Annotated in this window: 51 protein-coding genes (2 of these 51 cut by a window edge); 14 read left to right on the top strand and 37 right to left on the bottom strand. The window is 63.3% G+C overall.

Annotated elements, in window-relative coordinates; translation table 11 throughout:
• Both plsB and ONG87_RS16375 read left to right on the top strand, forming a co-directional pair.
• Nucleotides 1–2,325, top strand: partial view of a glycerol-3-phosphate 1-O-acyltransferase PlsB gene (gene plsB / locus ONG87_RS16370; protein WP_264381655.1) — the 3' portion only. It extends 159 nt beyond the left edge of the window; only the last 2,325 of its 2,484 coding nucleotides appear in the window; its start codon lies beyond the left edge, outside the window; its stop codon occupies nucleotides 2,323–2,325.
• A gap of 60 nt (nucleotides 2,326–2,385) precedes the next feature.
• Entirely contained in the window at nucleotides 2,386–2,787 is a 402-nt protein-coding gene (locus tag ONG87_RS16375; protein WP_192058694.1) for a YbaY family lipoprotein, read from the top strand.
• 18 nt (nucleotides 2,788–2,805) lie between these two features.
• Here ONG87_RS16375 and ONG87_RS16380 read toward each other — a convergent pair whose 3' ends face one another.
• Nucleotides 2,806–4,995, bottom strand: a complete 2,190-nt coding sequence (locus ONG87_RS16380) for a TonB-dependent siderophore receptor (RefSeq protein ID WP_264381656.1) — start codon at nucleotides 4,993–4,995, stop codon at nucleotides 2,806–2,808.
• A 136-nt stretch (nucleotides 4,996–5,131) separates the two neighbouring features.
• The gene (locus ONG87_RS16385) at nucleotides 5,132–5,914 is read right to left on the bottom strand and encodes a class I SAM-dependent methyltransferase (RefSeq protein WP_240998651.1); all 783 of its coding nucleotides are present in this window, start codon (nucleotides 5,912–5,914) and stop codon (nucleotides 5,132–5,134) included.
• Between the two features lie 95 nt (nucleotides 5,915–6,009).
• On the opposite strand from ONG87_RS16385, the gene ONG87_RS16390 reads away from it, so the two are divergent.
• A complete protein-coding gene (locus ONG87_RS16390; protein ID WP_192054585.1) occupies nucleotides 6,010–6,624 on the top strand; it encodes an energy transducer TonB in 615 nt (204 codons plus the stop codon).
• 418 nt (nucleotides 6,625–7,042) lie between these two features.
• Here ONG87_RS16390 and ONG87_RS16395 read toward each other — a convergent pair whose 3' ends face one another.
• From ONG87_RS16395 to ppc, 6 genes are all read right to left on the bottom strand, one after another.
• Nucleotides 7,043–7,732, bottom strand: a complete 690-nt coding sequence (locus tag ONG87_RS16395; RefSeq protein ID WP_264381657.1) for an extensin family protein — start codon at nucleotides 7,730–7,732, stop codon at nucleotides 7,043–7,045.
• 48 nt (nucleotides 7,733–7,780) lie between these two features.
• Nucleotides 7,781–8,650 (bottom strand): DUF72 domain-containing protein, encoded by an 870-nt coding sequence (locus ONG87_RS16400; protein WP_264382875.1) that lies wholly within the window; start codon nucleotides 8,648–8,650, stop codon nucleotides 7,781–7,783.
• Complete coding sequence (locus ONG87_RS16405; protein WP_192058689.1) at nucleotides 8,647–8,940, bottom strand: hypothetical protein; 294 nt, start codon at nucleotides 8,938–8,940, stop codon at nucleotides 8,647–8,649. The genes ONG87_RS16400 and ONG87_RS16405 overlap by 4 nt, the downstream gene beginning before the upstream one ends.
• Nucleotides 8,941–9,089: 149 nt before the next feature.
• Nucleotides 9,090–9,770: a tRNA (adenosine(37)-N6)-threonylcarbamoyltransferase complex dimerization subunit type 1 TsaB gene (gene tsaB / locus ONG87_RS16410; protein WP_264381658.1), complete on the bottom strand. Its 681-nt coding sequence runs from the start codon at nucleotides 9,768–9,770 to the stop codon at nucleotides 9,090–9,092.
• A 123-nt stretch (nucleotides 9,771–9,893) separates the two neighbouring features.
• Nucleotides 9,894–10,541: an adenylate kinase gene (adk, locus tag ONG87_RS16415; RefSeq protein ID WP_264381659.1), complete on the bottom strand. Its 648-nt coding sequence runs from the start codon at nucleotides 10,539–10,541 to the stop codon at nucleotides 9,894–9,896.
• A 265-nt stretch (nucleotides 10,542–10,806) separates the two neighbouring features.
• On the bottom strand, nucleotides 10,807–13,452 hold the full coding sequence (gene ppc, locus ONG87_RS16420) for a phosphoenolpyruvate carboxylase (RefSeq protein ID WP_264381660.1): 2,646 nt from the start codon (nucleotides 13,450–13,452) through the stop codon (nucleotides 10,807–10,809).
• Nucleotides 13,453–13,683: 231 nt separating this feature from the next.
• Between ppc and ONG87_RS16425 the strand changes: the two genes are divergently transcribed.
• The 6 genes from ONG87_RS16425 (at nucleotide 13,684) to ONG87_RS16450 (ending at nucleotide 18,497) form a co-directional block, all read left to right on the top strand.
• Complete coding sequence (locus ONG87_RS16425; RefSeq protein WP_122475038.1) at nucleotides 13,684–14,028, top strand: pilin assembly protein; 345 nt, start codon at nucleotides 13,684–13,686, stop codon at nucleotides 14,026–14,028.
• A 240-nt stretch (nucleotides 14,029–14,268) separates the two neighbouring features.
• The gene (locus tag ONG87_RS16430) at nucleotides 14,269–14,673 is read left to right on the top strand and encodes a DUF4398 domain-containing protein (protein ID WP_185795075.1); all 405 of its coding nucleotides are present in this window, start codon (nucleotides 14,269–14,271) and stop codon (nucleotides 14,671–14,673) included.
• A gap of 42 nt (nucleotides 14,674–14,715) precedes the next feature.
• Complete coding sequence (locus ONG87_RS16435) at nucleotides 14,716–15,528, top strand: OmpA family protein (protein ID WP_122475042.1); 813 nt, start codon at nucleotides 14,716–14,718, stop codon at nucleotides 15,526–15,528.
• Nucleotides 15,529–15,687: 159 nt separating this feature from the next.
• Entirely contained in the window at nucleotides 15,688–17,013 is a 1,326-nt protein-coding gene (locus ONG87_RS16440) for a PAS domain-containing methyl-accepting chemotaxis protein (RefSeq protein ID WP_122475044.1), read from the top strand.
• A gap of 246 nt (nucleotides 17,014–17,259) precedes the next feature.
• Nucleotides 17,260–17,673 (top strand): DUF4398 domain-containing protein, encoded by a 414-nt coding sequence (locus ONG87_RS16445; RefSeq protein WP_122475046.1) that lies wholly within the window; start codon nucleotides 17,260–17,262, stop codon nucleotides 17,671–17,673.
• Between the two features lie 41 nt (nucleotides 17,674–17,714).
• Entirely contained in the window at nucleotides 17,715–18,497 is a 783-nt protein-coding gene (locus ONG87_RS16450; RefSeq protein WP_122475048.1) for an OmpA family protein, read from the top strand.
• Between the two features lie 48 nt (nucleotides 18,498–18,545).
• Here ONG87_RS16450 and ONG87_RS16455 read toward each other — a convergent pair whose 3' ends face one another.
• The 13 genes from ONG87_RS16455 to ONG87_RS16515 all read right to left on the bottom strand — a co-directional run bounded on the left by ONG87_RS16455 (nucleotide 18,546) and on the right by ONG87_RS16515 (nucleotide 34,105).
• On the bottom strand, nucleotides 18,546–19,454 hold the full coding sequence (locus tag ONG87_RS16455; RefSeq protein WP_264381661.1) for an alpha/beta hydrolase: 909 nt from the start codon (nucleotides 19,452–19,454) through the stop codon (nucleotides 18,546–18,548).
• A gap of 149 nt (nucleotides 19,455–19,603) precedes the next feature.
• On the bottom strand, nucleotides 19,604–20,881 hold the full coding sequence (locus tag ONG87_RS16460) for a flavohemoglobin expression-modulating QEGLA motif protein (RefSeq protein ID WP_122475052.1): 1,278 nt from the start codon (nucleotides 20,879–20,881) through the stop codon (nucleotides 19,604–19,606).
• A gap of 58 nt (nucleotides 20,882–20,939) precedes the next feature.
• Nucleotides 20,940–21,650, bottom strand: coding sequence for a TetR/AcrR family transcriptional regulator (locus ONG87_RS16465; protein WP_185795070.1), 711 nt, complete (start codon nucleotides 21,648–21,650; stop codon nucleotides 20,940–20,942).
• 198 nt (nucleotides 21,651–21,848) lie between these two features.
• Nucleotides 21,849–23,351 (bottom strand): lysine--tRNA ligase, encoded by a 1,503-nt coding sequence (lysS, locus tag ONG87_RS16470; RefSeq protein WP_185795069.1) that lies wholly within the window; start codon nucleotides 23,349–23,351, stop codon nucleotides 21,849–21,851.
• Nucleotides 23,352–23,461: 110 nt separating this feature from the next.
• Nucleotides 23,462–24,557 (bottom strand): peptide chain release factor 2 gene (gene prfB, locus ONG87_RS16475; protein WP_122475055.1). Its coding sequence is split into 2 segments (ribosomal slippage): nucleotides 23,462–24,484 and nucleotides 24,486–24,557, totalling 1,095 coding nucleotides; the frame shifts between segments, so codons are not numbered across the junction.
• A 112-nt stretch (nucleotides 24,558–24,669) separates the two neighbouring features.
• Nucleotides 24,670–25,683 (bottom strand): diguanylate cyclase, encoded by a 1,014-nt coding sequence (locus ONG87_RS16480; protein WP_122475057.1) that lies wholly within the window; start codon nucleotides 25,681–25,683, stop codon nucleotides 24,670–24,672.
• A gap of 39 nt (nucleotides 25,684–25,722) precedes the next feature.
• Entirely contained in the window at nucleotides 25,723–26,733 is a 1,011-nt protein-coding gene (locus ONG87_RS16485; protein ID WP_185795068.1) for a chemotaxis response regulator protein-glutamate methylesterase, read from the bottom strand.
• Nucleotides 26,730–29,054: a hybrid sensor histidine kinase/response regulator gene (locus ONG87_RS16490; protein WP_264381662.1), complete on the bottom strand. Its 2,325-nt coding sequence runs from the start codon at nucleotides 29,052–29,054 to the stop codon at nucleotides 26,730–26,732. The genes ONG87_RS16485 and ONG87_RS16490 overlap by 4 nt, the downstream gene beginning before the upstream one ends.
• Nucleotides 29,051–29,728: a chemotaxis protein CheW gene (locus tag ONG87_RS16495; RefSeq protein WP_264381663.1), complete on the bottom strand. Its 678-nt coding sequence runs from the start codon at nucleotides 29,726–29,728 to the stop codon at nucleotides 29,051–29,053. Before ONG87_RS16495 ends, ONG87_RS16490 begins: the two co-directional genes overlap by 4 nt.
• Complete coding sequence (locus tag ONG87_RS16500; protein WP_192102591.1) at nucleotides 29,725–30,993, bottom strand: protein-glutamate O-methyltransferase CheR; 1,269 nt, start codon at nucleotides 30,991–30,993, stop codon at nucleotides 29,725–29,727. The genes ONG87_RS16495 and ONG87_RS16500 overlap by 4 nt, the downstream gene beginning before the upstream one ends.
• 16 nt (nucleotides 30,994–31,009) lie before the next feature.
• Complete coding sequence (locus ONG87_RS16505) at nucleotides 31,010–31,525, bottom strand: chemotaxis protein CheW (protein ID WP_264381664.1); 516 nt, start codon at nucleotides 31,523–31,525, stop codon at nucleotides 31,010–31,012.
• On the bottom strand, nucleotides 31,525–33,147 hold the full coding sequence (locus tag ONG87_RS16510) for a methyl-accepting chemotaxis protein (protein ID WP_122475688.1): 1,623 nt from the start codon (nucleotides 33,145–33,147) through the stop codon (nucleotides 31,525–31,527). The genes ONG87_RS16505 and ONG87_RS16510 overlap by 1 nt, the downstream gene beginning before the upstream one ends.
• 205 nt (nucleotides 33,148–33,352) lie before the next feature.
• On the bottom strand, nucleotides 33,353–34,105 hold the full coding sequence (locus ONG87_RS16515) for a tellurite resistance TerB family protein (RefSeq protein ID WP_122475068.1): 753 nt from the start codon (nucleotides 34,103–34,105) through the stop codon (nucleotides 33,353–33,355).
• A gap of 303 nt (nucleotides 34,106–34,408) precedes the next feature.
• On the opposite strand from ONG87_RS16515, the gene ONG87_RS16520 reads away from it, so the two are divergent.
• Entirely contained in the window at nucleotides 34,409–36,022 is a 1,614-nt protein-coding gene (locus ONG87_RS16520) for a glucan biosynthesis protein D (RefSeq protein ID WP_122475070.1), read from the top strand.
• A gap of 77 nt (nucleotides 36,023–36,099) precedes the next feature.
• On the opposite strand, the gene ONG87_RS16525 is transcribed toward ONG87_RS16520, so the two are convergent.
• The 3 genes from ONG87_RS16525 to ONG87_RS16535 all read right to left on the bottom strand — a co-directional run bounded on the left by ONG87_RS16525 (nucleotide 36,100) and on the right by ONG87_RS16535 (nucleotide 39,653).
• Entirely contained in the window at nucleotides 36,100–37,206 is a 1,107-nt protein-coding gene (locus ONG87_RS16525) for an NADH:flavin oxidoreductase/NADH oxidase (protein WP_122475072.1), read from the bottom strand.
• A gap of 140 nt (nucleotides 37,207–37,346) precedes the next feature.
• The gene (gene recJ / locus ONG87_RS16530; protein WP_264381665.1) at nucleotides 37,347–39,056 is read right to left on the bottom strand and encodes a single-stranded-DNA-specific exonuclease RecJ; all 1,710 of its coding nucleotides are present in this window, start codon (nucleotides 39,054–39,056) and stop codon (nucleotides 37,347–37,349) included.
• Nucleotides 39,057–39,113: 57 nt separating this feature from the next.
• A complete protein-coding gene (locus ONG87_RS16535; RefSeq protein ID WP_122475075.1) occupies nucleotides 39,114–39,653 on the bottom strand; it encodes a YaeQ family protein in 540 nt (179 codons plus the stop codon).
• Between the two features lie 180 nt (nucleotides 39,654–39,833).
• On the opposite strand from ONG87_RS16535, the gene ONG87_RS16540 reads away from it, so the two are divergent.
• Nucleotides 39,834–40,745, top strand: coding sequence for a TIGR02285 family protein (locus ONG87_RS16540; protein ID WP_264381666.1), 912 nt, complete (start codon nucleotides 39,834–39,836; stop codon nucleotides 40,743–40,745).
• Between the two features lie 36 nt (nucleotides 40,746–40,781).
• Here ONG87_RS16540 and ONG87_RS16545 read toward each other — a convergent pair whose 3' ends face one another.
• Entirely contained in the window at nucleotides 40,782–41,072 is a 291-nt protein-coding gene (locus ONG87_RS16545) for a DUF3509 domain-containing protein (protein WP_264381667.1), read from the bottom strand.
• A 275-nt stretch (nucleotides 41,073–41,347) separates the two neighbouring features.
• On the opposite strand from ONG87_RS16545, the gene ONG87_RS16550 reads away from it, so the two are divergent.
• Nucleotides 41,348–41,986 carry a response regulator gene (locus ONG87_RS16550; protein WP_244647082.1) on the top strand — a complete coding sequence of 213 codons (639 nt, stop codon included), beginning with the start codon at nucleotides 41,348–41,350 and terminating at the stop codon, nucleotides 41,984–41,986.
• Nucleotides 41,987–42,026: 40 nt separating this feature from the next.
• Here the strand turns inward: ONG87_RS16550 and ONG87_RS16555 are convergent, their stop codons facing one another.
• From ONG87_RS16555 to ffh, 11 genes are all read right to left on the bottom strand, one after another.
• Nucleotides 42,027–42,494: a response regulator gene (locus ONG87_RS16555; RefSeq protein WP_264381668.1), complete on the bottom strand. Its 468-nt coding sequence runs from the start codon at nucleotides 42,492–42,494 to the stop codon at nucleotides 42,027–42,029.
• Between the two features lie 105 nt (nucleotides 42,495–42,599).
• Nucleotides 42,600–46,199: a transporter substrate-binding domain-containing protein gene (locus ONG87_RS16560; protein ID WP_264381669.1), complete on the bottom strand. Its 3,600-nt coding sequence runs from the start codon at nucleotides 46,197–46,199 to the stop codon at nucleotides 42,600–42,602.
• A 134-nt stretch (nucleotides 46,200–46,333) separates the two neighbouring features.
• A complete protein-coding gene (gene thrC / locus ONG87_RS16565) occupies nucleotides 46,334–47,743 on the bottom strand; it encodes a threonine synthase (protein WP_192058665.1) in 1,410 nt (469 codons plus the stop codon).
• Nucleotides 47,744–47,768: 25 nt separating this feature from the next.
• Complete coding sequence (locus ONG87_RS16570) at nucleotides 47,769–49,073, bottom strand: homoserine dehydrogenase (RefSeq protein ID WP_122475085.1); 1,305 nt, start codon at nucleotides 49,071–49,073, stop codon at nucleotides 47,769–47,771.
• 93 nt (nucleotides 49,074–49,166) lie between these two features.
• Nucleotides 49,167–49,901 (bottom strand): DsbC family protein, encoded by a 735-nt coding sequence (locus ONG87_RS16575; protein ID WP_122475087.1) that lies wholly within the window; start codon nucleotides 49,899–49,901, stop codon nucleotides 49,167–49,169.
• A 142-nt stretch (nucleotides 49,902–50,043) separates the two neighbouring features.
• On the bottom strand, nucleotides 50,044–50,940 hold the full coding sequence (gene xerD / locus ONG87_RS16580) for a site-specific tyrosine recombinase XerD (protein WP_122475089.1): 897 nt from the start codon (nucleotides 50,938–50,940) through the stop codon (nucleotides 50,044–50,046).
• 197 nt (nucleotides 50,941–51,137) lie between these two features.
• Nucleotides 51,138–51,488, bottom strand: a complete 351-nt coding sequence (rplS, locus tag ONG87_RS16585) for a 50S ribosomal protein L19 (protein ID WP_043193039.1) — start codon at nucleotides 51,486–51,488, stop codon at nucleotides 51,138–51,140.
• 42 nt (nucleotides 51,489–51,530) lie between these two features.
• Nucleotides 51,531–52,283, bottom strand: a complete 753-nt coding sequence (trmD, locus tag ONG87_RS16590; RefSeq protein WP_264381670.1) for a tRNA (guanosine(37)-N1)-methyltransferase TrmD — start codon at nucleotides 52,281–52,283, stop codon at nucleotides 51,531–51,533.
• Nucleotides 52,284–52,286: 3 nt separating this feature from the next.
• Nucleotides 52,287–52,823 (bottom strand): ribosome maturation factor RimM, encoded by a 537-nt coding sequence (gene rimM / locus ONG87_RS16595; protein WP_122475093.1) that lies wholly within the window; start codon nucleotides 52,821–52,823, stop codon nucleotides 52,287–52,289.
• A gap of 5 nt (nucleotides 52,824–52,828) precedes the next feature.
• The gene (gene rpsP / locus ONG87_RS16600; RefSeq protein ID WP_043193034.1) at nucleotides 52,829–53,080 is read right to left on the bottom strand and encodes a 30S ribosomal protein S16; all 252 of its coding nucleotides are present in this window, start codon (nucleotides 53,078–53,080) and stop codon (nucleotides 52,829–52,831) included.
• 257 nt (nucleotides 53,081–53,337) lie between these two features.
• Entirely contained in the window at nucleotides 53,338–54,720 is a 1,383-nt protein-coding gene (ffh, locus tag ONG87_RS16605; RefSeq protein WP_185795055.1) for a signal recognition particle protein, read from the bottom strand.
• 167 nt (nucleotides 54,721–54,887) lie between these two features.
• Between ffh and ONG87_RS16610 the strand changes: the two genes are divergently transcribed.
• Complete coding sequence (locus tag ONG87_RS16610) at nucleotides 54,888–55,700, top strand: inner membrane protein YpjD (RefSeq protein ID WP_122475097.1); 813 nt, start codon at nucleotides 54,888–54,890, stop codon at nucleotides 55,698–55,700.
• 10 nt (nucleotides 55,701–55,710) lie between these two features.
• Entirely contained in the window at nucleotides 55,711–56,946 is a 1,236-nt protein-coding gene (locus ONG87_RS16615) for a transporter associated domain-containing protein (protein ID WP_264381671.1), read from the top strand.
• A 63-nt stretch (nucleotides 56,947–57,009) separates the two neighbouring features.
• On the opposite strand, the gene purT is transcribed toward ONG87_RS16615, so the two are convergent.
• A protein-coding gene (gene purT / locus ONG87_RS16620) for a formate-dependent phosphoribosylglycinamide formyltransferase (protein ID WP_122475100.1) crosses the window boundary here: on the bottom strand, nucleotides 57,010–57,671 show its 3' portion. 520 nt of this gene lie beyond the right edge of the window; 662 of the gene's 1,182 nt are visible here — the last part of the coding sequence; its start codon lies beyond the right edge, outside the window — the gene reads right to left on this strand; its stop codon occupies nucleotides 57,010–57,012.

Here is a 57,671-nt window from a genome sequence, read left to right on the forward strand (position 1 = left end):
CTTGCCGTGGTCGACCGCGAATGCAGCAAAGCCGGCCTGCCACGCCCGGTGCTGCCCGTGGCCATCGGCGATCTCATGGAGCCGACGGCGGTGTTCTACCTGACCCCGGACCCTGACTGGCTGGGCCGGCAAGACAAGCGCGGCGCCCCGCCCACCCTGGCGCGGCTGGTCACGGCACTGGCCCAGAACGCCGGCGAAGATGCGCAGATCATTCCGGTAAGCGTGTTCTGGGGCCAGTCGCCAGCGAGCGAATCCAGCCCCTGGAAGCTGCTGTTCGCCGACAGCTGGGCGGTTACCGGGCGCTTGCGCAAGCTGGTCAGCATTCTGATCCTGGGACGCAAGACCCGCGTACAGTTTTCCGAGCCGATCCACCTGGCCGAGCTGGTGCAGCAGAACAAGGGTCACGAGCGAACGGTGCGCATGGCCCAGCGCATCCTGCGTGTGCATTTTCGCAACCTGAAGACGGCAGTCATCGGCCCCGACATTTCCCACCGCCGCCATCTGGTCAAGGGTCTGGTGCGCGACCCACTGGTGCGCCAGGCCATTGCCGAAGAAGCCGAACGCGAGCACATCACCCTGGAAAAGGCCGAGGCCCGAGCGTTGCACTACGGCAACGAAATTGCCTCGGACTACACCTACACCGCCATCCGCTTCATGGAAGTGGTGCTCAGCTGGTTCTGGAACAAGATCTACGACGGCATCAAGGTCAACAATATCGACGGTGTGAAGGACGTTGCCCGTGGCAACGAGATCATCTATGTGCCATGCCATCGCAGCCACATCGACTACCTGCTGCTGTCTTACCTGCTGTTCAAGAACGGCCTGACGCCACCCCATGTTGCTGCCGGCATCAACCTCAACATGCCTGTGATCGGCAGCCTGCTGCGCCGAGGCGGGGCGTTTTTCATGCGCCGCACTTTCAAGGGCAATCCGCTGTACAGCGCCGTGTTCAACGAATACCTGCACACCCTGTTCACCAAGGGTTTTCCCGTGGAGTACTTCGTCGAAGGCGGGCGCTCGCGCACCGGACGCATGCTGCAACCCAAGACAGGCATGCTGGCCATCACCCTGCGCAGCTACCTGCGCTCCTCGCGTACGCCCATCGTCTTCGTACCGGTGTACATCGGCTACGAACGGGTGCTGGAAGGCCGTACCTACCTGGGCGAGTTGCGCGGAGCGACGAAGAAGAAAGAGTCGATTCTGGACGTTTTCAAGGTCATCGGTGCACTCAAGCAGCGCTTTGGCCAAGTGGCGGTCAACTTCGGCGAGCCGATCAAGCTGCAGGCTTTTCTCGATGAGCAGCAGCCTGGCTGGCGCGAGCAGGACCTGGCGCCGCAGTTCAAGCCCGACTGGCTGAACGAAACCACGCATCGCCTGAGCATCCGCGTGGCTCGCCACATGAACGAGGCTGCAGCCATCAACCCGGTGAACCTGGTGGCACTGGCACTGCTGTCGACCAGCAAGCTGGCTCTGGACGAACGGGCAATGGAACGGGTACTCGACCTGTACCTGACCCTGCTGCGCCAGGTGCCCTACTCGCCTCATACCACCGTTCCCACTGGCGATGCCCGCAGCCTGATCGCTCATGTCCAGGGCATGCAGCTGCTGTCCGAACAGAGCGATGCCCTGGGCAAAATCCTGTATCTGGACGAACAGCACGCGGTGCTGATGACCTATTACCGCAATAACGTGTTGCACATCTTCGCCCTGCCCGCGCTACTTGCCAGCTTCTTCCAGAGCACTTCGCGCATGACCCGCGAGCAGATCCTGCGCTACGCCCACGCGCTGTACCCCTATCTGCAGGCCGAACTGTTCATCCGCTGGAACGCCGGGCAGCTCGACGAGGTGATTGACCAGTGGCTGCAAGCGCTGGTCGAACAAGGCCTGCTGCGCCTGGAAAACGGTGTGTACCTGCGGCCCGCACCGAGCTCGCGGCAATTCGTGCTGCTGACCTTGTTGTCGCGTGCCATCGCGCAGACCCTGCAGCGTTTCTACATGGCCATCGCCCTGTTGCTCAATGCCGGGCAGAACACCCTCAGCGCCGAAGAACTGGAAAACCTGTGCACCACCATGGCCCAGCGCCTGTCGATCCTGCATGGCCTGAACGCCCCGGAGTTCTTCGACAAGAGCCTGTTCCGTCACTTCATTCAGACCCTGCTCGATCAAGGGGTACTGCGCCGCGATGCCCAAGGCAAGTTGAGCCACCACCCCATGCTCGATGAGCTGGCCGAAGGCGCTGCCAAACGGGTATTGCCCGCTGAAATACGCCTGTCGATCCGCCAGGTTGCGCTGCACCGCAGCGATGAGGCCGCCGATGGGCTGTGATCGACGACGGTCTCTGCCTATGCTTTTGCCTGACGGCCGAATTTGTAAATGGAGATAACCATGAAGCGCCTTTCACTGATCGTACTCAGCGCCCTCATCGGCGCCTGCAGCAGCATGCAGCCCGCACCCAAGGCCACGCTCGAGGGGGAGGCGTTCTATCTGCAGCGCATCGCCTTGCCGCCTTCGGCCGTATTGACCGTGAGCCTGCAGGACGTGTCCCTGGCTGACGCCCCTGCGGTGGCCCTGGCCCGGCAGAGTGGCCCGATCACTGGCCAGGTGCCGCTGCCGTTCAAACTTGAATACGACCCGGCCCAGGTCAAGCCGGGGCATCGCTATTCGGTGAGTGCCCGCGTTGAAGCCGACGGGCACCTGTTGTTCGTCAGCACCCAGCATCACGGCGTGACGCTGGATGGCAAGGATGAGCAGCCGCTGCGTATCCGCATGGATGCCGCTTCGCGGTAGCCAGGGCTGCGGCGGTGTTCAGAACCGATAGACGCTGCTCAACACCGCCGCACGACCATCACCGAACTCCACGGCCGAGGAACGGGTATCGCTGCCGACGACCGTGCGTACCCGCTCGACGTACTTCGTGTCGGTCAGGTTGCTCAGGTTCAGCTGCAGCTCGAGGTTGTCGGATGCCCGGTAGCCCAGCATCGCGTCGTGTACCCAGTAGGCATCGAGCTTGATTTGATCCTGGGACGTCAGGTTGCGTTTGCCGACGTGGCGGATGCCGTAGGCCAGGGTAATGTCGCTGGGAAGCTGGTAGGCGGTCCATAGATTGAAAGATCGGGGCGCCGTGTTTTTCAGTGCCTGACCTATGCGTTCGGGATTGGCCACCGACTTCAGTGTCTCGCTGCTTTGCAGGGTGTAGTTGGCGAACACGTGCCACTTCTCGCTCAATGCGCCCGTGGCTGCCAATTCCAACCCCTGCACGCGCTGCTTGCCGGCAAGCAAGTTGCTGCCGTCGCTCAAGCGCTCGCGCACGTTGTCCTTGACCACCCGGAACAGCGCGCCTTCCAGCTGCAGCCGCTCATCGAGCAATTGCCACTTGGTACCCAGTTCCCAAGTCTTGCCCTTCTCGGGTTCCAGGCTCTGGGTGCTGTCGGAAAGACCACCGCCGTAGGTCAGCAGGTTCTCGGCCGAAGGGTTGAACGAGGTGCCGTAGGCGACGTAGAAGCGGCCGTTCTCGGCGGGCTTGTAGACCAGGCCGGCACGTTGGCTGAACACGCCGTCGGTTGAGCCGGCCTGGGTCCGAACGCCGCTGGCCGAGCGATTGCTGGCCTGGGCCCGCATGTGGTCGTAGCGCAGGTCCAGGCTGAGGTCCCACTGCTCGTCCAGGGCCAGGGTATCGAACACGTACAGGGCGCGATCTTCCATGCTGTTGTGCGCCACGCTGGTAGGCGACTTGACCTTCGGCCCGCTCCAGTAACCCGGCGGGTTGGCCAGATCGTAGCCGTTGGCTGGGTAGAAGGACTCCACGGCATAGCCCGAGGCCTTGCGGTCGTAGGTTTCGCGCGACAGTTCCGCGCCGACCACCAGGGTATGGCCCAGGCCGAAGGTATCGAAGTGACCGGTCAGGCTGGTCTGGTTCATCGCCAGGCGGGTCTGCACGTCGCGCCGATAGGCTTGCGGCCCTGCCGGCAGGTAGCGTAGCGCCGGAAGCTTGGCCAGCCTGACATGGGAAGCGGACACGGTGGCATCGCGGTCAACCTGGCTGAGCCGGGCAAGGTTCTGCACGCTCCAGTCCGGGTTCAGGTCGTGCTCGTACTTGACCGTCAGGCTGTCGGTGTCGGTGCGGTCCTGGTCCAGGTTGCGCCAGCCATAATAGTGACTGGTCTTGACGCCCGGCAAGCGCTTGCCATCGCGTGCAGGCACGCCGTAGTCAGGCAGGTTGTCATCGCTCTGGTGGAAATAGCTGAGGGTCAGGCGCGTGTCGCTGCCGTGCCCGAACATCAGCGACGGCGCCAGGCCCCAGCGCTGCTGTTCGATGCGATCGCGCCCCGGCACGTGGTTCTCGTGAGCCATCAGATTGAGACGAAACAGGGTGCCGTCGCCCAGGTCGTGCAGCTGCTGATTGGTGTCCAGGGTCAGGCGGCGATAGCGATCGGTACCAACGCCGGCGCCCAGCTCGGTGAAGCTGTCGGCAACCGGCAGCTTGGTGATCAGGTTGATGGAGCCGCCGGTGGCGCTCGCGCCACCGAACACCGAACTGGGCCCCTTGATGACCTCGACCTGCTCCAGGTTGAACAGGTCGCTGCGGCTGGTCTGCGCAGAGTCGCGCAGGCCGTCGATCTGCAGGTTGGCATTGGCGCTGAAACCGCGGATGTTGATGCTGTCTCCCGACCCGCCGCCGCCCTCGCCGGCATTGAAGGAAATGCCGGAGACGTTGGACAGTGCCCGGCGCAGGCTCAGGGCATTCTGCTCGCGCATGATCTGACGCGGGACAACGGTAACCGTTTGCGGCACGTCGAGCAGTGGCACGGCGTACTTGGCGGAAGCCGAACGCTCGACCTGGTAGGGTGGCGCGGCCTGCTTGCCGGTCACGCTCAGCTTGTCGAGCACCAGCGATTCGGGCCCTTCGTGGGCATTGGCACCTGCGGCGCAACCGATCAACGCCAGGCCCAGCGCCGAACGGCGGGGCAATGTGCAAACTCCTGTAGAACGGTACATGTATACAGCCTCATTACAAATGAGACTTGATTCTATTTGAGCGCGCCGCGCTATAACCGGTTGGGAAAAAATCAGGACCGATCCTACGTACCCCCGGGCGCCGGGGTCGTTCTGGCCTACAACCTGCGTCCATTCATCACGTCGGCTTCAGCGCTTTCTTCGGATAGATATCGTAGCGGCTGGACTTGCCTTCCAGCGCATGGCTCGGTTTGCAGCCCTCAATGCACGGCGCCTTGCGCGGTCGTTTGACCACTACCCGGTGGCTGGCCAGGGCCAGGGCGGCGGCCAGCAGGGCCGGCGCGTCCATGTCATCGCCCACCAGCGGCCGGAACAGGCGCATTTCCTTCTTCACCAACGCACTTTTTTCGCGATGGGGAAACATCGGATCCAGGTAGATCACCTGGGGCGCTTCGCCCTGCCACTGCTGCATGACCTCGATCGAGTTGCCCTGAAGCAGATGCATGCGTGCAACGATGGCGCCTACCTCCAGGTCACCCTGGGCACGGGCCAGTCCGTCCTCGAGCAGCGCGGCGATGATCGGCTGACGCTCTACCAGGCTCATCTCGCAGCCCAGGCTGGCCAACACGAACGCGTCCTTGCCCAGGCCGGCCGTGGCATCCAGTACCCGCGGGCGCACGCCAGGCTGCACGCCAACGGCCTTGGCGATCATCTGACCGCTGCCACCGCCGTACAGTCGTCGGTGAGCGACGGCGCCCTCGACGAAATCCACACGCACGGGCCCCGGCGCGTCCGCGCCCAGTTGTTGCAACTGCAGGCCGGTTTCGCCGACCTGCAGCACGAAATCGGCGTCGGGCAACTGGCGAGGCAGATGCAGGCGTTGCGCCCATCGTTCGGCTTGCGGTTCGCAGGCGTCGTTCTGTGCCTGAACCTGGATGCGACCACCGGCTTGCTGCTCCACTGAAGATTCCTGTATCGAAAGGCTAAAAGATCGGCGCACGCCGCCGATAAGAACTTTGCCAGGCATTTTGCCAGAGCCCAAGCGTGCCGAGTGCCATGTCCGTCATCAATTCCACAGCGCCAGGTTACATTTCGCCTATCGGCGACTTCAGCCAGCACAACATCCAGACCCTGGGTGCTGCAAGTGCGCTGTGGCAGGACTTCTTTGCCCAGGCATTGACCGAGCACTGCGACGGACAGCTGCCAGGGCAGGCTCATGCAGCGGCAGACAATGCAGCGGCGGCCGAGCCCAGCGCCGGCAGCGAGATCCTGGCGCACATTCTTCTGCAGCGCCTGTGCGATGTTCGCGACACCGAAGTGAAGCCTCCCGAGCCGTTGTTTCTGCCAAAGGCCGAACTGGAGCTGACGTTGCTGGACAAACCCTCGGCGCCGCTGCCCGAGCAGGACGTGCTGGCCCAACAGGCGCAGTTGGCGTTCGACAGCCGCTGGGTTCGTCCGCTGGTGCTGAACCAGGGTGGCCAGAGCACGCAACCTGCCCCGGCGCCTCTGCCTCGGGCACTGCGCCTGCCGATTGCCGAGCTCGACTGGCAGTTGGCACAGACGCCGGTACCGCTGGCGCAGGAAACCATCAGTGAGCAATGCCATGCGTTGGATCTGGACCTGAGCTGGAGGCGCCCCGCCGTGTTGAACAACATCCGTCTGGCTGCCTGAGCGCCGATCGCATCCATCCAGATACCTCGCGCGCACCGCCGACGCGGCTCGCGCCGCTGCTACAGAGGTCCACACCGCCAGCCCTGTAGCAGCAGCGCAAGCCACGTCCGGCGTTCAGCCAACACAGGCCCTGTAGCAGCGGCGCAAGCCGCGTCCGGCGTTCAGCCAGCCCACGCCCTGTAGCAGCGGCGCAAGCCGCGTCCGGCGTTCAGCCAACCCAGGCCCTGTAGCAGCGGCGCAAGCCGCGTCCGGCGTTCAGCCAACACAGGCCCTGTAGCAGCGGCGCAAGCCGCGTCCGGCGTTCAGCCAACCCAGGCCCTGTAGCAGCGGCGCAAGCCGCGTCCGGCGTTCAGCCAACACAGGCCCTGTAGCAGCGGCGCAAGCCGCGTCCGGGTTCACCGCGGTGGCCGGAAATGAATCAGCGACACACGCTCCAGCGGCCCATGTCGAGATGAAAATGGTTGCGATGGGCAGCGTTGTACTCGGGGCCCAGCACGGTATTGAAATGCTTGCAGGCGCCGTCGCGTACCTGGCGCAGGAAGCGCGCGTTGGCGCTGTCGCCAGGCCAATCCTTGAGCACGTTGATACGACGTCCGTCGGCCAGACGAAACCCGGCAATGTCCAGCGCGTTGGCGCTGGCATGCTGGCTCAAACGTCCTTCACTACGACCGTAGACATTGCGGCAGGCAAAACTCCCCAGGTGATCAACCTGCGTTACCGCCTGGCCGAACGTCGCCTGCGCTGCCGGCTGCAGGGCCTGGCGCTCGAACATGGCGAACGCCACCACCACCGGACAGGTGGCGAGGAAACTGCTGCTCAACCTGACCTCGCTGCCCTGCACACGCAATACGTTTACCAACGGGCACTTAACATCCGCCGGGCTGTCGGCCTGAACGCTATAGCGCACGGTGGAAGTCGCCAGCGCCTGTACACACAGCTGTGGATCATTCTGTAACTTGCCGAGCTTGTAGCGGGTAAGGAAATTCACCGGTTCGGCGATATCCAGCGCAGCCCAGGGATTCCAACGAGCGGGCACTTCGATCCAGCCTCGCCACACGGCAACGGGCGCGGCCGCCAACAGCAACAGAATGATCAGCAATCTCGGCACACGGGCTCCTGTTTGGCGTAACTGGCCGAAGCCTCCGGGAAAACGCGATCAGAGCAGGCCGAGTTGCGCCGTCTGTGGCTCCCCGGGCAGTTCTTTTAAGGCTGGCAGACCTGGCAAACGTTCCATCAAACGCTCGTGGAAACGCCGGGCCAGGGCAGGCGCGAGCAGGTTGTCGGCGGTGTGCAGAAAAATGTAAGGGGTACGCCCTTCTTCGATCCAACCGGCAATCTTCTCCACCCAGGGGGTCAGAAAAGGCTCATTCGCCTGCAGCTGCGGGTGGCCGATGAAACGCACCTGCGGGCTGTGGCTGAACGCCGCTGGGCGGGGTGGCACCCGCGGCTTCTTGGACTGGGCATGGAGCACGGCGGGCGCGTCGGAAACACAACTGAACAGCGCACGCGGATCCAGACAGATACGTTCGACATTGCGTTCGCGCAGCAGATTGTTGAGCAGTCGTTCCTCGTCACCGCGAGCGAAGAATGCGCCGTGGCGTACCTCCACAGCGATGGGCCGCTGCAGGACGTCGATGAAGCCGATCAATTCCGGCAGCCGCCAGGGCGCGAACGATGCAGGCAGCTGCAACCACAAGGGCGCCACCCGATCGCCGAGCGGCGCGAGCAGCCGACAAAAATCCTCAGCCACTCCCAGTTGCTCGCGCAGATCGCCACCATGGCTGATGTCGCGCGGCAGTTTGGCCGTGAAGCGAAAATCGGACGGCATGCTTGCAGCCCAGCGTTCCACGGTATTGGGCGCCGGCCGTGCGTAGAACGTGGTGTTGCCTTCCACAGCGTTGAACTGCTGGGCATAGAGAGCCAGGAAATCCGGCGGACGCGCGTCTTGCGGATAGAAATCCCCGCGCCAGGCGTTTTCGCTCCACGACGGACAGCCGATGAAATAAGGCAGGCTGGGCACAGTCAGATATGCACATCCAGGCCCAGGACTTCATTGTCCCACTCGACGAAACCCTGGGTGCTCAGGTACATGCCCAGCGCGTCGGCCGCACGCCGGCTCATCGAGCGGGGGAAGATCATGTCCTGCTGGCGGGCCGGCACGCTGGTGCCACGCGCGCGGGAGCGCTGGGGCGTAGGTTGCGCAGGAACCTCGAACTCGCCTTCGATATCGTCGAGGGTTTCCTGCACCCGCGCCTTGTCCGCAAGCGGCTTGCGCTTGATTGGATAAGGCTGGGAGGAAACACCATCGATACGCATCAGATTCACTCGATCGTCGAAACAAGCCGCCACAATGTCCTGCAGTGACCCAGGTAACCACTAGACCACAAATTGCGGCAAAGTTTTATCTTCATGGCAGATTATGCCGATGAAATGCGCACTACAGGGTTGAACGCCGACGAAGCGTACTACAACGGCGACTTCTTCGGTGTGGCAACGTTGTCACGCAGATAGACCGGCTGGGCGCCATCGGCGGGCAAGCCTTCGCCACGCGCCCAGGCAAACCGTGCAAGCTCGAGCAGGTCTTGCGCATGAGGCAGCAGATCGGCGTCACGCCCCACGGTGGGCACGGCGATCCGCTCGGCATAGGTCCAGCCGGTGCCTGCGCCGAACCATTCGCCAGAGGCCTGGGCCGGCAGCAGGGCCCGTTCGGGAGCGAATACCCCCTCCTCACCCTGCAGGCGCATTTCTCCCGCGTGCTCCCGATAGCAACCCCAGTACACCTCGTCCATGCGCGCGTCGATCGCGGCCGCTACCTGGCCGACGCCATGCTCGCGCCAGGCGCGCTGGGCCAGCAGGGCCAGGTTGGACACTGGCAACACGGGACGATCCAGACCGAACGCCAGGCCCTGGACCACCCCCACCGCGATGCGCACCCCGGTGAACGCGCCCGGGCCGCGCCCGAAGGCGATCGCATCGACGGCCGTAAGCGCTACGCCCGCTTCGGCCAGCAAGGTCTTGATCATCGGCAGCAGCTTCTGCGCGTGAAGGCGCGGGATCACTTCATAGTGGCTCGACACCTTGCCATCGTGCAGCAAAGCAACGGAACAGGCTTCAGTGGCAGTGTCCAGGGCCAGCAGGGTGGTCATCGAAAGGGTCCAGGCAAGGGGGAATAGGCGATTATAGACAACTACGGCCCGCAAGCGGGCCGTTCATGGCAAGGCAGTGGCCGACACCCAGTGTGTGGGTGCCACGCGTCTGGATGCCAGCACTCAGCTCAGTGCGGCAAGCACCTTGGCGGTGATGTCGGCGACCGAACCGACGCCTTCGACGTGGCTGCACTTGGGCTTGCCATGGGCAGCCGCCAGTTCGTTGTAGAAGGCCACCAAGGGCTTGGTCTGCGAGTGGTAGACCGAGAGGCGATGACGCACGGTTTCCTCGGTGTCGTCCTTGCGCTGCACCAGCGCCTCACCGGTCACGTCATCCTTGCCCGCTTCGCGCGGTGGATTGTAGACAGTGTGATAGACCCGGCCCGATGCCTCGTGGACCCGACGGCCGGCGATACGCTGAACGATCTCTTCGTCGTCGACGGCGATTTCCAGAACGTGGTCGAGCTCCACACCATTGGTGACCAGCGCTTCGGCCTGCGGAATGGTGCGCGGGAAGCCATCGAAGAGGAAGCCGTTGGCACAGTCGGGCTGGGCAATGCGCTCCTTGACCAGGGCAATGATAAGGTCGTCGGACACCAGGCCACCGCTGTCCATGACGCTCTTGGCCATCACGCCCAGTTCGCTACCGGCCTTGACGGCAGCACGGAGCATGTCGCCCGTGGAAATTTGCGGGATACCGAATTTTTCGGTGATGAATTTTGCCTGAGTACCTTTACCGGCCCCGGGAGCTCCCAGCAGAATCACGCGCATCGATGTGCTCCTCTCGATTTTTATAGATAGTCGTCGAATCTGCTTCCGCCGCGCTGACGGCAGAAGCCCTTCCCAAGAAAAATGATGGCCGCAAGATGGCCAAAGGCTGATCAAGATACACAGCGGGCACGGGGCACACAAGCCACCGAAAGTCGCAGGCACCTGCCCCCGAGGACGGCATCCTGCAGGGGTTGTACCGGGTATCACCGCCAATCGGTTGCACCCGAGCTGACAGCTGCCCGGCTGCACCGATCGACCGCCCGTCTCAACCGGTATTGCGCAACCCGGCGGCGATGCCTGCCACGGTGACCAGCAGGGCCTGTTCCAGAGGGCTGTCCAGCGCCGCTTCGCGGGCGCGCGAGCGTTTCAGCAGTTCGGCCTGCAACTGATGCAACGGATCCAGGTAGGTGTTGCGCAGGCTGAAGAACTCCAGGGTCGTCGGGCTGTGCGCAAGCAGGTGAGTCTGCCCGGTCAGGCCCAGCACGGCCGCGCAACACTGCGACAATAGGTCGCGCAGTTGCGCGCCCAATGGCTGCAGCTCGGGTTCGACCAGCCGCACGTCATACAGCGCCGCAATCTCGGCATCGGCCTTGGCCAGCACCATCTCGAGCATGTCGATGCGCGTGCGGAAAAACGGCCACTGGGCGCGCATCGAAGCCAGTTGCGCAGCCTGGCCACGCGCCAGCGCTGCGCCCAGGGCCGCCTCCCAGCCCAGCCAGGCGGGCAGCATCAACCGCGTCTGGGTCCAGCCGAAGATCCACGGAATGGCGCGCAGGCTTTCGATGCCGCCCTGCCGGCGCTTGGCCGGACGGCTGCCCAGTGGCAAACGACCGAGCTCCTGTTCGGGCGTGGCCTGGCGGAAGTACTCGACGAAGTGCGGGTTCTCGCGCACCACCTGCCGATAGGCCTTGACGCCCTGCTCCGCCAACTCGTCCATCACGGTGCGCCAGGCAGGCTCGGGCAGCGGCGGCGGCAGCACGGTGGCTTCCAGCACGGCGGCGACATACAGGTTGAGATTTTGCTCGGCGATGTCCGGCAGGCCGAACTTGAAGCGGATCATTTCGCCCTGCTCGGTGGTGCGGAAGCGCCCCGCCACCGAGCCTGGTGGCTGCGACAGAATGGCCGCATGGGCCGGACCGCCGCCGCGGCCGACGGTGCCGCCGCGACCATGGAACAGCAACAGCTCGACGCCATGCGCCTGGCAAATGTTCACCAGGGTTTCCTGGGCCCGGTACTGCGCCCATGCGGCGGCGGTGGTCCCGGCATCCTTGGCCGAATCGGAGTAGCCGATCATCACCTCCTGCGGACCCTGCAGCGAGCGGCGGTAGTCGGGCAGCTGCAGCAGGCGCTCGAGCACCGGGCCGGCATTGTCGAGGTCGGCCAGGGTTTCGAACAGCGGCACCACGCGCATCGATCGACGCAGCCCGGACTCCTTGAGCAGAAGCTGCACCGCCAGCACGTCGGAGGCGGCGCCCGCCATGGAGATCACGTAGGAGCCCAGCGACGCAGCCGGCGCGGCCGCTACCTCGCGGCAGGTAGCCAGCACTTCGGCGGTGTCTTCGCTGGGTTCGAAGCAGGTCGGCAGCAACGGCCGGCGATTGGCGAGCTCGCGCACGAGGAATTCGACCCGCGCCTCTTCGTCCCAGTCGGCATAGCGACCCAACCCCAGGTACTCGGTGATCTCGCTCAACGCTGCGCGATGGCGGGTCGAATCCTGACGCACGTCGAGGCGCACCAGAAACAGGCCGAAGGTCACGGCGCGGCGCAGGCAGTCCAGCAGCGGTCCATCGGCGATCACGCCCATGCCGCAGGCGTGCAGTGAGTCGAAGCACAGCTGCAACGGCTCGATCAGCTCGCGATTGTCCTGCAGCACCTGGTCATCGCCGGGCTGATCGCCCGGCAGTGAGGCATGGGCCCAGTTGCGCGTGGCCCGCAGGCGTTCGCGCAGTTGCTTGAGCACGGCGCGATAGGGTTCGCGGCTGTCGGGCGCCTGGGCCATGAGCGGCGCACTGGCCTGCTGCATGGACAGATCGGCGGCCAGTTGATCGACATCGCGCAGAAACAGATCCGCCGCCATCCAGCGCGCCAGCAGCAGCACTTCGCGAGTAACCTTGGCTGTCACGTTCGGATTGCCGTCGCGGTCGCCGCCCATCCACGAAGCGAAGCGTATGGGTGCAGCGCCCAACGGCAGGCGTTGGCCGGTGGCGGCCTGCAATGCCGCGTCGACCTTGCGCAGGTGGTTGGGCACCGCTTGCCACAGCGAATTTTCGATGACCGCGAAGCCCCACTTGGCCTCATCCACAGGCGTGGGTCGGGTACGACGGATTTCCTCGGTGTGCCAGGCCTCGGCGATCAACCGCTGCAGGCGCTCGCGCACCGCGTTGCGCTCGGCGGTGGTGAGATCGCGGTGGTCATGCAAGGCCAACTGCGCAGCGATGGCGTCGTACTTTTGGATCAGCGTGCGGCGAGCCACTTCGGTGGGGTGCGCGGTCAACACCAGCTCGATATCCAGCGCCAGCAACTGCTGCGCCAAGGCTTCAGGGCTGTGCCCGGCGTTTTTCAACCGCCCCAGCAGCTCGCCCAGGGCAAGGTTTTCGAAAGGTTCGGGCTGGCCCTCGTCGCGACGGCGGATCAGTTGGTATTGCTCGCAGATATTGGCCAGGTTGAGGAATTGATTGAAGGCGCGGGCCACGGGCAGCAGCTCTTGCTCACCGAGGTCGTCCAGGCTGGAGCGCAGTTCGGCGCTGACCGCATCACCGGACGGATCAGCCCGACGGTCCGCCTTGGCGCCACGCCGTATGCGCTCGATCTTTTCCAGAAAGGCGTCGCCGTACTGCTCGCGGATGGTATTGCCCAGCAATTCACCCAGCAGGTGCACGTCTTCGCGCAGGCGCAGATCGATATCGGACATCGGCATTTTCTCCATTGCTTGGAAACGGTGTGCCCTTCCAGCCCGCGCGGCACGACCGGTGATTCGGTCGCCATGGCCACTGAACAAGCACGGGAAAAATGGCTCTACAAACTACTGGTACGCAACAACTACTGCCATGCAACGACGGCTGTACAGTAAAGAGTGCCCCAGCCGAGCCGAGGCTGACAAGCGTGCTGGACGGGGCGTGAACAACCTGGGCAAGAGGTATTTATGAAGATTCATGAACTGGCCGAGCATTGGGAACAGAACGCCAAGGGCCGACTGACCGACACGGGTATCAACATACATCTGGACATGGAGTCGGCCGCACGCCTGGCGGCCCTGACCCAGATGTACCCCAAGCATCACGCTCAGGAACTGCTGGGCGAACTGATCGGTGCGGCACTCGAAGAACTCGAAGGCAGCTTTCCCTACATCAAGGGGACCAAGGTCATCGCTACCGACGAAGAAGGCGACCCGATGTACGAAGACATCGGCGCGACGCCGCGTTTCCTGGCGCTGTCGCGTGAACACCTTGAACGCTTGAAACGCGATGCCGATGACACTCCAGACTGAACATGGACTATTAACTTTAAGAATATTCCTACACCCATAACGCGCCGGGTCAAATGGTCAGAAAAAAAACCAGACCATTACGTATAAAACTATGTAAATCAATAGGATAGTGTTCCACAGCGATTGTAGACTCGAAAAAAAGAGCCAGGTAATGGCCATCGATCCGTCCGCAGCGCATCCCAGCGACAGGCCCACTCCGGCGCGTCGCGGATAGCGGACGACGCAATCAATCGCTGTCCAATGGAGCACTATCGCGTGAATACATCCAGCGTAAGGTCGTCTTTCGGCCCTTTGAAAACAGCCCTTGTATGCCTTGCTGCCGGTGTCGTGCTGACAGGCTGTGCCAGCAACGCACCGGTCGAGCAATATGCGCTGAGCCGGTCGGCCGTCAATGCGGCGGTGAGCGCCGGTGGCACCGAGTTCGCCGCCATCGAAATGAAGTCCGCCCAGGACAAACTCAAGAACGCTGAAATCGCCCTGCACCGCAAGCACCACGATGAAGCCCGGCGCCTTGCCGAGCAGGCTGAGTGGGATGCCCGTGTGGCCGAGCGCAAGGCTCAGGCCGCCAAGGCTCGCCGCGCCGTCGACGATGCCCGCCAGGGCGTCCAGGACCTGCGCGAGGAAGGCCTGCGCGCTGCTTCTTGAGCCTGGCCTTCGCGTTCTTCTTTCAAGATTCAGGAAAATACCGTGAACAACACATTCAAGTTCCCCGCCCTGTCGGCGCTGTTCGTACTGCTGGCTGCCTGCTCCAAGACCCCCAACCCACAACTGGTGCAGGCCCAGGCCAACTTCGCCGGCCTGCAGGGCAACCCCAAGTCGGTACAGTTGGCCGCCCTGGAGACCAAGGACGCCGCCGACTGGCTGGAGCGCGCCGAAGCGGCCGCTCGCGCCAACGAGGCCGATGAGCACGTGGGTCATCTGGCCTACCTGAGCAATCAGCGTGTCGAAGTTGCCAAGCACACCATCGAACTGCGCACGGCCGAGCACGCGATCCAGGGTGTCGCCGCGCTGCGTGCGCAGGCCCGCCTGGAAGCTCGCGATGCGCAGATCAAGAAACTGCAGGAAAGCCTCAATGCCAAGCAGCCCGCAGCCGAAGTGATGGCCGTGGCACAGACCGAGCGCGGCAGCCTGGTGACCTTCGGCGATGTGCTGTTCGAAGTGGGGCAAGCCGAGCTGCGCGCCAATGCCTACGACAACATAGGCCGCCTGGCGCAGTTCCTGCGCGACAACCCGGACCGCAAGGTCATCGTCGAAGGGCATACCGACAGCACGGGTTCGGCTTCCTTCAACCAGACCCTGTCACAGCGACGCGCCAATGCCGTCATGGTGCAGCTGGTGCGTACGGGCGTGGGTGCCGAACGTATCGTGGCTCAGGGGCTGGGTATGGCCTACCCGGTTGCCAGCAACGGCGACGCCTCGGGTCGGACACAGAATCGCCGGGTAGAGGTGACCATTTCCAACGACAACCAGCCGGTCAGGAGCCGCGCTTCGCTGCATTGATCCACGATGCCTCGAAAAGCCCGGCCTGCGCGCCGGGTTTTTCATGCCCGGGCGTTTCATCGCGACGAATGCGCGGTCGGTTCGCGAGCACCTTGGCCTTAAGTATGGTTCTGCGCGGTCGATAATCTAGGTGCCCTTCCCCTACCCGAGGCCTGCCACATGTTCTCTTTCAAACGCATGAAAAACGAAATGGCCGCCTTGCGTGAGGAAGTGGCAATGGTCAGGCAGATCCGTCAGGGCCTGGACGAAGAAACCATCCACCTGAGGCTCGACCCTCGCGGGTGCATTCTCGGCGTGAATGCCAACTTCGAGGAAGTGCTGCAATACCGCAATGACGAGCTGGCGGGCAAACCGCTGGAAAGCCTCGTTGCCGAACAGGTGCGCAGCGACCCGCACTATGCGCGGGTGCGGACCGCGATCCGGCAGGGCGAACATTTCTGTGGCGCCTGGCGGCTATTGCGCAAGGACGGCGGCGAAACCTGGCTGCGCGTCATCATGCACCCTGTACGCGCCACCGACGGCACGTTGCTCAAGTTCTCCTGCTACGCAAGCGACCTGACCAATACCATCGAAACCTCTCGCGCCCACGAGAACTTCATCCAGGCACTGTTGCGCTCTACTGCGGTGATCGAGTTCGACCTCAGCGGGCACGTGCTCACCGCCAACGACCTGTTTCTGCAGGCGATGGGCTATCGCCTGGAGCAGGTAAAGGGCAAGCACCACCGGCTGTTCTGCAGCAGCGACATCGCCGACTCCAGCGAGTACCAGGCGTTCTGGGATCGGCTGCGCCGGGGGGAGTTCGTTGCCCAGCGCTTCAAACGCATCGACAGCAAGGGCCGGGATGTGTGGCTCGAAGCGTCCTACAACCCGGTCCGCGATGGCAATGCCAAAGTCTACAAGGTGGTGAAGGTCGCTACCGTCATTACCGAGATGGTAGAGCGTGAAATAGCCATCGCCGAAGCCGCCACGGTGGCGTACGACACGTCGGTGCGCACGGATGAAACTGCACTGCGCGGGGCGCAAGTCGTGCGTGAGACGGTCGAAGTGATGAAAGATCTGGCTCATCACATGCAAAGCGCCGCCGAAGGCATCGAAGCGCTGGACGAGCAGAGCCAGGTCATTTCCAACATCATCAAGACGATCAGCGGAATCGCCGCGCAAACCAATCTGCTGGCGTTGAATGCCGCTATCGAAGCTGCGCGAGCCGGTGAACAGGGTCGCGGTTTTGCAGTCGTCGCCGATGAAGTCCGGCAGCTGGCATCGCGTACGACCCAAGCCACTGCAGAGATCGAGAGCGTGGTGCAGCAGAACCAGAAACTGGCCACCGGTGCAGTAGCCACCATCGGCGCCGGCAAACACAAAGCCGAGTCTGGCCTGCAACTGGCGAACCAGGCAGGCACGGTCATCACCGAAATTCAGGACGGTGCGAAGCGCGTGCTGGGCGCGGTCGAGAGCTTTGCTACCCAGCTGGGCGCCGAGTCCTAGTCGAGTTCCAGGCAGCTGTCGACACGGTATGCGGTCGACCTCCGTAGCACGGCCTTTTTCATGGCGCCAAACCCACGGCGTCAGAAAAAAACCACCCATTCGGACAAATTTCTGAACTATTCAAAATTCTCTTGTGTCCCAACGTTTAACCATTACAGCCAGCGGCGTCAGTGAGTCGCCGGGCTTGACCCAGGCGCGCGAAACGTTCGACTGTCATGGATTTTGATGTTTTTCAGGAGCTATCCAATGGAGTTGAAAGCCATGAATACCCGTACTGCCAAAACCTCGTCCAACCCTCTGCGCGGGCTGAAACTGGCTGCCCTGGCACTGGGTACCACCTTCGTCCTGGCTGGCTGCGCCGGCAAGCCACCGACCGAACAGTACGCTGTGACCGAGTCGGCCGTGAACAGCGCCGTTAGCGCTGGCGGTACCGAATACGCTGCCGTCGAAATGAAAGCGGCGCAGGACAAGTTCAAGCAGGCGGAAATCGCCATGCATGACAAGAACTACGAGAAAGCCAAGATGCTGGCCGAACAGGCCGAGTGGGACGCACGTCTGGCCGAGCGCAAGGCCCAGGCCGGCAAAGCCGCCAAGGCCCTGCAAGACTCCAAGCAGGGTGTACAGGACCTGCGTGACGAAGCCGGCCGCAGCGTTCAGTAAGCTGCCCATCGCGACTTGAACTCGAATAAAGGATGAAGATTATGCGTAAACAATTGATGGTTCCTGCTCTGTTGGCTCTCAGCGTTGGCCTGGCAGCTTGCTCCACTCCGCCGAACCCTAACCTGGAACAGGCGCGGACCAATTTCTCGTCCCTGCAGACCAACCCCAAGTCGGTACAACTGGCGGCCCTGGAAACCAAGGACGCGTCGGAGTGGCTGGACAAGGCTGACAAAGCCTTCCGCGACGACGCCGACGCGAAGAAAGTCGACCAACTGGCCTACCTGACCAACCAGCGCGTTGAAGTGGCCAAGCAGACCATCGCCCTGCGCAGCGCCGAGGAAAACCTCAAAGGCGCAGCTGCCCAGCGCGCCCAGGCTCGCCTGGATGCCCGCGACGCTCAGATCAAGAAGCTTCAGGAAAGCCTGAACGCCAAGCAGACTGACCGCGGCACCCTGGTGACCTTTGGTGACGTGCTGTTCGACCTGAACAAGGCCGAGCTGAAATCGTCCGCGTTCGTCAACGTGGCCAAGCTGGCCCAGTTCCTTCAGGAAAACCCTGATCGCAAGGTCATCGTCGAAGGCTACACCGACAGCACCGGTTCGGCTGCCTACAACCAGAGCCTGTCCGAGCGTCGCGCTACTTCGGTAATGGCCGCACTGGTCCGCGCTGGCGTCGAGCCTTCGCGCGTCGTCGCTCAGGGCTATGGCAAGGAATACCCAGTTGCCGACAACACCAGCAACTCGGGCCGCGCCCAGAACCGTCGCGTGGAAGTGACCATTTCCAACGACAACCAGCCAGTGGCTCCACGCTCGTCGATGCGTTGATCCTCGCGCTGTAATCGAACGCCCCGGTGAGTGCTCACCGGGGCGTTTTCATTTGTCCGCAGCGGGCGCTGGGTAGTTGGGAATCTCGCCCAGACGGCGCAGGCCGTTGAAATGCTGCGGGTCGTCCAGGTAGCGCAGCATGACCTGGCGCCAGGTAGGGTCGGCGAACGTCTGCACGTGTCCCCCGCGGGTCAGCTGCAGGACTCGCGGCAGCGGTGCCTGCTGGTACAGCGCGATACCGTTGGCCAACGGCACGATAGAGTCGTCCATGCTCTGGAAGAGCAGCGCCGGTGTGCCCTCGAGCTGGGCGATGGAGCGGATCGCACTGTCGCTGTCGGGCACCAGCCAGGACAGCGGCACCTGCAGTGGCCAGGTCAGCCAGGATGTGCTCAGTGCGTACTGGCCAACGGCGCGGTAACTGGCAGGGACGCCATCGAGCACCAGCGCCTGCAGGCGCTGGCGTTGCCTGGGGTGTTCGGCCAGGTAGTGCACGGCCATGGCGCCGCCCAGGCTTTGCCCCAGCAAGACCAACGGCTTGGCCTGCACCTCAGGCTTGCTCGCCAGCCAGGCGAACGCGGCGTCGATGTCCTGGTAGATCGCCGGCAGGCTGGGCGACCCCCCGGACATCCCGTAGCCACGGTAGTCGAGCATCAGCACCTGATAGCCCTGCTCGGGCAACCACCAGCTGCCGCCCAGATGCCAGGCGAGGTTGCCGCCGTTGCCGTGCAGGTGCAGCACGGTGCCCTTGACCTCGACACCGGGCTTGGCAGGCAGCCACCAACCGTGCAATCGGGTACCGTCGGCGGCCGTGAGGTTGACGTCCTCGAAACCCAGCCCGGCTTTTTCCGGGGTGAACGGCAACCCCCGCTCGGGGTAGAACAATAATGAGCTGCAGCCAGTCAGTAGCGCGGTCAGTAGCAGCAGCGCTGGCAGGCGTCGCGACAGGCAGGCCTTCATGTGCAACGCCCGGACGCGGCTCGCGCCGCTGCTACAGGGGGGCGATGCAGCAATGTCGGCGAGCGTCGCGGCAGGCAGGCCTTCATGTGCAACGCCCGGACGCGGCTCGCGCCGCTGCTACAGGGGGGCGATGCAGCTGCGTCGGCAGGTCAGAGGATGTTCGAGTAGTCGGCTTCAATTCGGTCCAGGCTCAGGTGATTGAGGAAGTTCGAGAAGCACATCCAGGCGGACAGTGCGTTCATGTCACGGAACTGTTCGGGCAGGTACTTGGGCGGCGTCACCAGTCCTTCGTCGACCAACTGGCGCAACGTGCGCATGTCCTCCAGGGTGGTCTTGCCACAGAACAGCAGCGGCACCTGTTCCAGCTTGCCCTTGCGCACGGCCAGCTGAATGTAGTTGTAGACCATGATGAAGCCTTTGAGGTACGACAAATCCTTGGTGAACGGCAGCCCGGTCGGAGTCGAGCCGCGGAACACGCGGCTGGCGTTGCCGTAGGCCTCGGGCATCTCGAAGCCTTCTTCGCGAAAGAATTCGAACACCTGCAGGAAGTCGGCGCCCTCCTCGACCATGTGGATCGCGCGCGTGCGATTGGTCAGCTTGCGCAGGCGGCTGGGGTAGGAAGCGAAGGCGATCACTTCCATCAGGATCGCCAAGCCTTCCTGGGTCACCGTGGACGACGGCGGACCCTTGGACAGGAAGGTGCAGATCGGCTGGTTCTGGCCATTGAGGGTGGTGGCAACATGGACCAGGCCCTCGTGCACCTCGAGGGCGCGCACATCGCGCTCGTTGAACATGGCATCGCTGCGGATCTTGATGTAGTCCGCCCCTGCGGCAGCGTCGGCGACGATGCCATCGGATTCGAACACGCGGATGGTGCCCTCGGTTTCGCCGAACACACGGTTCAGGCGTCCTTGCAGCATGTTCACTGCATCCTTGGCGGTCAGGGTCTTGGCTTCGTCCTTGAGATCGCCACGCCCGGCAATGTTGTTCAGGTAATCGGAGAGCATCAGGCCGAGGTCGGCCAGGGTCGGATCGCCGGCATGAAACGCATCCGACGCGGCGCCGTACAGCTCCTGCGAGATCAGGCCGAAGTCCTCGGTGCCACGCGCCTCGAGCATGCGCACCACCATGCGGTACTCCTTGCACATGCGCCGCATGATCTGCCCGACCGGGTTGAACTGGCCGAGCTGACGGGTGATGTCGCGCTCGATGTTCTGGAATTCCAGTTTGACCGCACTGGAGTCGAAGCCCAGTGCGCGGTTCTGGTAATAGTCGCGGTCGACCGCAGGCATCTGCTTGCCGCCCGCCTGCAGAAAGCCGTGACGAATGGAGTCGTCCCATTTCACCGCATCAAGCACGCGGATCGGCGTCTGCGCGTGCACGATGCGGTCGGACAGGTCTCGAATCGTCTGCTGATACTCGTCCACCGTACTGCTCCTCGTTCTGGCTCGGCCCGCCGGCAGCGGACCTCTCACTGCATGGGGCTCAGCTCAGTACCCACTGCATGAAACGGGTAAGGATGCCGAGCATTTCACGGTCGGCATCGGCAGGGGCACTGGCCAGCAGACCCTGATATTCCATCCGGCCGATAATCGCCGTCAACACCTGTGCGTCCTGCGACGGTTCGCGCGAGCCAAGCACCTCGAGCATCTGCCGCCCGCCCTGCAGCAGAATGTCCTGATGCGCCAGCACCAGTTCGGCCAGGCGCGGGTTGAGCAACGCTTCCTGGCGGAAAGCCTGCTCGGCAATCAATTGGTCGCGACGGGTCTGCAGCTGATGCATGACGTAGTCGGCGGTCAGGCGGGCGATTTCGTCGGCCAGGGCAGCGCGGGCCTGGGGGCTGCCGTCGCCGCGGGCGATCAGGGCGCGCAGCAGCTCTTCGGTGTTGCTCCACAGCTTGGCCATGAACACGGCGCTGCGCTCGACGTACTGGGCGAAGGCATCGTTGAGCAGGTCATCGATGTCCTTGAAGTAGTAGGTAGTAGCCGACAACGGCACTCCGGCTTCGGTGGCCACAGCGCGATGGCGCACACCCCGCACCCCATCGCGCACGACGATGCGCATGGCTGCGTCGAGGATTTCCTGGCGGCGCAGTTCGCTGCCCTGTCGGCTGGCCTTGCGGCCTTGATACTGGACGTTGCGGGCGAGCGTCGAGGCAACGCTGGCGGCTCCCTGTCTGGGTGTGGCTGGGATCACTGCTCGTATCCTTTGAGTGAGTGGGAGTGGGTGCCGACGCGGCTTGCGCCGCTGCTACACGATAGCGTAATCGCCTGTAACGACGGCGTGAGATCGCAATCCCTGTAGCAGCGGCGCAAGCCGCGTCGGGGCCGGCAATGACACCGCTGATCTGCGCTCATAAAAAAGCCGCCCCATGGGGCGGCTGATCAACGACCGTCAGGCTTGTGGTCGCATGTGCGGGAACAGGATCACATCGCGGATCGAAGGCGAATCGGTCAGCAGCATGACCAGGCGATCGATACCGATACCCTCGCCGGCCGTCGGCGGCATGCCGTATTCGAGCGCCCGAACGAAATCGGCGTCGTAGTGCATGGCTTCGTCGTCGCCGGCATCCTTGTCCGCCACCTGGGCCATGAAGCGTGCGGCCTGGTCTTCGGCGTCATTGAGCTCGGAATAGGCGTTGGCGATCTCGCGGCCCCCGATGAACAACTCGAAGCGATCGGTGACGTTGGGGTTGTCGTCGTTGCGGCGCGCCAGTGGCGACACCTCGAACGGATACTGGGTGATGAAGTGCGGCTGCTCGAGTTTGTGCTCGACCAGTTCTTCGAAAATCATCACCTGCAGCTTGCCCAGGCCTTCGAACCCCAGCACCTTGGCGCCGGCCTTCTTGGCAATGGCACGGGCCTTGTCGACATCGTTGAGGTCGTCTGCCGTCAGCTCGGGGTTGTACTTGAGGATCGAGTCGAACACCGAGAGGCGTACGAACGGCTCGCCGAAATGGAACACCTTGTCGCCGTAGGGCACGTCGGTGCTGCCCAGTACCAACTGGGCCAGCTCACGGAACAGCTCTTCGGTGAGGTCCATGTTGTCTTCGTAGTCGGCGTAGGCCTGGTAGAACTCGAGCATGGTGAACTCGGGGTTGTGCCGGGTCGAAACGCCTTCGTTACGGAAGTTGCGATTGATCTCGAAGACCTTTTCGAAGCCACCGACCACCAGGCGCTTGAGGTACAGCTCCGGGGCGATGCGCAGGAACATTTCCATGTCCAGGGCATTGTGGTGGGTTTCGAACGGCTTGGCCGCAGCGCCGCCGGGAATAGTCTGCAGCATCGGCGTTTCGACTTCGAGGAAGTCGCGCTTGGCCAGGAAGCTGCGAATGTGGGCGATGACCTGGGAGCGCACACGGAAGGTGTCGCGCACCTCCTCGTTGACGATCAGGTCGACATAGCGCTGACGGTAGCGCTGCTCGGTATCGACCAGGCCATGGTGCTTGTCGGGCAGCGGGCGCAGCGACTTGGTCAGCAGGCGTACGCTGGTCATTTCGACGTACAGGTCGCCCTTGCCGGAACGGGCCAGGGTGCCTTCAGCCGCGATGATGTCGCCCATGTCCCAGGTTTTCACCTGAGCCAGGGTTTCTTCGGGCAGGGTCTTGCGATTGACGTAGACCTGAATGCGCCCGGTCATGTCCTGGATCACCATGAACGAGCCACGGTTGAGCATGATGCGACCGGCGACCTTGACCGGAATCGCCGCTTCGGCGAGCGCTTCCTTGGTCTTGTCGGCGTACTGCTTCTGCAAGTCGCCTGCATAGTTGTCGCGACGAAAATCGTTGGGGAAGGCCTGGCCCTGGGCACGCACGGCAGCAAGCTTTTCCTTGCGCAGGGCGATCAGGCTGTTCTCTTCCTGTTGCAGGTCTTGCGGGTCGGGTTGTTGGTCGCTCATGTCTTGGATTTTCCATCACGGGTTCGTTGCTCCCGACTACGGCGCCGGGATCGCGGGCAGGCCAGCCATGGCAGGCCGACGCAATGGCTGCGCCAGCCTGCCAGGCGGTGTTACAGCCCTTGTTTCAAGCTGGCTTCGAGGTATTCGTCGATGTCGCCGTCGAGCACCTTGTCGCAGTCGCTGCGTTCGATGTTGGTACGCAGATCCTTGATCCGCGAAGCGTCGAGCACATAAGAGCGAATCTGGTGACCCCAGCCGATGTCCGACTTGCTGTCTTCCATCGCCTGCGAGGCGGCATTGCGCTTCTGTACTTCCTGTTCGTACAGACGCGCACGCAACATCTTCATCGCCGTGTCTTTGTTGGCATGCTGCGAACGTTCGTTCTGGCAGCTGACCACGGTGTTGGTCGGCACGTGGGTGATACGCACCGCCGAGTCGGTGGTGTTGACGTGCTGGCCGCCGGCACCGGAGGAGCGGTAGGTGTCGATGCGCAGGTCGGCCGGGTTGATGTCGATTTCGATGTTGTCATCGATTTCCGGCGAGACGAACACGGCCGAGAACGAGGTGTGGCGACGGTTGCCGGAGTCGAACGGGCTTTTGCGCACCAGGCGGTGGACACCGATTTCGGTGCGCAGCCAGCCAAAGGCGTACTCGCCCTTGATGTGCAGGGTGGCGCCCTTGATACCGGCGACTTCACCGGCCGACAGCTCCATGATGGTGGTGTCGAAACCGCGCTTGTCCGCCCAGCGCAGGTACATGCGCAGCAGGATGTTGGCCCAGTCCTGGGCTTCGGTGCCGCCGGAACCGGCCTGGATGTCCAGGTAGGCGTTGTTGGCGTCCATCTCGCCGCTGAACATGCGGCGGAATTCCAGCTTCTCGAGCTGGGCACGCAGGCGCTCGACTTCGGCGGAGACGTCGTCGACGGCGCTCTGGTCTTCTTCTTCGGCCGCCATTTGCAGCAGGTCGCGGGCATCGCCGAGGCCGGCGTTCATTTCATCGAGGGTGTCGACGATCTGCGCCAGCAGCGAACGCTCGCGGCCCAGTTCCTGGGCGTAGGCAGGGTTGTTCCAGACAGCGGGATCTTCAAGCTCGCGATTGACTTCGGTCAGACGCTCATGCTTTTGATCGTAGTCAAAGATACCCCCGAATGGTTTCGGAGCGCTCGGACAGGTCCTTGATGCTGTTAAGGATCGGGTTGATTTCCATGGCGGGCAGCTCTCGTGCGTAACGTGTCAAAAGCCGGAGAGTATACCGCAGCCGGCCAATGACAGCAGCCCGCCGAGCAGGGGACGGGCTTTTTTTTGGAAGATCGGGCGGCCTAGCCCTGATCCCCGACCACTACCTGATTGCGCCCGGCATGCTTGGCCGTATACAGGCCCTTGTCGGCGGCCAGGATCAGCTCGCGGCAATGACTGCCCTGCTGCGGAGTCATGGTCGACAGGCCGATGCTCACCGTCAGGCAGGCATCGGCCTGGGGCGCGATGTGGGGGATGTTCAGGGCGGCAATGGTCTGCCGCAGCTTCTCGGCAACCAGCCGCGCGCCGCCAGGCGAGGTACCCGGCAGCACCAGGGCGAACTCTTCGCCGCCATAGCGCGCCGGGAGGTCGCTGGAGCGGTTGCTGGAATGGCGAATGGCATCGGCGACGCGGCGCAGGGCTTCGTCGCCTGCCAGATGGCCGAAGTTGTCGTTATAGGACTTGAAATAGTCGACGTCGATCATCAACAGCGACAGCTGGGTCTTGTCACGCATCGCGCGACGCCATTCCAGTTCCAGGTACTCGTCGAAATGACGGCGATTGGAAAGCGCCGTCAAGCCATCGGAGTTCATCAGCCGCTGCAGCACCAGGTTGGTGTCGAGCAGCTGCTGCTGACTCACGCGCAGCGCGCGGTAGGCTTCGTCGCGCTGCAGCAGGGTCAGGTACGACTTGGAGTGGTAGCGTATGCGCGCCACCAGCTCGATGGTGTCGGGCAGCTTGACCAGGTAATCGTTGGCACCGGCGGCGAAGGCAGCGCTCTTGATCAGCGGGTCTTCCTTGGTCGACAGCACGATGATCGGGATGTCCTGGGTGGCCGGATGGTTGCGATAGTCACGCACCAGCGACAGGCCGTCGAGCCCCGGCATGATCAAGTCCTGGAGGATCACCGTCGGCTTGATTCGCATGGCCTGGTTGATGGCCTGCTGCGGATCGGCGCAAAAGTGGAAGTCGATGTTGGCCTCGTCGCTGAGACTGCGACGGATGGCTTCACCGATCATGGCCTGGTCGTCCACCAGAAGTACCATCGACTTGTTGTTGTCGTTGGACCTGAAGGCTTCGATCTGTAGATCAATCATGCGTTGTCACCTGGATACTGCCTACGCGGTGGCTCGAGTTCATCGTGAAAATACGTCCATCAGTCGGGGTGCGATCCGCTCCAGCGGACGAATTTCAACAGCTGCGTCAATGGCCGCCGCCGCTTTGGGCATTCCGTAGACAGCGCTGCTCTGCTGGTCCTGCGCGATGGTCAGGAAGCCGCGCTGACGCATCGACTTCAAGCCCTGTGCGCCGTCGCGGCCCATGCCGGTGAGCAGTACGCCCACTGCATCGCCATTCCAGAATTGCGCCACGCTTCGGAAAAAAACATCTATGGAGGGCCGGTAGATCTCGTCCACCGGTTCTGCCGTGTAGGTTAAGGTACCATTTTTCAGCAGACGAATATGATGATTGGTGCCTGCCAGTAGCACAGTGCCAGCCAACGGCGTTTCTCCGTCGCGGGCCAGACGCACCGGCAACCCGGCTGCGCTGCTCAGCCACTCGGCCATTCCGGCGGCGAACACCTGGTCCACGTGCTGGACCAGCACGATCGCCGCCGGGTAATCGCGTGGCAGCCCCTTGAGCAGGATTTCCAGCGCGGCCGGGCCGCCGGCCGACGAACCGATGGCCACCAGTTTCTGCCGCACGCCGCCCGAGCGCGGCAGCGGCAACTCGCTGCGCACCGCCGGGCTGCGCTGGCCCACCAGCCAGCCGATATTGAAGATCTTGCGCAGCAGCGGCGCTGCAGCTTCGCGAGCGTCGCCCACCCCCAGTGTAGGGGTGTCGACCACATCCAGGGCGCCATGGCCCATGGCCTCGAATACGCGGTGGACGTTCTGCTGGCGGTCGACGGTGACGATGACGATGGCGCAGGGCGTATTGGCCATGATCTGCCGGGTGGCTTCCACGCCGTCCATGACCGGCATGATCAGGTCCATGAGGATCAGGTCCGGAGTCACGGCCTGACAGCGCTCGACCGCCTCACGACCGTTGGCGGCCACCCATACCACGTCATGGGACGGTTCGAAGGCGATCGCGCGACGCAGCGCCTCCACGGCCATGGGCATGTCATTGACGATGGCGATCCTCATCCCCGCGCTCCTCCGATCAACTCAACCACCGCATCGAGCAAGGCATCGTCGTGGAAACTGGCCTTGGCCAGATAATAATCGGCCCCGGCGTCGAGGCCGCGGCGGCGGTCCTCTTCCCGGTCCTTGTAGGACACCACCATGACCGGCAGCGATTGCAGGCGGGTGTCGCGGCGCAGCAGAGTCACCAATTCGATACCGTCCATGCGCGGCATGTCGATGTCGGTGATCAGCAGGTCGAAGTCCTCGCTGCGCAACGCGTTCCAGCCATCCATGCCATCGACGGCCACCGCAACGTCATAGCCACGATGGCTGAGCAGCTTGCGCTGCAGCTCGCGGACGGTGAGCGAATCATCCACCACCAGTACCCGCTTGCGAGCCGATTCGGCCTGTTGGCTGCGCTTGTCGATACGCTCCAGGCGGCCGGTGTTGAGGAGCTTTTCCACCGAGCGGAACATGTCTTCGACGTCGATGATCAGCACCACCGAACCATTGTCGAGCAAGGCACCGGCGGAAATATCCTGGACCTTGCCCAGGCGGGCGTCCAGCGGCAGCACCACCAGCGTGCGCTCGCCGATGAAGCGTTCCACGGCCACGCCGTAGATCGCTTCACGGTCGCGAATCACCACCACCTTGAGGCTCGCTTCGTCGCCCTGGCTGGCCGGCCTCTGCAGCAGCTGGCTGGCGGCAACCAGCCCCACATGGCGGTTCTGGAACCAGAAGTGCTGGCGCCCCTCGAGCTGGATGATGTCTTCGGCCGGCAGGTCCATGGTGTGTTCGATGTGGGCCAGCGGAAACGCATAGGCCTCGCCCCCCACTTCCACTGCCAGGCTGCGCACCACCGACAGGGTCAGCGGCACCTCGATATGGAAGCGACTGCCCTGCCCTGGCACTTGAATCAGTTCGACCGAGCCGCGCAGCTGGCGAATCAGGTGCAATACCGCATCCAGGCCAACGCCGCGGCCCGAGACCTCGGTTACCGTGTCGCGCATGCTGAAGCCGGGCAGGAACAGAAAGCTCAGCAGCTCTTCTTCACTGAGCTGCTCCACCGTATCGGCGGCCGACAAACCGCGCTGGACGATACTGCGCCGCAGCGCGGCAAGGTCGACACCCGCCCCGTCGTCGCTCAGTTCCACCACCAGCAAGCCCGCCTGGTGCGAAGCGCGCAGCACCACGCGACCTTCGGCGGGCTTGCCGGCCAGCAATCGCTGCTCGGCGGTTTCGATGCCGTGGTCGACGGCGTTGCGCAGCAGGTGGGTCAGGGGCGCTTCGAGCTTTTCCAACACGTCGCGATCGACCTGGGTCTTCTCGCCTTCGATATCCAGGCGCACCTGCTTGCCCAATGAACGACCGAGGTCGCGGACCATGCGTTCCTGACCGCCGAGCATGTCGGCGAATGGGCGCATGCGGCAGGCCAGCGCCGTGTCGTACAGCAACTGCGCGCGCTGGCTGGCCTGCCAGCCGAAATCGTCCAGTTCTGCGGTCTGCTGCAGCAGCATCTGCTGGGTCTGATCCAGCAGCGACTGCGCCTGCGCCAGGGCGTCGCGTACCTCTGCGCTGTGGCCCTCGAGCTGCAATTGTTCGGCAAGCCCGCCAAGCGCGCGGATGCTTTGCGCCTGCATGCGCTTGAGGCGCTGCATGGTCAGCAGATAGGGCTTGAGGCGCTGGGTTTCGACCAGCGACTTGCTCGACAGGTCCAGCAGGCTGTTCAGGCGCTCCGCCGTGACCCGCAGCACGCGCTCGCCGGTATCGCTGACCCGGCGCGCCCGGCCGGCAGGTAGTTCGGCGGCCGAGTCGTCCAGGCCGGGCATCGCTTGCGATGGATCGATGTCCCGAGGCGGCTCGGGCGCGACCTCGATGGGCGGCTCGGCAGGCGCGAGCGGGACGGCCGATACGGGCACGCTGACCTGTACCTGCGCCGCCGCGGCCGCCAACGGGTCCATCACCGCGGCCATCTGCGCCTCGTAGGCATCGATATCGAGGGTACCCGGTGCGCCAGGGCCGGGCGTGCCGACGCGCATCAGCAGGTCGGTGCCCAACAGCAGCGCATCGATGTGTTCGGGCATCAGGTAGACACGCCGCTCCTGCGCCGCGACCAGGCAGTCTTCCATCACGTGAGCCACACGCACCCCGGCATCCAGGCCGACGATGCGTGCCGCACCCTTGAGCGAGTGGGCCGCGCGCATGCACGCTTCCAGTTGATCGGCCTGGGTCGGATTGCGTTCCAGGGCCAGCAGCCCGGCATTGAGCACCTGGGTCTGGGCCTCGGCTTCCAGGCTGAACAGCTCCAGCAACGAGGCGTCGCGCATCTGTTCCGGGGTCATGTCAGGCTCCGGTTCATGGCGATCAGCAGCGCCTTGTCATCGAGCAGGCGCACACTGCGCTGGTGAAACGGCAGAACCCCTTGAGTGAAACGGGCGCCCGCCTGGGTGGTGGCGGTAGACGCCTGTTCGAGCTCGACCAGGTCGATCCGATGAATGCCATCCACCTCCTCCACCGGTACCACCACCGAGCCGCCGTCTATGGCGATGATCAGCATGCGCGGCATGACCCGCGCCGAAGCGGCCGGTGCGACGTGCTGGGTGTCGATGCCCAGCAGTTCCTCCAACGCCAGGCATGGCACCAGTGCGCCGCGCACGTTGGCGACCCCGCGCAAGGCGCGCGAACGCTGGTGCGGCAGCGAATGCACTGCCTGCACCGGGGCCACTTCGACCAGGCAGCGGGTGGCCAGCGCCAGCCACTCATCGCCCAGGCGAAACAGCACCAGCGACCTGCTTTCGACCCGGCCCAGGGTTTCGCTGTAGTGCATCGGCGCGTGCTGGCGGTCCAGCGCGTAGCGGTCCAGCAGGCGCACGGCCGCCGAGGCGTACACCGCGCAATTGCGGCAGTGGATATGCTCGGCGAGCAACGGGCAGGATTTGTCGCCATGAATACCAATACGGTTCCAGCAGTCGTCGATCTGCTGGGCGTCGCTGTCGATCAGGTCCAGGGCGGTCATCGCTTATGCTCCTGGACGTGCGGCCGGTCGTTGCGTGCTGCGCGCTCCTGCAGTCGCCGCGCCCCGGCAATGTCGCCCTGGGCAGTGAGCAGCATGGCCAGGTGGGCCAGGGCCTCGGCGTGCTGCGGGTCGAGGTACAGCGCCTTGCGGTAATAACCCTGCGCCTGCAGCACCTGGCCGCCGACATCACTGAGCAGGCCCAGCCAGTAGAACACCTGGGGATCTGGACCGTGGCTGCGCAGGAACGCGTCGCACGCGGCCTGCGCCTCGGCACTCTTGCCTTCGTTGGCCAAGCGGGCGATCTGCGCGAGCAGACCGGCGCCATCGCTTGCCACTGCCTCGGCGGCATTCGCCACCGGCAGCGCACGGGTTCGCGTTCGCACGGGCAACCTGCCCGGCTCGGGCAACAACTTGATCGGCATCTGCAGGCGCGCCGTTGCCGGGGGCAGCGGCGTGGGCGTTGGTGCGACGTGGCGATCGCGGACGAACGCGAAGGACTGGGCAATACCGATCGGGCGCATGCCCAACCGTGCCAGCAGGCTGCCTTCGGCAGGACCGATGAACAACGCGCCGTCTTCACGGGTGAATGTCTTCAGCACTTCGAACACCTGCTGCTGGGTCGGCAGGTCGAAATAGATGAGCAGGTTGCGGCAGAACACGAAGTCATAGGGCAGTTCACCGCCCAGCAGCAACGGATCGAGAATGTTACCGACCTGCAAGCGAACCTGGGCCCGAACCTGAGCGTCGAGCAGATACCCCTCGTCCGCAGGCACGAAATGACGGTCGCGAAAGGTCAGTGGTGCGCCGCGAAACGAATTGCGGCCATAGATCCCTCGCGTTGCCCGGGCCACCGACAGGGGGCTGATGTCCACGCCGTCCACACTGAATTGCTGCGGCGCCAGCCCGGCGTCGAGCAAGGCCATGGCGATCGAGTACGGCTCCTCGCCAGTGGAACACGGCAGGCTGAGGATGCGCAGCGCCACGCCAGGCCGTTCGGCGAGCCGCGCCTTGGCGACCTTGCACAGCGCGGCAAAGGACTCGGGATAACGCATGAACCAGGTTTCCGGGACGATCACCGCCTCGATCAGCGCCTGCTGTTCCGCCGCCGAACCCTGCAGCAGCTTCCAGTAGGCATCCAGGTCGCGGACATGCGCAGCCTGGCTGCGCTGCGCGACCGCGCGCTCGATCAGCGCCGGGCCTACCGAGGCCACGTCCAGGCCGATGCGCTCACGCAGAAAACGTACGAAGCGCTGTTCTTCACCCATCACGATGCATCACCCATCACCCTGTTTCACCCAATACGGAGGCCGCCAACTGCGGTGCGAAAAGCAAGTTGCGCACCGACGGTTCGAGCAGATCCTGTACCCGCAACCACTGCAACAGCCCCTGGCTGTCTTCGAGCACCGGCCCCAGATAGGGCGTGGCACGGTTATGCACTCCCATGGGTTTGAAACCGTTGGGGTCACAGCGAAGGGTTTCGCTGGCGTGTTCGACGATCAGCCCCAGGCGCGCCTCGGGGCCGGCCTGCTCGTGCGGATAGTGCACCAGCACCAGACGCGTGCTGGTGCGCCGCACGGCAGCCACGCCGAAGCTCAGCGCGCTGACGTCCAGCACCGGCACCACCCGGCCACGATGGGCGAACACACCGGCCACCCAGGCCGGGGCATGCGCGACCGGCTTGAGCGGCAGCAGCGGCAGCACCTCTGCGACTTCCAGCGCATCCAGGGCGAAGCGTTCCTGCGCAATGCGAAACAACAGGAACAACTTGCTGCGCGATGTGACCGGCAATGCGTTCATCAGACTTTGAAGCGCGAGACGCCGCCGCGCAGGCCGGTAGCGACCTGGCTGAGCTCGTCGATGGCAAAGCTGGCCTGACGCAAGGATTCGACCGTCTGGCTGCTGGCATCGCCCAACTGCGACAGGGCGTGGTTGATCTGTTCGGCACCGGTCGCCTGGGCCTGCATGCCCTCGTTGACCATGAGCACGCGCGGCGCCAAGGCCTGGACCTGGCCAATGATCTGCGACAGCTGATCGCCGACCTGCTGCACTTCGAACATGCCGCGGCGCACTTCTTCGGAAAACTTGTCCATGCCCATGACGCCGGCCGACACTGCCGACTGGATCTCTCGCACCATCTGCTCGATGTCGTAGGTGGCCACGGCGGTCTGGTCGGCGAGGCGGCGCACTTCAGTGGCGACCACGGCGAAACCGCGACCATATTCACCGGCCTTCTCGGCTTCGATGGCCGCGTTGAGCGACAGCAGGTTGGTCTGGTCGGCGACCTTGACGATGGTCACGACTACCTGATTGATGTTGCCGGCCTTCTCGTTGAGGATTGCCAGCTTGGCGTTGACCAATTCGGCGGCACCCATCACCTGGTGCATGGTTTCTTCCATGCGCGCCAGACCCTGCTGGCCGGAGCCGGCCAGCGAGGAAGCTTGATCGGCCGCCGAGGTGACTTCACCCATGGTTCGCACCAGATCACGGGACGTGGCAGCAATTTCCCGGGAGGTCGCGCCGATCTCGGTGGTGGTCGCGGCAGTCTCGGTCGCCGTGGCCTGTTGCTGCTTGGAGGTGGCCGCGATTTCGGTCACCGAGGTGGTGACCTGCACCGAGGACCGTTGCGCCTGGGCGACCAGCGCGGTGAGCTCGGTCATCATGTCGTTGAAGCCCAGTTCGACCTCGTTGAACTCGTCCTTGCGCGCAAGGCTCAGGCGCGTGCTCAGGTCACCGGTGCGCATCACTTCGAGAATCCGCACGATCTTCTGCATGGGCGCCATGATGGTGCGCAGCAGCCAGAGCCCGCAGATACCGGCAACGATGATTGCCACCAACAGGGAAATCACCAGGCTGACCTTGGCCGCCGCGACCGAAGCGTCAATGGCGCTGGTGGCCTTCTCGGCCGCTTCACGATTGCGGTCGATCAGGGTATTGAGCTGCTTGCGACCTGCCACCCAGGCGGGCGTGAGGTCATCGATGGCCATCTGCTGGGCTTCGCTGAACTTGCGCAGTCGGTAGGCCTCCAGCACATCGGCCAAGGTCTTTTCATAGGTCACGCGCATCCGCGCGAATTCTTCGAAGGCCGCCTGGTCGTCGCTGTCCTGGACGGTGCTGCGGTAGTTGGCCATCTGCTGGGTCAGGCGCTCGGCGAAGCTCTTGTACTGGTCCACGTCGGCCGTGAGCAGCTCGCGCTGATAGCTCAAGCCCACCAGTTGTTGGGTGTACACGTAGCTGTCTACCCAGGCGCTGCGGATCATGGAACTGAAGACCACGCCCGGAACGCTGTCGGTGCGCACCTTGGTTTCGTTCGTCTCGATGGTCTGCAGACGTGAATAGGAGACCACGACCATCAACAGCATGATTGCAATGACAACGGCGAAACTCGCCAGAATGCGGTGGCGCAAGGACCAGTTCTTCACAGTCAACCCTCGAAAATTCCTGCAGCTACAAACGAAAAATCGCCTGAGTATAGCCCTACCTCAGACGATTTCGCGCTGGTACCTGACTTTCCTTCATCCGCGAGGGTATTGCCAGTTGCTGGCAGATCAATGCGCCACTATTGCCGACCAACGTAAGTTCCGACAGATGAGTGGCGGCGTCAGCCTTCGGACCTGACCTCCGGGGTCAGACGGCTTCGACTTCGGCCTGACGCACCTGCTTCTCCAGTTCGAGCTTGAGCGCAGGGTCGAGGGCCAACTGCTTGGCCAGCTCGTCCAGATAGGCACGCTCCATGAAGTGCTCCTGATCCACCATCATGACGCTGGCAATGTACATTTCGGCAGCGATCTCCGGAGTCTTGGCTGCCCGCGCCACGTCTGCCGGGTCCAGCGGCTTGTTCAGTTCGGCGTGCAGCCACTGCTGCAGTTCGTTGTCCGAATCCAGGCGGGTGAATTCGCCTTCGATGAGCTCGCGCTCGCGATCATCCACGTGGCCATCGGACTTGGCTGCTGCCACCAGCGCCTTGAGGATAGCCTGGCTGTGTTCCTCTACCTGCTGGGGTGGCACTCGGTCGACCGTCTGCGGTTCGCCTCGAGGGGCGGTCTGCTGCTGGGCCTGCCAATTGCCGTAGGCCTTGTAGGCAATCACGCCCAGTGCCGCCAACCCACCGTAGGCCAAGGCCTTGCCACCGTACTTGCGCGCGCTCTTGTTGCCGAGCAGCAAGCCCATGGCGCCGCCGGTCAGTGCGCCCTTGCCGCCGGACAGCAGGCCTCCCAGCGCGCCGCCCGCACCGCCCTTGCCCGAGAGCAGGCCGCCGAGCGCGCCGGCAACACCACCGGCGCTACCGGCACCGCCCAGAGGGGAAGAACCGCCGCCCTTGTTCTTGAGCAGTTCCTGGCCGGATTTGAACAACTGGTCGAGCAAGCCACGCGTGTTCATTTTTTGGTCTCGTCAATGGGAGATACGTTTGACGAGAGTAAGGGCATTCCGTTGCCTGGTTCGAACGGTGATTTGCTTCGGGATGTTGCGCAAATGCTTGCTCTCAACACTGCGCCTCGATCACCGATCTCGCTGTCGATACAAAGTGCACAGGAAAAAATTTTTACAGGAGTTTGCGAACACATCGGTCATTACGGTATCTGTGTACAGTTCTCTGCGTTTGGACAAGGCAGGCCCAAACCTTCCTACTTGAGCCTCGCCGGTCGCTTGGAGCGACCGAGGTTGATTCAGAACAGGTTATCTATGCACCGCAGGCACCTTCTGAAAGCGTCGATGGCCCTCGCGGCCTATACCGGACTGTCCGGCACCGGATTGTTCGCTGCCCAGGCCCTGGCCGCCACCGCCGACGGCGAAGCCGAACCGTTCACTTTCGACATGCTCAAGGCCCAGGCCAAGAGTCTCGCCGCGCAGGCTTATGTCAGCAACAAGCAGACCTTGCCGCCGACCCTGGCAAACATGACCCCCCAGCAATTCAATGCAATTGCCTACGACGCCAATCATTCGTTGTGGAATGACCTCAAGGGCCAACTGGACGTGCAGTTCTTCCATGTGGGCATGGGCTTCCGTACGCCGGTGCGCATGTACAGCGTCGATGCCGGGCGCAAACAAGCGCGTGAAGTGCATTTCCATCCGCCGCTGTTCGACTACAAGAACACCACGGTGGATACCTCGCAGCTCAAGGGCGACCTGGGCTTTGCCGGCTTCAAGCTGTTCAAGGCACCCAAGCTCGACCGCCATGACGTGGTGTCCTTCCTCGGCGCCAGCTACTTCCGCGCCGTCGATGCCACCGGGCAGTACGGTCTGTCCGCGCGCGGCCTGGCCATCGACACCTATGCCAAGAAGCAGGAAGAATTCCCCGATTTCACCAAGTTCTGGTTCGAGACGCCTGGCAAGGACAGTACCCGCTTCGTGGTCTACGCCCTGCTCGACTCGCCCAGCGCCACCGGCGCCTACCGTTTCGACATTGACTGCCAGGCCGAGCGCGTGGTGATGGACATCGACGCGCACATCCATGCGCGCCAGGACATCGAGCAACTGGGCGTGGCGCCGATGACCAGCATGTTCAGCTGCGGCAACCACGAGCGGCGCATGTGCGACACCATTCACCCGCAAATCCACGACTCCGACCGGCTGGCCATGTGGCGCGGCAACGGCGAATGGATCTGCCGGCCGTTGAACAACCCGGACCGGGTGCGCTTCAACGCCTTCGCCGATGTCGATCCAAAAGGCTTCGGCCTGATCCAGACCGACCACGACTTCAGCAACTACCAGGACACGGTCGATTGGTACCACAAGCGCCCCAGCCTGTGGGTCGAGCCCACCACCGCCTGGGGCGAAGGCTCCATCGACCTGGTGGAACTGCCGACCACCGGTGAAACCATGGACAACATCGTTGCCTTCTGGACACCCAAGTCACCGGTCAAGGCCGGCGATGCCCTTAATTTCGGTTACAAACTGTACTGGAGCGCCCTGGCGCCGATCGGTACACCGCTGGCCCGCGTTGCAGCGACGCGCTCGGGGATGGGCGGTTTCACCGAAGGCTGGGCACCGGGTGAACACTATCCGAATGTCTGGGCGCGGCGTTTTGCCGTGGACTTCGCCGGCGGCGGGCTCGAATCGCTGAAAACGCCGATCGAGCCCATCATCACGGCTTCGGGTGGCAAGGTGCAGGATGTTCAGGTACTCGAGCTGCCCGATATCAAGGGCTTCCGCGTGCTGTTCGACTGGTACCCGACCAGCGACAGCGTCGATCCGGTGGACATGCGCCTGTTCATCAAGACCCAGGGGCGCACCCTCAGCGAAACCTGGCTCTATCAGTACCTGCCGCCTGCGGCGGAGAAACGCAAGTACGTGTGATGCGCTGACCCCAGCCAGCATCCTCGCCCGCCCTTTTTGCGGGCGAGGATGACATCACCGAAACGCCGCAGCGCCACTCAGTCGCGAAGGTCCGATTCCACAATCGGCTGGTCGCGATGGGTGGCGCGCTGGTACTGGGCGGGCCATGTGGCCAGACGACCACCCAGGTCTTCGTCGGCGTGCAGCGGCCAGTACGGATCACGCAACAGCTCACGCGCCAGCAGGATGACGTCGGCCTGGCCAGTGCGCAGGATGTGTTCGGCCTGCGCCGGGTCGGTGATCATCCCGACGGTGCCCGTGGCAAGATCCGCCTCTTTGCGGACTCGCTCGGCAAAGCGCGTCTGATAACCAGGCCCGGTCGGGATCTCGGCATTGGCCGAGGTACCGCCCGACGACACGTCGATCAGATCCACGCCCAGCGCTTTCAGGCGCTTGGCCAGCTCGACGGTCTCGTCCGGGTTCCAGCCGTCTTCGACCCAATCGGTGGCCGACACACGCACGAACACGGGCAATTCTTCAGGCCAGATGTCGCGAATCGCCTGGGTGACTTCCAGAGTGAGACGGATGCGATTTTCAAAGCTGCCGCCGTAACTGTCCTGACGCTGGTTACTGATCGGCGACAGGAACTGGTGCAGCAGATAGCCGTGCGCCGCATGCACCTCGACTACCTTGAAATTGGCGGTCAGCGCGCGACGGGTCGCGTCGACGAACGCCTGGACGATGTCCTTGATGGCTGTTTCATCCAGTGCGGTCGGCGCGGTGTGCTGCGGGTCGAAGGCGATACGCGACGGGCCCACCGGCACCCAGCCGCCTTCATTGACAGGCACGCTGCCATGCTTGCCCAGCCAAGGCCGCCAAGTGCTGGCCTTGCGCCCGGCGTGGGCCAGTTGGATGGCCGGCACCGCGCCTTGCGAGGTAATGAAGCGGGTGATGCGCTGCAGCGGTTCGATCTGCTCGTCGTTCCACAGGCCCAGGTCTTCAGGCGTGATGCGACCCTCTGCCGTCACCGCGGTGGCCTCGGTGAAGACCAGACCGGCACCGCCACTGGCGCGACTGCCCAGGTGCACCAGGTGCCAGTCGTTGGCCAGGCCATCGACACTGGAGTACTGGCACATCGGCGATACGGCGATGCGGTTGCGCAGGGTCAACTGGCGCAGGGTATAGGGTTCGAGCAACATGCTCATCGGGCACCTCGGTTGGCAGTTTCAGATGGGACGAGAAGCGTCCGCTCGAACACGGCTGCGGACGTGCCTGTCTCGTTCTCGAAGACTAGTCGACAACCGAGCCGCGAGCGTGGTTCCGCGGCCGAGCAGGGTCGTACGGCTCAGCGCGGCTCGATGTGGGTAATCAGCAACTGCACCGTTTCCCGCCCGCGGAACTCGTTGAGATCCAGCTTGTAGGCCAACTGCACCCAGCGTACCGATGGATCGGGCCACACCTCGCGGTCGACGCCGAAAGCAATGCCGTCCAGGCTGACGCTGCCGCACTCGGTCTTGAGCGTCACCTTCAGGTGTCGCTCGCCAACCACCCGCTGCTCCACCAACTGGAACACCCCATGGAACATCGGCTCCGGGAAATGTTGCCCCCACGGGCCGGCATTGCGCAGGGCGCGCGCCAGCTCCAGATGGAATTCCTCGGCGCCCAGGGTACCGTCCGACAGCAGGCGTCCGGTCAGGTCTTCCTCGCACAGCTGGGTGCGCACCTGCGCGTCGAATGCCTCGCAGAACGCCGGGAAATTCTCCTGCGGCAGGGTCAGCCCGGCGGCCATCGCATGCCCACCGAACTTGCTGATCAATTGCGGATGCCTGGCCGCCACCGCGTCCAGCGCGTCACGGATATGGAAGCCCTGGACCGAGCGTGCCGAGCCTTTGAGCAGCCCGTCACCGGCGTCGGCGAAGGCAATCGTTGGACGGTGGTAGCGCTCCTTGAGACGCGAAGCGAGGATGCCGATCACACCCTGATGCCATTGCGCATCGAACAGGCACAAGCCAAACGGCATCGACTCCAGCGCCAGGTCCTTGAGCTGGGCCAGGGCCTCGCGCTGCATGCCTTGCTCGATCGACTTGCGGTCCTGATTCAAGCCATCGAGCTGCGCCGCGATGGTCTGGGCGCTGGGCAGATCGGTGCTCAGCAGGCACTCGATGCCCAGGCTCATATCGTCCAGGCGGCCGGCTGCGTTGAGTCGCGGCCCGAGAATGAACCCCAGGTCGGTCGAGGTGATGCGCGCATGCTCTCGGCGTGCCACTTCAAGGATTGCCGTGATGCCCGGCCGCGCACGGCCCGCACGAATGCGCTCCAGGCCCTGGTGCACCAAGATGCGGTTGTTGGCGTCCAGCGGCACGACGTCCGCCACGCTGCCCAGTGCCACCAGGTCCAGCAGCTCGCCGATATTGGGCTGCGGCACCTGTGCATAGCGGCCCAGCTGGCGCAGCCGCGCCCGCAGTGCCATCAGCACGTAGAAAATCACCCCGACGCCCGCCAGATTCTTGCTGGGGAACTCGCAGCCTGGCTGGTTGGGGTTGACGATGGCATCTGCAGCCGGCAACTCGTGCCCCGGCAAGTGGTGGTCGGTGACCAGCACCTGCAGCCCGGCAGCCTTGGCCGCAGCCACACCTTCGACGCTGGAAATGCCGTTGTCGACCGTAACCAGCAATTGCGGCTCGCGCTGCAGGGCGACTGCGACGATTTCCGGGGTCAGGCCATAGCCATACTCGAAGCGGTTGGGCACCAGGTAGTCGACGTGAGCGGCGCCCAGCAGGCGCAGGCCGAGCACACCGACCGCGCTTGCCGTGGCACCGTCGGCATCGAAATCGCCGACGATCAGGATGCGCTGGCGCTGGTCGATCGCCGTCACCAGCAGCTCGACGGCGGCCTCGATGCCCTTGAGCCGCTGAAAGGGAATCAGGCGCGCCAGGCTCTTGTCCAGCTCCTCTGCGCTAGACACGCCACGTGCCGCATAAAGACGATTCAGCAAGGGCGGCATGTCGCCGAGGAAAGGCAGGGTCTGGGGCAACTGACGGGGTTCGATGCGCATGGGGCCTGGGGCGGTTCTCACTGCAAGACAAAGGAAGAAGGTTGAAACCTGGGCGGCCTAGCGCTCGCCCAGCAGCCACTCGAGCTGGACTTCGTGCTGACCGCGGTCATCGGTGACGAACACCGTGCCCTCGCTGATCATGACGTCCCACTTGATGACCCGCGGCATATCCTTGGCCAGGGTCTCGAGCACCTCCTGAGGCACCGCGGCGATGTTGACGTTCTTCAGGTTCTTCACCGCATCGACCACCTTGGTCTGCCATACGCGCAAACTGCCGTAGGCCAACAGGCTGGTGCGTTCGGTACGCCGCGAACACCAGGTCAGGCGATCGGCATCGGGCAGGCCGACTTCGATCCAATGCAGGATCCGGCCATCCAGGCTCTTTTCCCACAAGGCAGCCTCGTCGACATCCGACAGACCACGGCCGAAAGACACCTGCTCGTTGTACCACAGCGCGTAGGCAAGCAAGCGCACGGTCATCCGCTCTTCGGTTTCCGAGGGGTGACGCGCGATGGTCTGCTTGACGGTCTGGTAAACGCTGCGGTCAAGATCGGTGAGGTTGAGTTCGAATTTGTAGGTGGTCGACGGCTGGGCCATTAGGCAGGCTTCTTGGGGACAGGAAAAGGCCGACAGTCTACCCGATGCGGGCCTGATCAACGACCACCACGGGGCAGTGCGACCCTGCGGCACGTTTTGATCATGTGTCCGGGTGTGGTAAAGATGGCGCAGTGTTTCAAAAACGGACACCCACGCCCCACACCCCGCGCAAGGAATGCCATGGACTCGTGTTCCAGAACTCTGCCGCCCAGCAGCCTTCTCCTGGCACTGGCGGTGTGCTCGTGCCTGCTCACTTCACCGCTCGCCCATGGTCGCGAGACCATTACATGGCTGCTGCGCGACTTGGCGCCGCTGACCATCGCCAGCGGCCCGGCGCGCAACCTGGGCGCCGTCGACCTGGCCCTGCCGTTGTTGCGCGCAGCCTTGCCCGAGTACGACCACAATGTCCTCAGGGTCAATCGTGCGCGTGCATCGCAGATGCTTGGCGAGCCCGGCCTCAACTGCGACCCTGCGCTGCTCTGGACCGCACAGCGGGCGCGCAGCATTCTTTATTCCGTGCCCAGCATGAATGTGCTGAGCAATGTGCTGATCATGCAGCGCGGCGACCTGCCGCTGATTGCCGAGTTCATGCGAGACGGCAAAGTCGACCTGGGCGCGCTTCTACGCAGCAGAACCCTGGCCCTGGGCATCATTGCCGAGCGCAGCTATGGCCCTGTGGTGGACCGGATTCTCGCCGACACCGACAGCTATCAGCTTCTGGCCCATCATGGCAACGACGCCATGGGCAGCCTGCTGCGCATGGAAAGACTCGGCCGGATCAAGGCGCTGCTCGGCTACTGGCACGAAGCGCGCTACCAGGCACGTCAGGAAGGTCTGGATCCGGAACAGTTGGTGCAAATCCCCATCGAGGGCTCAGCGCGCTCGCAGTTCATTCATGTCGGCTGCTCCGACAGCCCTGCAAGCCGGCGCGTACTGACAGCACTGAATTCGGTGTTGCTGGAACTCAGGAACGGTCAGTTGGCAGATTTCTACGCCCAATGGCTGACGCCCGCCGAACGGCCGGCGTACTTGCGGGAAACCACTGCGCTGTTCGATGCCCAGCGCAAAGAGGCCATGAGCAGTCAGCGCTGAGTGAGGATTACACAGGCGGCCATCCATCGATGAATGTCAGACCAGCGCGTGGCTGAAAGCGGCATTTTGCGAAACATTGCGCAGCACCGCGATCATCGACGGTTCCAGCCGCCCTTCTGCCACCAGAAGATCGCGGTGCAGACCATCGACCACGTCGGTAAACGAACGCAGATCCTCGAACTGACTGCGGTTGACCAAACGCTTGGTCACCACGCTCCCAGCAGCGCTCATCACCACGACCTGGCAATTGCCAAGGCTATCCTGCCCTTCGAGCGTCACGCGATACGGCGTCAGGGCTTCATTGAGCAACAGGCTGATATTCTTCATCGCATCACCACTCGTCTGTTCGAATTCTTAAGGTGCATGACACTGACCCCTGCCCTGCGAAAAAAGTTCTGAGCAAGCCGTGTCAGACTATTACCGAGGTTGCCGATAGAATATGACAGCGCGAATGTAGGACATTTCTGATTATCAGATTTGGCGCCTGCATGCTTAGAAATGGACTACAAAACAGATCAGGAATGGACCACAGGTGTGCCAGAATTCATCGCCTGATTTGCCCGTCACCGGAGCCTGCCTTGACCGACCCACTGATCGCCCCGCTGCGGATCGTGCTGGCCGATGACCATCCGATCTTTCGCGTTGGCCTGCGCGCCGTACTGGAACGAGACCCCGGTTTGCGCGTGGTGGCCGAAGCCTCCTCGCCGGAGGAGCTGACACGCTGCCTGGGCGAAACCGAATGCGGCCTGTTGATCACCGACTTCATGATGCCCTCCACGGAACAGGGCGATGGCCTGCGGCTGATCGCCTACGTTCGCCGGCATTGGCCAAAGCTGCCCGTGCTGGTGGTGACCATGCTGACCAACCCGGGTCTGTTGCGTTCGATCCTCAACCTGGGGGTAGCTGGTTTGCTGGGCAAGGCCAGCCTGGTGAACGAACTGCCCACGGCGATTGCCAGCCTCAAGCGCAACAAACCCTACGTGGCGCAATCGGTGAAGAGCATCCTGGCACTGCCCAGCGATACCCCCGCAAGACGGATCACCGGCCATGTCGACCTGTCGCCTCGCGAGCTCGAGATAACGCGACTGCTGGCGCAGGGGCTCTCGGTCAACGAAATCGCCGCGCAGCTCAACCGCAGCAAGCAGACGATCAGTGCACAGAAAGTGAGCGCCATGCGCAAGCTGGGCATCGGCAACGATGCTGCGCTGTATATCTACCTGCAGGCTCACGGGCTGAAATGAACCCGGCCGCGGCAGGTGTGCGCAGGGTAGGCGGGCCGTTCTAAGGACGCAAAGGCAAAGACCAGGCGCCCTCGAAGTGACTGATTTCGTGCACTTCCGGCAGGGGCAACAAGGCCCGTGCGCTCATGCTTCGCTGGTAATCCTGCAACAGGCCATGCACTGCTGCGGCCGACACCGGTGTGTGCAGTACGCCCAGCAGCGGTAGCCGATGCTGCCGCGCCAATGCCGTGAACGGTTCCACCGGCTGTGACCCATTGCTGTAGATGACCAGCGCCCGTGCCAACCCGGTTGCGGCCAGATGGCCGATCAGCTCGCCCATGTCCAGGCCGGCCACGGTCATTTCGCAGATGACAATGTCGACGCCCTGGCGCTTCTCCAGCGAGAGGCATGCCGCGTTGAAACTTTGCGAGGTCAGGACATCGAACACGCCACACGCATTGAGCACCTGATGCATGGCGATCAGCTGGTACGGAATGTCTTCAAGCACCAGAACTCTGAGCGAACGCATGAATGAAACCTCGAGTGAGCGCATCGAGCTGCGCATTGACGGGCACTCTAAAGGGCAAGCGGCACGCTTGGGATAGGACAAGTCCGAAAGTTTCCGAGAATTTTCCTAGCAGCGTGCTATCGCCGTCGCCAGCCTGGCGATCTCGCGATTCAGCTCGGCAGCGTGAACGGTCAACTGTTCATCGCTGCCCGACCGGCAGCATGTGTTCACCTTGGCCAGCACGCGTGCCAGAGGTGCGGCATCGATCAAACAAGCGATGCCGTGGAGCCGATGAAGCACTTCGTGCAGCCGCACACGATCGAGCGTCTCGACGCTTTCTGCCAACGTCTGGCTTTCAGACTCAAGGTTGCGCGAGAGCTCATCGAGCATTCGCCTGATGACCGCGTTATCCGCCTGGGTCAGGTGATGCAGCGCCTGCATGGAGAATGCCGGGCCTTGCTGCATGTCGGCGATGATCTGCGCCAGCTTGTCCAGCGCTATCGGCTTGACCAGCAGTTCGTCCATGCCCGCTTCGGCGCAGCGCAACCGCTCGTCCTGCATGGCATTGGCGGTGCAACCGATGAGCCTGACCGGAGGCGCGGCGGACGCGGCCTCCTGCAGGCGGATGGCTTTGCACAAGGCATGGCCGTTCATGCCCGGCATATTGCAGTCGGTCAGCACCAGATCGAAATGCCCGGCCTGCCAGGCCGCCAGTGCACTCACACCGTCGCTGGCGTCCTGCACCCGGTGCCCGAGGAACTGCAACTGCTGGGTCAGTACCATCCGGTTAGCCGACAGATCGTCCACGACCAGTATGTCCAGTGCAGCGCTGTCGGGCCGAGCGTGCACGGTCGGCATCGCGTCCTGTTCAGCCTGATGCCGCACCTCGATCTGCACTTCCACCCGTGTCCCCTCGCCTTCGGTGCTGTGCAGGCTGATCGTGCCACCCATCAGCTGGACCAGCTGCTTGCAGATGCTCAGGCCCAGGCCGGTGCCGACCGATTCCTGTTGCACATCCACGTTACCCTGGACGAACGGCCTGAACAGCCTGGCCTGTTGAGCGGGCGTGATGCCCGCACCTGTGTCGCTGACGGTAATGGTCATGTGCCACTGGCCTGAACGGAGTGGCCGCGCCGCGACCGCCAGGCTCACGCTGCCCTGGCGGGTGAACTTCAAGGCGTTGCCGAGCAGGTTGTGCACCACTTGCCGCAATCGCAGCGGATCGAACCAGAACGCGCTGGCCACGCCCGGCGCAATATCGAGGTTCAGCGCTACGCCCTTGCGCTGGGCCTGGGCCGAGAACAGGCTGTGCATGCCCTCGAAGAACGGCCTCACTTCGGTTACCTGCTCGGCCAGCAACATGCTGCCCGATTCGATCTTCGCCAGGTCCAGGCTGTCGCCGATCAGGGCGATGAGGTCCCGCGCCGAACGCCAGGCCACTTCCAGCGCCTGCGACACTGGCTGGTCGTCACGCTTGCGGCGTTCACGCTCGAGCTCGAGCAGACCGATGATGGCTGCCATGGGCGTACGGATCTCATGGCTCATGGTCGCCAGAAAAGCGCTTTTGGCCTGGTTGGCCTGTTCGGCAATGTGCCGCGCTTCGACCAGTTGGTCTTCCAGGCGCTTGCGTTCGGAAATGTCGATCCAACCACCGAGCAGGCCCTGCAACTGCCCCTCGGCGTTGTAGAACGGCACGATCCATTGCCAGGCGTGAACCTTGCGGCCGCGCATCTGGATCTGCCGATCGGTCGACACCGGCTGCTGATCGTCCAGCAGCCTGAGGTAGTCACGGTGCATCTGCTGCGCTTCGTCGGCATTGACCACGGCGACTTCCAGCAATGTACGACCCTTGATGTCCTGCAGACGGGTGGCAAAGCTCTGCTCGTAACTCTTGTTGCAGGACAACAGCCGCGCCTGCAGGTCGCGGACATAGATGGGCCCGGGGATGCCATCGAGCAGCGCGTGCTGGAATGCCAGCTGATCGTTGAGTGCCTGCTCGGCCTTGTGCCGCTGACGAATCTGCGCCTTGAGTCGACCACTCCACAACAGCGACACCGCGCCCAGCACCAGCGCTGCTGCCAGCAGCCAATAGACCCAGGTGGCAATGCGTTGCCACATGGGCTCTGGAGGCACTACCGCCCCCAGCCACTTCAGGCGCGCTGCACGCAGTTCCGCGACTGGATAGGCCTCCAGCGCCTTGTTGATGATGGACGTGAGCTCGGGTTCCGAGGCACGAATGGCAAAACGGTCGGGCGACCATTCGCCGTCGACATTGCGTCCGACCTTGAGCACGCCGGGCGGATAACGGCCGACCGCACGATAGGCGCCGACTTCACTGTCGATGGTGGCATCCGCTTCGCCGCTCGCCACCATCTCGCGCGCCTTGTCGTAGGTGCTGACCAAGCGCAGCTTGATGTGCGGGTACTGGCTGCGGATCGCGCTTTCCAGGGCGTGCTCGGCCGGAATCGCCAGGACCTTGCCGGCCAGCTCGTCCAGATGACCGATGGGCAGGTCCTCGGCGCGCACGATGAACACCCAGCCCTGGCCCCCGAACGAATGGCTGAAACTCAGGAAGGCCTTGCGGTCCGGCGTTTCCGAGAGAGTGGTATTCATATCGGCCTTGCCAAGCTTCAGCATTTCCAGGCTCTGGGCCATCGAGTGGGAAGGCAGGTAGACGAACTGCAGCCCCGTCATGTGCGACAGCGTTGCCAGCACTTCACTGTTGAGCCCTACCCAGTTTCCCTGGCGGTCCCGGTACAGGTAGGGAGGATACTGCGTCGCGACCACACGCACCTGGCGGTGCCGGGCGATCCAGGCTTGTTCGGCAGGCTCCAGCGGTACCCGGTGGTGGCCGATTTCCGACCCCAGCCCGGTGGTCCAGCGGGTCAGGATCTCGCGGCGCAAACCATCGTCGAGGCTGGCCAGGGCCCGCTCGACCATCTGCCCCAATATCGGATCGGCCTGGCGACTGGCGATGGTGTAACCCACGGGTGGCAGACCGCTGGGGCCGACGATATCCAGAGCCAGGTAGGGTCGCAGTGCGTTGTAGGCGCGCACGATCACCTCGTTGCTGATCATGGCGTCGACATCGCCCTGGTGCAGCGCCTGCAAGCCACTGCTCAGGCTGGGTGCGACCACGATGCGGCTGTCGGGATACACGCGTTGCACCGTGGCATCGTCGGCATAGCCATCCACCAGCGCGACCTTCTCCCCGGCCAGGCCGCTGCTGTGCTTGCTGCCCGCGCGCCGTACGATGACGCCGCGGTCAGGCATGTACTCCTTGGAAAAGGCCAGGCCATCGATGGCCTGTTCGAAGGCATTGGCGCTGGTCAGCAGATCGATTTCGCCATCCTTGAGCGCCTGCACCGCCTCGCTGCGCTGGGCAAACCCCAACACCCGCAGATCGACCCCCAGGCGGCTGCCGATCAGGCTCAGGTAGTCGGCACTCACACCTTGATAGCGGTTGCGATCGCTGGTGATGTCGATGGGTTCGTGATCGGCCAGGGAAACACCCACCCTGAGCGTACCGTGGCGTTGCAGCCACTGCTGTTCGGTGCTGGAAAGGGGCAGTGGAGAAAGCTGCGCGAACGGTGCAACCAAGGCGAAGGGCAGGCTTTGGGCAGCGAACGCCAGGCCGGGCGAAAGCATGGCAACCGCCATGAACAACCCCGCCATCCACGCCGTCACCCCTGCGAGCGTGAGAAACGAGGTCAGTGTGGGTTTCATGCCATGCATCCTTGCCTGCGGGCCAAAGGGGCCCAGGAAAAAGTTGCATAAGCTTGGCACTGTAAAAAGCATAAAGCCCGCATCGGGCGGGCTTTATGTGTTTCAGATCGCGTCAGACGCGAGGCTGCATGCCATCACAGCGGTTTGCCGCGATTGCCATGTTGGCTGACGAAGGCTTGTACGGCCGACAGGTCGTTGGGCAACACGGTGCACTTCTCTTCGCGCTCGAACAGATCGACCAGGTGCGCAGGCAACTCCAGGGCCTTGCCTACGCCGGCCTTTTGCACGGCTTCGGGGAACTTGACCGGGTGCGCCGTTCCCAGCACCACCATGGGCGTGTCGAGGCTGCGACGACACTCGCGCGCCGCGCGTACGCCAATGGCCGTGTGTGGATCGAGGACCTCGCCGCACTCGGCGAACACCTGGGCGATGGTCTCGCAGGTTTGCTCGTCGGTGACCGCCAGCGAGTCGAACAGCTTACGCGCCTCGGTCCAGCGTTCCTCATCGACGCTGAAACCGCCGCCCTGGCGGAAGTTGTCCATCAGGCCTGCAATGGCCGCGCCGTTGCGACCGTGCAGGTCGAACAGCAGGCGCTCGAAGTTCGACGACACCATGATGTCCATCGACGGCGACAACGTCGCGTGCAGGGTTTGCTTGACGTACTGATTGCCGCTCATGAAGCGGTGCAGGATGTCGTTGCGGTTGGTGGCCACCACCAACTGGTTGATCGGCAGGCCCATGTTGCGCGCCAGATAGCCGGCGAAGATATCGCCAAAGTTGCCGGTGGGCACCGAGAACGCCACCGAGCGTGCTGGGCCGCCCAGCTGCAGGGCCGCGTGGAAGTAGTAGACGATCTGGGCCATGATCCGCGCCCAGTTGATCGAGTTCACTGCAACCAACGGCGTGCCCTTGAGGAAACTCTGGTCGGCGAAGCTGTTCTTGACCATTTCCTGGCAGTCGTCGAAATTGCCTTCGATGGCGATGTTGTGCACGTTGTCGCCGGTAATCGTGGTCATTTGCCGACGCTGAACCGCAGACACGCGCTCGTGCGGATGCAGGATGAAGATATCGACGTTCTCGCAGTGCTTGCAGCCTTCGATCGCGGCCGAACCGGTGTCGCCACTGGTGGCGCCGACGATCACCACGCGCTGGCTGCGTTTGGCCAGTACGTAGTCGAGCAGCCGCCCCAGCAGCTGCAGGGCGAAGTCCTTGAACGCCAGCGTTGGCCCGTGGAACAGCTCCATCACCCACTCGTTACCACCCAACTGGCGCAAAGGTGCGACGGATGCATGGGCGAATACCGCGTAGGTTTCTTCGAGAATCTTCTTGAAGTCGGCATCCGGAATGCTGCCGGTAACGAACGGGCGCATGACCCGAAATGCCAGCTCGTGATAAGGCAGACCCGCCCACGAGGCGATTTCTTCCTGGGTGAAGCGCGGCAGGTTTTCCGGGACATAGAGGCCACCGTCACTGGCCAGACCGGCGAGCAGAACCTCTTCGAAGTTCAGGGCCGGGGCCTGACCGCGAGTACTGATATAACGCATTGCGAATTCCTCTGGCAGCTGCCGCTTAGTTCAAGTGCTCGACACGGATGCGCACGACCGGGCCGACCACGCCCTGCAAGGCTTCCAGCGCCTTGATGGCATCATTGATGTGCTGTTCGACGACGCGGTGGGTCAGCAGGATCATCGGCACCAGGCCATCGTGTTCCTCGACCTCTTTCTGCATGATCGACTCGATGTTGATGCCACGCTCGGAGAGGATGCTCGCCACCTGCGCCAGCACGCCCGGATGATCCTTGGCTTGAATGCGCAGGTAGTAGGCGCTTTCGCAGGCCTCGATGGGCAGGATCGGGTGAGCGGAAAGCGAATCCGGCTGGAAGGCCAGGTGCGGCACGCGATTCTCCGGGTCCGAGGTCATGGCGCGGACCACGTCGACCAGGTCGGCGACCACGCTCGAGGCAGTCGGCTCCATGCCCGCACCGGCACCGTAGAACAGGGTTGAACCGGCCGCGTCGCCGTTGACCATCACTGCGTTCATCACGCCATTGACGTTGGCGATCAGACGGTCGGCCGGGATCAGCGTCGGGTGCACCCGCAGCTCGATACCGCGCTCGGTGCTGCGCGCCACGCCCAGATGTTTGATGCGGTAGCCCAGGGCTTCGGCGTAGTTGACGTCGGCCGTGGTCAGGCGGGTGATGCCTTCGGTGTAGGCCTTGTCGAACTGCAGCGGAATGCCGAAGGCGATGGACGCCAGGATGGTCAATTTGTGCGCCGCGTCGATACCTTCGACGTCGAAGGTGGGGTCGGCCTCGGCATAACCCAGGGCCTGCGCTTCGGCCAGGACGTCCTCGAAGGTACGGCCCTTCTCGCGCATTTCGGTCAGGATGAAGTTGCCAGTACCGTTGATGATGCCCGCGACCCAGTTGATGCGGTTGGCCGAAAGACCTTCGCGAATGGCCTTGATCACCGGGATGCCACCCGCCACGGCGGCTTCGAACGCAACGATCACGCCCTTCTCGCGTGCCTTGGCGAAGATCTCGTTGCCGTGCACTGCAATCAGCGCCTTGTTGGCGGTGACCACGTGCTTGCCGTTTTCGATGGCCTTGAGTACCAGCTCACGCGCGATGCCGTAGCCACCGATCAGCTCGATGACGACATCGATATCCGGGTTGCAGGCCACGGCGAAGACATCGTTGGTAATGGGGGTACCGGCGATCTGGCAATTGGGGTTCTGCGAGCGCATCGCGATCTGCGCCACTTCAATACCGCGCCCGGCACGGCGGGCAATCTCCTCGGCGTTGCGCTGAAGTACGTTGAAGGTGCCGCCACCGACGGTACCTAACCCACAGATGCCTACTTTGACCGGTTTCACTCTGAACTCCCCATGAAACGACCGCCTCGATGACGGTCGTGATACTGGCCGCAGGCCGTGAGCCTTCGGCTATTGATGACGTGCGAGTGCCACTCAGCCTTTCGCGTCGAGAGCCAGCTTGGCGACGTTGGCGGCCGGCTGGTAACCCGGAATGACCTGACCGTTCTCCAGCACGATGGCTGGCGTGCCGGTGACGCCGATCGACTGGCCCAGCTCGAACTGCCTGGCCACCGGGTTGGCGCATGAAGGCGCCTTGATGGTGTCGCCCGATACCATCTTGTCCATCGCTGCCTTGCGGTCCTTGGAGCACCAGACAGCCTGCAGCTGTTCGTCACCGGCCGACTTCAAGCCCTGGCGCGGGAACGCCACGTAGCGGACCTCGACACCCATGCGGTTCAGCTCGGGGACTTCGGCGTGCAGCTTGTGGCAGTACGGACAGGTGGTATCGGTGAAGACCGTGATGTGCGACTTGGTTTCGCCCACCGCGGGGTACACAACGGTATCGGCTACCGGGATCGCGTTGACGGTCTTGGCAATGGCCAGTCGCTCGGTTTTCTCGGTGAGGTTGACCGGCTTGCCGTCCTGGATCTGGAACAGGTAGCCCTGCATGACGAACTGACCGTCGGCGCTGGCGTAAAGCACGCGACCGCCCTTGAGCTTGACCTCGTACAAGCCGTTGAGCGGACTGGCGGCGACGCTTTCGATCGGCACTTCCAGTTGCAGGGTCTGCAGGGTCTTGCGAATCGCTTGTTCCGCAGCCGGGTCGGCAACGGCAAAGGTGCTGGCCAGCGCAAGGGCTGCGGCGGCGAAAAGGCGGGTCACGCGCATGGGAACTCCTGGAGCGACGGACTTGAGGGGCGGTGGACGATCAGCTCGTCACAGCCCGCTGCATAAACCGGGCAAGCCTACCACATTCATTGGCCAAGACCGACTCTGGACAACCCTCGACACAGCCTTGGAGCACGTTGTTTCATCCGCGCGGATGATGCCTGGCATGAAGCTCCTGCAGACGCGCGCGTGCCACGTGGGTGTAGATCTGCGTGGTCGACAGATCGCTGTGGCCGAGCAGCATCTGCACCACGCGCAGATCCGCACCGTGATTGAGCAGATGCGTCGCGAAGGCGTGGCGCAGCGTGTGCGGCGACAGCGACTTGGCGATGCCGGCGACCTGGGCCTGATGCTTGATCCGATGCCAGAAGGTCTGTCGCGTCATCTGCTCGCCGCGCTGGCTGGGGAAGACCACGTCGCTGGGCCTGCCGCCGAGCAGTTCGTGACGTCCGTCGCGCAGGTACCGCTCGACCCAGACCACCGCTTCCTCACCCATCGGCACCAGGCGCTCCTTGTTGCCCTTGCCCACCACGCGCAATACACCCTGGCGCAGATTGACCTGGTCCAGGGTCAGGCTGATCAACTCGGTCACGCGCAGGCCGCAGGCATACAGCACCTCGAGCATGGCGCGATCCCGCTGGCCGATCGGCTCGCTCAGATCGGGCGCCTGCAATAACGCTTCGACGTCGGCTTCGGACAACGATTTCGGCAATGGCTTGCCCAACTGCGGCATGTCGATCTGCAGGGTCGGGTCGGCACCGATCAGCTTTTCGCGCAGCAGGTAGCGATAGAAGCCGCGCGCGCCCGACAGCAGGCGTGCCGTGGAGCGCGCCTTGTAACCCTGCTCGACCCGCCAGGCCAGGTGATCGAGCAATACATCGCGGCCCGCCGCCTCCAGCGCGATGCCGCGCTCGTGCAACCAACCGTTGAACAATGCAAGGTCGCTGCGGTAACTGTTGCGGCTGTTTTCCGATAGGCCTTTTTCCAGCCACAAGGCATCGAGAAATTGGTCGATCAGGGGGTGGTCGAGGGCAGGCATCGCAATCGCAGGGCTGTGGGGGTGCAGGGATGATAACAGGGCGCAGCGTCAGGGCGACGCCTTCGCGGGCAGAGGGCTCGCCGCCCGCCCCGCTCCCACATGAACCTTACCCACCCGTTCACGCTCGCCTACACACTTTCGCCCACAAAAAAGGCAGCCCGAAGGCTGCCTTTTCCTGCATCAGAAACAAACTGTACTCAGGACAGTTTTTCCTTGATACGTGCTGCTTTACCAGACAGGTCGCGCAGGTAGTACAGCTTGGCTTTGCGCACGTCACCACGACGTTTCACGGCCATGCTGTCGATCTGCGGGCTGTAGGTCTGGAAAGTACGCTCTACACCTACACCGTTGGAGATTTTACGAACGGTGAAAGCACTGTTCACGCCGCGGTTGCGCTTGGCGATAACAACGCCTTCGAACGCCTGAAGACGCGAGCGATCGCCTTCCTTCACTTTCACCTGAACGACAATGGTGTCGCCCGGGGCAAAGGGAGGGATTTCTTTGGTCATCTGCTCTGCTTCGAGTGCAAGGATGATTTTGTTGGTCATGCTGTGCTCCTAAGGTAAATCGTCTGACTTACCATCGATACGTTAACTATCGTCCCGCTCGCGGAGGTACTCCGCCAGCAGCTTGTTCTCTTCTCCAGAAAGCGAGCGTCTTTCCAGAAGATCGGCACGTCGTTCGTAGGTCCGCCCAAGGGACTGCTGCAAACGCCAGCGCCGGATGTGTGCATGATTGCCGCTAAGCAATATGTCGGGAACACGCTGATCCGCATACACCTCCGGTCGGGTGTAGTGCGGGCAATCCAGCAGACCGTCGGTGAAGGAATCTTCCTCCGCGGAGTCCGCATGCCCCAAAGCTCCGGGCAGCAGCCGTGTAACCGCATCGATCAGGACCATGGCAGGCAATTCACCGCCCGACAGCACATAGTCACCAATAGACCACTCTTCATCGACATGAGCTTCAATGAAACGCTCGTCGATGCCTTCGTACCGCCCAGCGATCAGAATCAAGGATTCGGACGTCGCCAGTTGTTTCACCGCACCCTGTACCAGCGGCCGGCCCTGGGGCGAAAGGTAGATCACCTTCGCCGCTTCCCCTGCCGCAGCCTTGGCCTGAACCAGAGCGTCTTCCAGGGGCTTGATCTTCATCACCATTCCCGGACCACCGCCGAAGGGCCGGTCATCCACTGTGTGGTGACGGTCCGTGGTGTAGTCCCGCGGATTCCAGCAGGTCAATTGCAACAACCCCTGTTTCACCGCGCGGCTGGTAATGCCGTACTCGCTGATGGCCGAGAACATCTCGGGGAACAGGGTGATCACTTCCACGCGAAGGGTTGCCATCGCCTAGAAGTCCGCGTCCCAATCCACCCTCATCTCGCCAGCGGCCAGGTCGACCTTCAACACGCATTGCGCCGTATAGGGCAACAGGCGTTCACGATCATCCAGGCTGCCCGCGCAGGGCTTCACCACCATTACATCGTTGGCGCCGGTCTCCAACAGGTGATCGACGGTGCCGAGCAATTGCTCTTGCAGGTCGATGACTTTCAGGCCCTGAAGCTGATACCAGTAGTAGTCATCTTCGGCCAGGTCGGGCAAAAGGCTGCGCGAGATGCAAATCTCGTAACCGGACAGAAGACGTGCTTCGTCGCGATCGTCCAGGCCTTTCAACTTGGCAACCAGATCCTTTTGCGTGGATCGGCCGCTGACCAGCTCTACCTGCTTGGTCACGCCTTCGCGCCGGAGCGTCCAGGAGGTGTACTGCAGCAGGTTTTCAATCGGATCGGTAAAGGAAAAGACCTTCACCTCGCCGCGAACGCCGTGTACCGAGAAAATCTTGCCGACGACGATCAAGTCATCAGCGGAATCTGGCGTCGCGTTCATATTGCTCAGGCCGCGGCCTTGGCATTTTCCTTCAGCAACTGAGCAACGCGCTCAGAAGGCTGTGCACCAACGCTCAACCAGTGGTTGACGCGCTCTTGGTTCACGGACAGACGGATTTCCTGACCACGGGCAACAGGGTTGAAGAAACCCACGTGCTCTTTGTGGGAACCGTCACGCGGGTTGCGCGAGTCGGTTACGGTCAGTTGGTAAAACGGGCGCTTTTTGGAGCCGCCACGGGCAAGACGGATGGTTAGCATTGAACATCGTTCCTGTAGTCGGTGCTGCAAATCATAATGCACAGCGGGCACACGGGTGCCCGAAAGGCCGCATATTCTCAAGGAATACACGGACATTTGCAAATGCCTTTTTCCGATAGGTCGAGGCTTGCAGCGAGGATTTGCCTATGAGCCGTTGCAAGCAACGGAGTTTGGCCACATGGCCAGGGTATTCATCGGCAAGAGGGATGTGCTTGTAGGAGCGGGCTCCCACGGGGTTCTCGTGCCGACGCAATGGGTTACATCTTGGGCATGCCGCCACCGCCGCCGGGCAGCATGCCGCCCATACCGCGCATCATCTTGGCCATGCCGCCCTTGGTCGAGAACTTCTTCATCATCTTCTGCATCTGCTTGTGCTGCTTGATCAAGCGACCGATGTCCTGCACCTGGGTACCCGAGCCCATGGCGATGCGACGCTTGCGCGAGCCGCTGATCACGTCAGGGTCGCGGCGCTCGGCCGGGGTCATGGAGTTGATGATGGCTTCCATCTGCTTGAACTGCTTCTCGGCAACGTTCTGAGCGTTGCCCATCTGCGAGAGGTTCACACCGCCGATGCTCGGCAGCTTGTCCATCAGGCCGCCCAGGCCGCCCATGGTCTTCATCTGTACGAGCTGGTCGCGGAAGTCTTCGAGGTCGAAGCCCTTGCCCTTCTTCAGCTTCTTGGCCAGCTTGTCGGCCTTGTCCTTGTCCAGCGACTGCTCGGCCTGCTCGATCAGGCTGAGCACGTCGCCCATGCCCAGGATGCGCGAGGCGATGCGGTCGGGGTGGAACGGCTCGAGCGCTTCGCTCTTCTCGCCCATGCCGATGAACTTGATCGGCTTGCCGGTGATGGCACGCACCGACAATGCGGCACCGCCACGAGCATCGCCGTCGACCTTGGTCAGGATCACACCGGTGAGCGGCAGCGCATCACCGAAAGCCTTGGCCGTGTTGGCTGCGTCCTGGCCGGTCATGGCGTCGACCACGAACAGGGTTTCGGCAGGCTTGACCGCCGCGTGCAGCTGCTGGATCTCGCCCATCATCTCGGCGTCGATGTGCAGGCGCCCGGCGGTGTCGAGGATGACCACGTCGATGAACTTGAGCTTGGCCTCGCGGATCGCGGCGTTGGCGATGTCCACGGGCTTCTGGCTGATGTCCGACGGGAAGAAGGTCACGCCGATATCGTTGGCCAGGGTTTCCAGCTGCTTGATGGCTGCCGGGCGGTAGACGTCTGCCGACACCACCATCACCGTCTTCTTCTTGCGTTCCTTGAGGTAGCGCGCCAGCTTGCCGGCGGTGGTGGTCTTGCCCGCACCCTGCAGGCCGGCCATGAGGATGACCGCCGGCGGGGTCACCGCCAGGCTCAGCTCCTCGTTGGCCGCGCCCATCATCTCGACGAGCTCGGCCTGGACGATCTTCACGAACGCCTGGCCTGGGGTCAGGCTGCGCGAAACCTCGGTGCCGACCGCACGCTCCTTGACCTTGTTGACGAAGTCCTTCACCACCGGCAAGGCGACGTCGGCTTCGAGCAGCGCCATGCGCACTTCGCGCAGGGTGTCTTTGATGTTGTCCTCGGTCAGCTTGGCTTTGCCGGTAACGTGGCGAAGCGTCTGCGAGAGGCGGTCTGTAAGGTTTTCAAACATGTCGCGATCCTTTCTGGCTCTGGTTGAGCCGAGGTTGTGGCGGCAAGAGCAGGCCGGCGATTATAACCAAGAGTGGGTGCCACGGACACTGCGCGGTATGCAGTCTTTCGTCGGCGGGCATTTGATGCCAAACTCAGGCACTTTCCGGCTTGTGCTCCACAGGACCTATGCTCCCCTTGTCACCCAGTCTAATCCCCACCCTCGCCGCCGCCTGCCTGTACGCCGCTGCGACTGCCTATCAGGCAACCCGTATCGGCCAAGGCGGCAAGGCTGACAAGCGCGTGCTCTACCTGTTCGGCTTCCTGGCCGTGATTGCCCACGGCTGCGCGTTGTTCTCGCAGTTGCTCACCCCCCTGGGGCTGAGCCTGGACTTCTTCAGCGCGGCCAGCCTGATCGCCGTGGCGGTGATCGCCCTGACCCTGCTGGCCACCAGCCAGATACCCGTGGAAAACCTGCTGGTGCTGCTGTTTCCCCTGGGCCTGGCGACCATCCTGATCGCCCAGTTCGCGCCCGGCGGGACTGCACCGCTGATCCACGAAGAGCCAGGCATTCTCACGCACATCCTGCTGTCCATCCTGGCCTATGGCATGTTCACCATCGCCGTGTTCCAGTCGTTGCTGCTGTTGCTGCAGGACCACCAGCTCAAGCACAAGCATCCGGCAGGGCTGATCAAGAATTTCCCGCCGCTGCAGACCATGGAAAGCCTGCTGTTCGGTTTCATCTGGGCCGGCTGGGCACTGCTGTCGCTGTCACTGATTTCAGGCTGGGTGTTCGTCGAGAACCTGTTCGCGCAACACCTGGTGCACAAGACCCTGCTCGCCTGCCTGGCCTGGATCGTTTTCAGCGTGCTGCTGTGGGGACGCAATCGCCTGGGCTGGCGCGGGCACAAGGCCATTCGCTGGACGCTGGCCGGCTTCTGCCTGCTGATGCTGGCCTATTTCGGCAGCAAGCTGGTTCGCGAATACATTCTGCACATCTGACAGGTCACCCATGGACACTCTGCCCCTAGGGCCGATGCTCGGCGCGCTGGCGCTGGCAATTCTCCTCGCCGCGCTGCTTTGCGCAGTGGAAGCCGCGCTGCACACGCTGGCCGCACAGCGCCCTACCGGGCGCAATGGCGATCGACCGGCGCTGCAGGCGCCGCTGCCCAGCCTGGTGCTGCTCAATTCCCTGGCCCGTGCCATGGCGGTTACCCTGGGGGTAACGCTAGGCATCTATCTGCGCGGCGCCCATGGCGCCTGGCTCGGTGGCCTGGGCACCACGCTCGCCCTGCTGGTGCTGGCCGACTACCTGCCACGCCGCCTTGCCCAGCGCTACCCGCGGCCGTTCATCGGCATGGCCAATGCGTTGCTGGCGCCGCCACTCAAGCTGGTCTGGCCGCTGGCATGGCTACTGGACGGCGCCGCACGGCTGCTGGTCGTGCCCTTCGCCCGCAAGGAACCCGGCAAAGGCGCCCAGCAGGAGCCTGCCATACCGCGCAGTGTGCTGGACGAACTGGCCGCCGAAGCGCGCAGCAACAAACCGCACCTGGCCAACAGCATCCATGCGCTGGACAAGATCACCGTCAACGACATCCTGGTGCCGCGCAACGAAATCGACGGCATCAACCTGGAAGATTCGCTGGACGAGATCATCGACCAGCTGATGATCAGCCGCCATACCCGCCTGCCGGTCTTCCACAACGACATCAACCATGTCGAACGGGTGCTCAATACCCGCCAGATCAGCCACCTGCTGCCGCACCGCGAACTCACCATCGAGGCCTTGCTGGCCGCCTGCTATGAGGCTTACTTCGTTCCGGAAAGCACGCCCCTGCAGATGCAGCTGCTGAATTTCCACAAGCAGCAACGCCGATTGGGCATCGTCGTCGACGAATACGGCGAGGTGCAGGGCATCGTCACCCTGGAAGACATTCTGGAAGAGATCGTCGGCGAGTTCGAAGATGACGATGCGCTGGCCAATCCGCATATCCATCCGCAGCTGGATGGCCGCTTCGTGGTCGAAGGCCAGGCCTCCATTCGCGACATCAACAAGAGCCTGGGCTGGCACTTGCCCAGCGATGGCCCCAAGACCTTGAACGGCCTGGTCACCGAGGCGCTGGAAAGCATTCCGGCCAGCGCGGTGTGCCTGAAGATCGGTCGCTATCGCATGGAAATTCTCGAGACCGAGGAAAACCGCGCGTCACGGGTGCTTATATGGCACGCGAGCAGCCTGCCAGCAGCGTGACGGCGGTGTCGCGCCCTCGCAAAACCGGCGCCGCCGCTCGGCAGGCACCGGTCGACTCAGACCTTACAGTTCGACCTTGACCGCTTGCGAGGCGCGCGTGGCCTTGGCCCGGGCTGCCTCGATCGATTCGTCGCGGGCCAGGGCCACGCCCATGCGCCGTTGCCCATTGACCTCGGGCTTGCCGAACAGACGCAGCGCCGTATCCGGTTCGGCCAGTGCCGCGCCGAGGTTGTCGAAGGCGGTCTGGCGAGAGTTGCCTTCGACCAGGATCACCGCCGAGGCGGATGGCCCGAACTGACGAACCAGCGGGATCGGCAACCCGAGAATGGCGCGTGCGTGCAAGGCGAACTGGGACAGATCCTGGGAAATCAGGGTGACCAGGCCGGTATCGTGCGGACGCGGCGAGACCTCGCTGAACCACACCTGATCACCCTTGATGAACAGTTCGACGCCGAACAGGCCGCGCCCACCCAGGGCTTCAGTCACTGCACGCGCCACCCGCTCCGACTCGGCCAGGGCCACCGGGCTCATCGCCTGGGGCTGCCAGGACTCTTGATAGTCGCCCTTCTCCTGCCGGTGGCCAACCGGTGCGCAGAACGTCGTCCCGCCAACGTGGCGGACGGTCAGCAAGGTGATCTCGTAGTCGAAGTCGATGAAACCTTCGATGATCACACGGCCCTTGCCGGCGCGCCCGCCCTCCTGGGCATAGTCCCACGCTTCCTGCA

The sequence above is a fragment of the Pseudomonas sp. MM227 genome (assembly GCF_947090715.1).
Classification (GTDB): Bacteria; Pseudomonadota; Gammaproteobacteria; order Pseudomonadales; family Pseudomonadaceae; genus Aquipseudomonas; species Aquipseudomonas baltica.

Excerpts from the sequence above, each read along its gene's own strand:
- ONG87_RS16485 (WP_185795068.1), bottom strand. The coding sequence starts at position 26,733 with ATGAGGATCGCCATCGTCAATGACATGCCCATGGCCGTGGAGGCGCTG.
- ONG87_RS16515 (WP_122475068.1), bottom strand. The coding sequence starts at position 34,105 with ATGAACACGCGTGGCTTGCTCGACCAGTTGTTCAAATCCGGCCAGGAA.
- rpsP (WP_043193034.1), bottom strand. The coding sequence starts at position 53,080 with ATGCTAACCATCCGTCTTGCCCGTGGCGGCTCCAAAAAGCGCCCGTTT.
- ONG87_RS16375 (WP_192058694.1), top strand. The coding sequence starts at position 2,386 with ATGAAGCGCCTTTCACTGATCGTACTCAGCGCCCTCATCGGCGCCTGC.
- ONG87_RS16500 (WP_192102591.1), bottom strand. The coding sequence starts at position 30,993 with ATGGGTGAAGAACAGCGCTTCGTACGTTTTCTGCGTGAGCGCATCGGC.
- ONG87_RS16575 (WP_122475087.1), bottom strand. The coding sequence starts at position 49,901 with ATGCGCGTGACCCGCCTTTTCGCCGCCGCAGCCCTTGCGCTGGCCAGC.
- recJ (WP_264381665.1), bottom strand. The coding sequence starts at position 39,056 with ATGCGCATCGAACCCCGTCAGTTGCCCCAGACCCTGCCTTTCCTCGGC.
- ONG87_RS16495 (WP_264381663.1), bottom strand. The coding sequence starts at position 29,728 with ATGACCGCCCTGGACCTGATCGACAGCGACGCCCAGCAGATCGACGAC.
- ONG87_RS16615 (WP_264381671.1), top strand. The coding sequence starts at position 55,711 with ATGGACACTCTGCCCCTAGGGCCGATGCTCGGCGCGCTGGCGCTGGCA.
- ppc (WP_264381660.1), bottom strand. The coding sequence starts at position 13,452 with ATGTCCGATATCGATCTGCGCCTGCGCGAAGACGTGCACCTGCTGGGT.
- ONG87_RS16490 (WP_264381662.1), bottom strand. The coding sequence starts at position 29,054 with ATGACCCCGGAACAGATGCGCGACGCCTCGTTGCTGGAGCTGTTCAGC.
- ONG87_RS16390 (WP_192054585.1), top strand. The coding sequence starts at position 6,010 with ATGTCCGTCATCAATTCCACAGCGCCAGGTTACATTTCGCCTATCGGC.
- ONG87_RS16450 (WP_122475048.1), top strand. The coding sequence starts at position 17,715 with ATGCGTAAACAATTGATGGTTCCTGCTCTGTTGGCTCTCAGCGTTGGC.
- ONG87_RS16540 (WP_264381666.1), top strand. The coding sequence starts at position 39,834 with ATGGACTCGTGTTCCAGAACTCTGCCGCCCAGCAGCCTTCTCCTGGCA.
- ONG87_RS16480 (WP_122475057.1), bottom strand. The coding sequence starts at position 25,683 with ATGATTGATCTACAGATCGAAGCCTTCAGGTCCAACGACAACAACAAG.
- trmD (WP_264381670.1), bottom strand. The coding sequence starts at position 52,283 with ATGGCAACCCTTCGCGTGGAAGTGATCACCCTGTTCCCCGAGATGTTC.
- ONG87_RS16535 (WP_122475075.1), bottom strand. The coding sequence starts at position 39,653 with ATGGCCCAGCCGTCGACCACCTACAAATTCGAACTCAACCTCACCGAT.
- xerD (WP_122475089.1), bottom strand. The coding sequence starts at position 50,940 with ATGCCTGCCCTCGACCACCCCCTGATCGACCAATTTCTCGATGCCTTG.
- lysS (WP_185795069.1), bottom strand. The coding sequence starts at position 23,351 with ATGAGCGACCAACAACCCGACCCGCAAGACCTGCAACAGGAAGAGAAC.
- rplS (WP_043193039.1), bottom strand. The coding sequence starts at position 51,488 with ATGACCAACAAAATCATCCTTGCACTCGAAGCAGAGCAGATGACCAAA.
- ONG87_RS16425 (WP_122475038.1), top strand. The coding sequence starts at position 13,684 with ATGAAGATTCATGAACTGGCCGAGCATTGGGAACAGAACGCCAAGGGC.
- ONG87_RS16525 (WP_122475072.1), bottom strand. The coding sequence starts at position 37,206 with ATGAGCATGTTGCTCGAACCCTATACCCTGCGCCAGTTGACCCTGCGC.
- ONG87_RS16405 (WP_192058689.1), bottom strand. The coding sequence starts at position 8,940 with ATGCGTATCGATGGTGTTTCCTCCCAGCCTTATCCAATCAAGCGCAAG.
- ONG87_RS16610 (WP_122475097.1), top strand. The coding sequence starts at position 54,888 with ATGCTCCCCTTGTCACCCAGTCTAATCCCCACCCTCGCCGCCGCCTGC.
- ONG87_RS16430 (WP_185795075.1), top strand. The coding sequence starts at position 14,269 with ATGGAGCACTATCGCGTGAATACATCCAGCGTAAGGTCGTCTTTCGGC.
- ONG87_RS16555 (WP_264381668.1), bottom strand. The coding sequence starts at position 42,494 with ATGCGTTCGCTCAGAGTTCTGGTGCTTGAAGACATTCCGTACCAGCTG.
- thrC (WP_192058665.1), bottom strand. The coding sequence starts at position 47,743 with ATGCGTTATATCAGTACTCGCGGTCAGGCCCCGGCCCTGAACTTCGAA.
- ONG87_RS16505 (WP_264381664.1), bottom strand. The coding sequence starts at position 31,525 with ATGAACGCATTGCCGGTCACATCGCGCAGCAAGTTGTTCCTGTTGTTT.
- ONG87_RS16455 (WP_264381661.1), bottom strand. The coding sequence starts at position 19,454 with ATGAAGGCCTGCCTGTCGCGACGCCTGCCAGCGCTGCTGCTACTGACC.
- ONG87_RS16560 (WP_264381669.1), bottom strand. The coding sequence starts at position 46,199 with ATGAAACCCACACTGACCTCGTTTCTCACGCTCGCAGGGGTGACGGCG.
- ffh (WP_185795055.1), bottom strand. The coding sequence starts at position 54,720 with ATGTTTGAAAACCTTACAGACCGCCTCTCGCAGACGCTTCGCCACGTT.
- ONG87_RS16440 (WP_122475044.1), top strand. The coding sequence starts at position 15,688 with ATGTTCTCTTTCAAACGCATGAAAAACGAAATGGCCGCCTTGCGTGAG.
- tsaB (WP_264381658.1), bottom strand. The coding sequence starts at position 9,770 with ATGACCACCCTGCTGGCCCTGGACACTGCCACTGAAGCCTGTTCCGTT.
- ONG87_RS16520 (WP_122475070.1), top strand. The coding sequence starts at position 34,409 with ATGCACCGCAGGCACCTTCTGAAAGCGTCGATGGCCCTCGCGGCCTAT.
- ONG87_RS16380 (WP_264381656.1), bottom strand. The coding sequence starts at position 4,995 with ATGTACCGTTCTACAGGAGTTTGCACATTGCCCCGCCGTTCGGCGCTG.
- rimM (WP_122475093.1), bottom strand. The coding sequence starts at position 52,823 with ATGAACGCGACGCCAGATTCCGCTGATGACTTGATCGTCGTCGGCAAG.
- ONG87_RS16445 (WP_122475046.1), top strand. The coding sequence starts at position 17,260 with ATGGAGTTGAAAGCCATGAATACCCGTACTGCCAAAACCTCGTCCAAC.
- ONG87_RS16545 (WP_264381667.1), bottom strand. The coding sequence starts at position 41,072 with ATGAAGAATATCAGCCTGTTGCTCAATGAAGCCCTGACGCCGTATCGC.
- adk (WP_264381659.1), bottom strand. The coding sequence starts at position 10,541 with ATGCGCGTGATTCTGCTGGGAGCTCCCGGGGCCGGTAAAGGTACTCAG.